We start from the raw sequence: 57,671 nt of genomic DNA, 5'->3' as shown, positions 1-57,671 counted from the left end.
CGTAGGAAGGACCGAGCAGCGAACCCGCCATGGCGTCACGGCCGTTGCCGAGGTGCGGCCGACCGGCTCCCCGGTCGAGCGCCACCGCGAGCGCGGCGCCGAGCGCACCGCCCGCGTCGCCGGCCGCGGGCTGGATCCACACCTCGTCGAACACCTTCTCCCGGACGACCTCGCCGTTGGCGACGCAGTTCAGGGCGACACCCCCGGCGAGGCAGAGCCGGGACTCACCGGTCACCCGGCGTGCGGTGCGGGCCAGGCGCAGGACCACCTCCTCGGTGACGGCCTGTACCGAGGCGGCGAGGTCGAACTCCCGCTCCGTGAGGGCCGCTTCCGGCAGCCGGCGCGGACCGCCGAAGAGCCTCTCGAAGCCCCGGCCGGTCATCACCTGGCCCGCCAGATACTCGAAGTACCGCATGTCGAGGCGGAACGAGCCGTCCTCCTTGACGTCGATCAGCTTCTCGCGGATCAGGCCGGCGTACCGCGGGGTGCCGTACGGGGCCAGGCCCATCAGCTTGTACTCGCCGGAGTCGACCTTGAACCCGCAGAAATAGGTGAAGGCGGAGTAGAGCAGACCCAGCGAGTGCGGGAACCTGATCTCGGTCAGGGGCCGCAGTGTGTCGTCCCGGCCGTGCCACAACGTCGTCGTGGCCCATTCCCCGACACCGTCGATGCACAGGACCGCGGCGGACTCGTAGGGGCTCGGGAAGAACGCCGACGCCGCGTGCGACTCGTGGTGCCGACGGGCGACGACCGGCGGTACCCGGCCCGCTCCCAGCGCCGCGAGGTTGTCGCGCACCGTCCCCACCGTGTCGCGCTTCCACGACAGCCACTCGGGCAGCGTCTCGCGGAACGAGCTTGCCCCGTGGGGCGCGGCGCCCAGGTAGGTGGCGAGCACCCGCCGGAACTTCAGCCTCGGGTCCTCGTAGTAGGCGACGGCGGCCACCTCGTCGAGGCCGACACCCGCCTCCTCGAGGCAGTACCGGATCGCCTGCTCGGGAAAACCGGGATCGTGCCGCTTACGGGAGAAGCGTTCCTCCTGTGCCGCGGCGACCGGTACGCCATCGGCGACGAGGGCCGCCGCACTGTCGTGGTAGTACGCCGAGACACCCAGAACCAGATCGGCCATGTCCTCTTTCCTTCCCTCGACTTCCGCTCGACTTCCGCTCAACGCTGCCTGTTGCGACGCCTGGCCCGCCGGTCGGCCAGCCAGGCGTGCGCGCCCGTGGGCGGGTTGAGCGAGCGGTATCCCTCCCGCACCCGCCGCCAGGCCGTCTCGCGGACCTCGGTGCCACTGCCCCCCGCGAGGGCGGACATGAAGGCGTCGATGGCGTCCGCCGCCCATGCGGAGTGCCCCGTGGCCACGTTGTCGATGGTGTTGTGGAGATCGACGAACCGTGTGCTGAAGCCGTGTTCGCGCAGCGCCAGCCGGGCCCGCCGGTAACTGCCGCCCACGCCCGACAGCTCCATGGCGAGGTTCAGCCCCAGCACCTCCGCCTGGAAGGTCTGCGGGAACCGGCCGACGGCGAGCCAGAACACGGGCAGTTCGAAGGAACGGTCCTGGAATCCCGGCCAGCGGGCGAACTCGGTCGAGCCGGTCGGCGGGAGGTCCACCCCCATCTCCGCGACCAGGTGCCGGTAGATGAGGGGGTGGTTGAGTTCCGTCCGGCCGTTGCCCAGCTCGTCCCAGTACGTCGAGAACAGGGAGTGGCCGATGTCCGAGGACGCCAGCTGGTAGTCCGTGAACCCCTGCAGCCAGGCGCCGTCGATCATCGTCAGCGGGGCGAGCTGCAGCGTGGACTCGACCAGCTGCTCCCGGGACGGCAGCCCGGCGTCGGAGCCGCGCTCGAACTCGGCGGCGTGCCGGTCGTGCTGCTGGGACAGCCAGGGCCGCAGCCCGTCGGCCGGCCAGCTGTCGGGCAGGGGCATGTCGGGCCCGGACATCCGCACCCGCGCCCGGCCCAGCCACCCGTGCACGTACTCCAGGGCGTAGCGGCGCACCGCCGCGGACTGGCCGCGCCGCTGGAGCAGGACGTAGGCCTCGCGCAGGTCCGCGGGGGCCCGGTCGTCGGACGGGGCGTCCTCGCGCGCCGGACCGGGGGAGGGCCACGGGTCCCCGGCCGGCCCGGAAGCCGGCGGCTCGGCCGTGTCCGCCGCCGCCCGCCGCGCGGGCCCGTCCTGCTCGTCGCCGTCCTGGCTGCCGCCTCCTCCCGGCCCGTCGAGCGAGGCGATCCAACGCCGCAGTACGTCCAGGTCGTCCTCGGCGAAGACACGGAACATCGCGCCCCGCTCACCGACCAGCCCGTTCACGAGAGGGCTGCGCTCCGGGCGGCCGGGGCGCACCAGCGTGCTGGCGGCGAGTGCCGTGAGCAAGGGGTACGGATCGTCACGGGCCTCGGCCAGCCAGTCGGCGAGCGGCCGCCCGCGCAGCTCGTACGCATGGTGGTAGACCGCTCCCTCACGGGCGCGCAGCCGCAGCAGGTCGGCCGCCTCCCGCCGGGGGTCGAGGACCCCGGCCAGCTCCGTGCGCAGGGCCGTGTGCCACTCCCGCAGCGCCGTCAGGGCCCAGTGGAAGCCCCGCAGCACCCCGTCCCGCACGTCGGGCGGCGCCCCTTGCGTCAGCGCGTCCGTCGCCGTCAGGGATCCCTCCAGTCCCCCCGCGGGACCCCGCGGCCGGGCCGCGCCGGGGTTCAGCGCGTCCCAGTCGACGCCCTCGCCCGCCAGTGTCCTCAGCGGGGTCAGCGCCGGCAGCAGCCCGACCTGGCGCAGACAGAGGTCGGCACCGAGGATCTCGGCACGGAAGTCCTCCGGCCGCCTGCTCATGGCGAGCAGCAGCGCGGGCAGCACGAAGGCGTCCTGCGCAATCCTCGTGTCCAGTACGGTCCGGGCGGCCGGCACCGCGTGCTCCGCCGCGTGCAGGCCCTGCAGCAGGGCCAGGAAGGCGTGCCCCCGCGAGCTGCGCGGGTGGCCGACACCGACGTCCGAGGCGTACAGGGTCAGTGCGGCGAGGGCACCGGGATCGTCCGACTCCGCCATGCTGCTCAGCCACTGCAGCCACGCACCGGACAGCAGGCCGAGCGGTGCGCAGCCGAGTGCCAGCCGCTGCGCCGCCCTGGCCCGGACGGCGTCCTGCCGGGCCCCGTCGGCCAGCCGCTGGAAGGCCTCCGCCTCGTCGGCGGACCACTGCGCGGCCTCCCGCAGCGACGCCGCCAGGTCCGGGGAGCACTCCCCGGACCGCGCCGGCCCGGCGATCAGCTCCCGCAGGCGGGCCACCGGCACCCGGTCGGCCCGCGGACTCTCCGGATCGCAGAACGCGGCGTACCACGTCCTGGCCCAGGACACGGATGGTGCGCCGTCGCGGTCTTCCGCCGCCGGCGCGCGCAGGACTGTCGAAGACATCGCTGCCGTTCCCTCCCTGCGGTCTAGAACATCGGGTAGATCGAGGCGTCGTTCTTCCGCTTTCCGCGGCGGCGCCGGAAAACGGTGTCGAGTATTTTGCGAAGGAAGCTCATGGAATCTCTCCTGACGTGTCACCGAAGGGAAAGCCGGTCGGCGAGCAGACCGGCGACGATGTCGTGTCCTTGATCGGTGAAATGGATACGGTCGACGAATATCCAGTCCTCGTCGCCGATTGCCTCGCCGAGCACCGGATTCATGTCGAGGAAGGGCACTCCGAGTTTTTCGCAGCCGCCGCTCAACAGGTCGGCGTAACGCCGCCCCGCCTCGATCGTGCAGATATCGCCGTACGCCTCGCCGAAATTGGCGATGCCGTCCAGCTCCTCGAAGAGCAGCTGCTCCTGACCGGCCGGCCGCTCGCGCACCCACGGTGCGAGCGGCTGCAGGACGAAGGTGAGCCGGGCGCCGAGCCCCTCGGCGAGCAGCCGCCAGGTGTCGAGGTGGCGCAGGGTCAGCTCGACCGCCGAGGACAGCTGCCCGTCGAGGTCGGGTACGGCGTCGTCCGCGCTCGGGCGCTCGGGTGCCCGGCGGGCGGCCCAGCGGGACTGCCCGGCCGCCCGGCGCTGCCGGGTGCGCAGCTCGTGTACCTGCTCGAAGTACTCGTGGCCGTTGAAGAAGGCGCCGCTGTCCTGCTGCATCCAGCGGGGCAGCCGGGCGAGGCCGAGGTTGTTGAACCCGGTGAACAGGACGATCTCCTCGATCCGCGGCACCAGATGGCGGTACAGCGTGAACAGGAGCAGTTCCTGGGCGGAGTTGAAGCTGCGGCCGCCGAAGTTCAGCCAGGGACGGCCGGGCGCGTGCGTGGCCCACAGCCGGGAGGCGAGCGTGGCGGAGTCGCTGGACGCGCCGATCCCGAACACGGTGGAGCTGCCCGCGATCAGCCGCACGGGCCCTTCGGGCACCCGTCCGCCGGCGGAGGCCTGTTCCCCCCGCGCCTCGGCGACACGGAAGCCGACCGGGTCGGTGTTCACCACCTCGGAGCGGTGTCCGGCCGGGTGGAAGTACATCAGGTAGGGCAGCCAGCGGATGTCACCGCGGTCGTCGAACTTCTCCGCGTACTGGAGCATCTGGGGTGTCAGTCGGGCACGATGAGAGGCCATATGGAGAAATCCCCCTGTATGTCGTCGATCCGTCAGGGCGTGGTGCAGCGCCGTGGGTGGTCACGGTGGCCGGTGCGTCGGGAGGGTGGGGTGGTGAGGCGGTCAGACGGTTTCGGCGTGCAGGTCCGCGGCCTCACCCAAGGAAGGTGCGGTCTGTGGCGTGTGCCGGGACCGGGTCGACTCCGCCCACCGCACGACCGCCGGGGCGAGGAGACCGGCGACGAGGAACACGGCGCCCATCACATGCCAGCCCGGTTTGCCCCAGCCGATGCACAGCCAGGTCAGCAGGGCCGGGCCGAAGGACTCGGCGAGCCCCATCCCGACGCCGAAGACGCCCAGGTACTGGCCGATGGCGTACGGCGGTGCGAGCGTGTTCGAGACCTCGAAGCCCCCGGCGGCCTGCCACAGTTCGCCCAGGCTGTGCACGACGACGGCGAGGCCGAGCAGGGCCACCGCGGCCCACGTCGGTGACCCCGCGGACCACGCGATGCCGGCACAGGCCAGGCAGAAGGCCCACCCCGAGCGGCGCAGCGCCACGGCCGCGCGCCGGGGAGTGTCGATTCTGCGGCCGACCGCGACCTGGAGGAAGACGATGATCGCGGTGTTCGCCACGACCGCCGCGGAGACCATCCAGCGCGGTGCGGAGGTCGCGCTCACCACCCACAGCGGAAGGGCCACGGTGAGCACGCGGTACTGGATCGACAGGACGCCGTCCAGCAGCGACAGGGCGAGATACGGGCGGTCGCGCAAGGCCGTCCAGCGGCCGGCCCGGGCCGGTGCGCGCACGGGGGTGATACGGGGCAGCCGGCAGGCGAGCAGGAGTGCCACGACGAAGCAGGCACTGTCCAGCAGCACGAGGAGGTGGTAGCCCCGGGCGGTGTCCGTCTGGGCGGCCCAGCCGGCGATCATCGCGCCGACCGCGATGCCCACGTTGGTGACCGACCTGATGTAGGCGCGCAGTTCCTGCGGACGTGCGTCCGCGAGGGCGTTGATGATGGGGCCACGGGCTACGAGGAGCGTGGCCTGTGCCGTCGTCGCGAGGACGACGACGAGCAGGGCCGACCAGTAGACGTGGGCCAGCAGGAACGCCGCCGTGGCGGCCGCGCTCAGCAGCAGGCTGGCCAGCAGAACGACCCGCGGGCCACAGCGGTCGGCGAGGTGGCCGGCCAGCACCCCGAGGACCAGGGACACGAATCCGGCGATGCTGAAGGCGATCCCGATCTGCAGGGTCGGCAGTCCGACCGCCCGGGTGAAATAGAGGACTCCGGCGGTGAGGAATATCCCCTTCCCCGTCGAACTGGCCAGCGTGACCAAGGTTAATGCCCGCTGCGCCGTTGAGTCCGGCAGTATCGCAGGACGAACGCGCACCTTACTACCCCCGTAAGTGACGGGGCACAGCAAGAGCATGTGCGAGCACCCCGTGAAGAAAACGCCAGTATTACCTGCCCCGGCCCGGCAGAACCGACGCCGAGGCTAGTGACGCGTCGTCGGCTCCGCAACAGGGGTCTCGTCACCTGAGACGGTGCGCGGCACAGGCCACAAGAAAACCAAGAGGCCGGCAGGCGATGTTCGCCTGCCGGCCTGTGGCCGTTCCGGAATTCCTCGGCTCAGGGGCCGTCGTTCCGGGAATTCATCCGGTTCAGGAGCCGTACTCCCACGAGTTCATGTAGGTGTTCTGGTCCTCGGTGATCGAGTCGATCGACACGCCCATGCTGTCCAGCTTCAGCCGGGCGACGGTCTTGTCGATCTCGGTCGGCACCTCGTGCACCACGGGCTCCAGCGAGGCCTGGTTCGCCGTCAGCCACTCCGCCGTCAGCGCCTGGTCCGCGAAGGACATGTCCATCACCGAGGCCGGGTGGCCCTCGGCCGCGCCGAGGTTGACCAGTCGGCCCTCGGCGACCAGCAGCAGCCTGCGGCCGTCGGCCATCACGTACTCGTCCGTCTGGTGGCGGATGCGGGAACGCTTCTCCACCGACATGGCCTCCAGTCCCGCGACGTCCACCTCGACGTCGAAGTGCCCGGCGTTGGACAGGATGGCGCCGTCCTTCATCACCTCGAAGTGCTCCTTGCGCAGCACCCCGCGGTTGCTGGTGACCGTGACGAACACGTCGCCGACGCGGGCCGCCTCCGCCATCGGCAGCACCCGGTAGCCCTGCATCAGCGCGTCGAGCGCCTTGGTGGGGTCGACCTCGGTCACGACGACCGAGGCACCCAGCCCGGCTGCCCGCTGCGCGACGCCCTGGCCGCAGTAGCCGAAGCCGGCCACGACGACCGTCTGCCCGGCGAAGAGCACGTTGGTGGCACGCATGATCGCGTCGAGCGACGACTGCCCCGTGCCGTACCGGTTGTCGAACATGTGCTTGGTGTCGGTGTCGTTGACCGCGACCATCGGGAACTTCAGGGCACCCGAATCGGCCATCTGACGCAGCCGCACGACACCGGTCGTGGTCTCCTCGCAGCCGCCCTTGATGGTCTCCAGCAGCTCGGTGCGCGTGGTGTGCACGGTGTTCACCAGGTCGCAGCCGTCGTCGAAGACGAAGTCGGGGTTGATGTCCAGCGCGGAGTTGATGTGCCGGTAGTACGTGTCGCGGTCGACACCGTTGATCGCGAAGACGGAGATACCGTATTCGGCCACGAGCGCGGCGACCGTGTCGTCCTGCGTGGAGAGCGGGTTGCTGGCGCATGCGGCGATCTCGGCGCCCCCGGCCCGCAGCGTGCGCAGCAGTACGGCCGTCTCCGTGGTCATGTGCATACACGCCGCGAACCGGATGCCTTCGAAGGGCTGTTCCTTCGCGAAACGCTCCCTGACCTGGCGCAGCACCGGCATGTTGCGCTCTGCCCACTCGATCCTGCGCACGCCCTGCGCGCTCAGGCCCTTGTCCTTGACATCGTGCTTCGGGAGTTCAGACATGGCTGAAGACTAGCCTCGCTCTCGGATAGGCATGGTGGTTTCTCGGCCACCCCCTCGCACGGCACAGCAGGCAGGCCGTGGTGGGTAATTGACGATGTGTCAGTTGATCGCTTCCGCACCGGACTTCTGTCCGGGCAGCGCGACGGCGATCAGCGCCGTGGTGACCAGGGCGACGACGGTGCCGACGGTGAAGGCCGTCTGGAACCCGGCGGCCTGGTGTGCCGGGGTGGGCGCCCCGAGCGACTGGGTGCGCTGGGTCGCCAGGCTCACCAGGATCGCGACGAAGGCCGCCGTGCCGACCTGCTGGAAGGTGTTGAGCAGTCCGCCCGCGATGCCCTGGAGCTGCTCCGGAACCCCCGCGGTCGCCGCCATCGTGGCGGTGGCGAAGAAAGCGGCGAATCCGAACCCCATCAGGATCGTGCCCGGCAGCACGCCGGCGGCGTAACCGCTGTCCGCCGTGATCCGGGACAGCAGGAACACGCCCACGGTCACCAGGGCACCACCGGTGACGCAGACGATCTTTGGCCGGAACTTCCCGGCGGCGATGGCCGCCGCGGGCCCCGCCACGGCGACGGAGAGCCCGAGCGGCAGGAACGCGAAACCGGTGCCGAGGGCCGAGCGGCCCTGGACCTGCTGGAGGAAGAGCGAGAGCTGCAGCGCGGTGGTTCCCATGACGCCCGGGATCAGGAAGCTGGCGACGTTCGCGACGCTCAGGGTGCGGTTGCGGAAGATGCCGAGCGGCACGAGCGGAGCGGCCGCCCGGGACTCCACCACCACGAAGACCACGAGCAGGACGACGCCGGCGGCGATGGTGACCGCCGCCCGGGTGCCGTTGTCCTGGACCTGGCTCAGACCGTAGATCAGGGCCACGAACCCCGCGGCCGACAGCAGCACACCCGGCAGGTCGTAGGTGCGCGGGCCCGTCGTGCTCCGGGTGGCGGGCAGTACCCGGAAGGAGGCCAGGACGGCGAGGGCCGTCAGGGGCACGTTGACGAAGAACACGGCGCGCCAGCCCGCGAGTTGGGTCAGGATGCCGCCGAGCAGCACACCGATGGCGAAGCCGCTGGCGGTGGCGGCGCTGAACCAGCCCAGCGCCCGGTTGCGCTGGGTCTCGTCGGTGAAGCCGGTGGTGATCAGGGAGAGGGCGGCCGGGGCGATCAGCGAGGCGCCGACGCCCTGTACCGCGCGCATGGCGATGAGCAGGCCGGGAACCGTGGCGAGGCCGGCGACCAGGGAGGCCGCTCCGAACGCCGTCACGCCCACGACGAGCATCAGGCGCCGGCCGATCAGGTCCGACAGCCGGCCGCCGAGCAGCAGCAGACTGCCGAAGCCGAGGGCGTAGGCGCTGACCACCCACTGGGTGCCGTGTTCGCCGAGTCCGACGGAGGACTCCATGCTGGGCAGCGCGACGTTAACGATCGAGAAGTCCAGGAGCAGCATCAACTGCACCCCGCAGAGAAGCACGAGCGCGCCGGGCCGGTTTCGGTTCGCCGTGGACTGGCCTCCTGTGCTCTCCCGATCGAGTGCTCCGGCTTCTGACATAAGCGGGACACAGCCTTTCATTTGATGACTGGACAGGGGCTGAGCTCGGTGAGCCTAGCCGAATGCCCCACTCCGGAAACCGGACGACGATGTATGAGGCATGTGCTTTCGGTCAGTCTGCGCCGGGCCTCGGGCTTGGGGTGTGGGCCGACGGCCGGAAGCGACCCATCGGATTTCAGCCACCGTGGTCGATGCGTCTCGGATAGTGGACGAAGAGATGCCTTGCTCAAGCGTTGTGTCGAGCGATACGTTCAGGGCACTGAAAGGAGGATCCACTGTGTCGTCTAAAGAATTGACTCGATGTAGCAGGAGCTCCTGCGCGATACGCGTCGGTGTGATAGCGATAGTTCCATCCCGTGCTCGCCGGCCATACTCGGCCGCCCCCGCCTCCCTCCCGTGCCATACCCGTCACCTCACGGCCACCCCACCGTCAACTCCAGCTGAACGGCTGGTTCCACGGTCCGGTAGGCGAGGGCGGGAATGGGCGGGAGGCGTCGCGTGAAACTCGCGCTGCGCCAACTTTCTCACGATTACGTCGTTTCCCGGTCGCTCGACAAGAACCCGAGCTGGAATGCCGGTCTCCACCTCGACAAAGTGGTGTGCCGCTCCATAAGCAACTGGTACGATCAGGCGCCGCTCAGCACGGGGACCGAGCAGGAAGCCCTTCAGTATCGAATCCTGAAGGAAGACACCCTCGAGCAGTTCGAGCTGTTACGTAAAAACGGCGTCAGCATTGAACCGTGGCTGGCCGACGGACAGCCGTACACTTCTTCTGCCGCACTGTCCGATCAATTGCACGGCGAGCAGAAACTCTATGTGTATTTGACGGCCAATGGGCATGGAGAGGGCGCCGCCACCGAGGACGCCCAGCGTCCCGCCGATCACCCCATGCTGGAACCCTCGCCCGTCACTTCGCGAGGCGTGCGGTTCCTTTTCAACGACCTTTTCCGTGCGGTGCATGACGCTTTTGGTCACGCGGCACGGGGGAATCGTTTCACCGCACGCGGTGAGTTCATGGCCGCCTGGGACCACATGAAGATGTACCCCCCGGCCTGCCACCCCGTGCTGCTGTCGGAGACCGTCGGCCAGATCTGCTGGTTCTACTTCGGCCCTCATGTGCGCCGGCCGGACGGCTCCGTGCCCGTCCCCGCCGACTCCGACTACGTGCCGCCGGCGCGGCGGCCGTACTCCCCGCAGAAGACCGTCCCGATGCCGGACGAGCTGCTGTCAGCCTTCCGTTCTCTCTTCAAGCAGGTGAGCTGATGATCTCCGATGTCCGGGACCACTTCCCGATCCTGACCCAGCAGGTGGACGGCCACCCCCTGGCCTACCTCGACAACGCGGCCACCACGCAGAAGCCGCGTCAGGTGCTCGACGCGATCGTGCGCTACTACTCGGAGTCGAACGCCAACGTCGGGCGCAGCGTGCACGCGATGAGCATGCGGGCGACGGACGCCTACGAGGCCGCGCGGGAGACCGTCCGCGGCTTCGTGGGCGCGGCCGAGAAGGACGAGATCGTGTTCACCAAGGGCACCACCGAGTCGGTGAACCTGGTGGCCGAGGGCTTCGTCGCCGGACTGGTCCAGGCCGGTGACGAGATCGTCGTCAGCGGTATGGAGCACCACTCCAACCTGCTTCCGTGGCACCGGGTGTGCCAGCGCACGGGCGCGGTGCTGCGCGTGGTCCCCACCGACGCCCACGGCGAGATCACCGCGGAGGCGTTCGCCGAACAGCTCGGCCCGCGCACCCGGTTCGCCGCGGTGGCGCACGTGTCCAATGTGCAGGGAACGGTCAACCCGATCGCGGAGATCTCCGCGGTGACCCGGGAGCGCGGCATTCCGCTGCTGGTCGACGGCGCCCAGGCGGTCGCGCACCGCGCGGTCGACGTGCAGGCGCTCGGCGCGGACTTCTACTGCTTCTCCGGACACAAGATGTACGCGCCCATGGGCATCGGCGTCCTCTACGGCCGGGCGGAGCTGCTGGAGCGCACGAATCCGCTGCTGGTCGGCGGAGGCATGGTCAGGCACGTCACCGCCGACGGGCCGCAGACCGTCTTCAAGCCGCCGGCCCTGTTCGAGGGCGGCACGCCGAACATCGCCGGGGCGGTCGGGCTCGCGGCCGCGGTCGAGTACCTGACCGGCATCGGCATGGACCAGGTCACCGCGCACGACGCGGAGCTGACCGCGCGCGCCGCCGCGGGACTGCGCGCACTGGACGGGGTCAGGCTGTTCGGCGCCCAGCAGCCCTCCGGCGGCCTGGTCTCCTTCGCCGTCGACGGCCTGCACCCCTACGACGTGGGCAACCACCTCAGCGCCGGCGGGATCATGACCCGTACCGGAGTGCACTGCGCCATGCCGTTCGTCGACTCCCTCGGAGTGATCGGCACGGTGCGCGCCTCGTTCGCGGTCTACAACACGCCCGCGGAGGTGGACCGGTTCGTCGCGACCGTGGCCACCGCCGAGAAGGGTTTCTGGACGAACGAGCACCCCAACGAGCGCTTCCTCAGCATGTGATCCGCCCGGCTCTGTGAAAGGACGGTCCGACCCTTGCCGGACAACGAAAACAACGCGGCAGCCGCGTTCAAGGCACAGCAGGAACGCAACTGGCATGAGCTGAGCGCGGGCTGGGACAAGTGGTACGAGCTGTTCGAGCGGGGCGCCGAGCCGGTCACCCGGACCCTCCTGGAGGGGGCCGGGCTGAGCGCGGGCAGCTCCGTCCTGGACATCGGCAGCGGGACCGGCCAGCCGGCCCTCGCCCTCGCCGCCCGGGTGCCCGAGGGCCGGGTGCTCGGCGTGGACCAGGCCGAGGGCATGCTGGCCGTGGCCCGGCGCCGGGCCGCCGAACTGAAGCTGGACAACGTGGAGTTCCTCCGGCAGGACGCCGAGGAGCTGGACGTTCCGGCGGGCGCCTACGACGCGGTGGTCAGCCGCTGGGGCCTGATGTTCCTGCCGGACGTCGACCGGGTGCTGCACACCGCCTTCGGCGGGCTGAAGCCGGGCGGCACCTGCACCGCGTCCGTGTGGGGCACGGCACCCCAAGTGCCCATGCTCAGCCTGGCGTTCGGCATCGTGGCGGCCCGGCTCGCCCTGCCGGCCCCGCCGCCCGGCGCCCCGGGGCCGTTCAGCATGGCCGATCCCGAGGCGCTGTCCGCACGGTTCACCAAGGCCGGCTTCCAGGACGTCACCGTCGAGGAACACCGGATCGTCTTCACCCCGGACAGCGTCGAGGAGTTCGTGGAGTTCTCCTGGGACCTGCTGCCCGGCTGGCTGCGGGGCAAGCTTGCGGAGACCTTCGGCGACGAGCGCGACGAGCGGACCGTACAGGCCGTCGCCACGGCGGCCAGGGAATTCGAGACGGAACTCTCCGGCCTCGCGGTGCCCTGCGTGGCTCACTGCGTACGGGCCGTCAAGCCCAGCTGAGCCCGACCGCCCGAGCCGAAAGAGAGTCCCGATGGAATTCGACACCAAGCTCGTCCAGATCGGCCAGGAAGCCCACCCCGGCACCGGCGACATCGTTCCGCCCATCCACCTGGCCTCCACCTACGAACAGCGGGCCCAGACGGACCTGCGCTACTTCTACGGCCGGGGCGAGAACCCGACCCGGGAGAACCTGGAGCGCTGTCTGGCCTCCCTGGAGGACGCCGCGTACGCGCTGGCGTTCTCCTCGGGCCAGGCCGCCGGCACGACCGCGCTCAGCCTGCTGTCGCCGGGCCAGAAACTGATCTCCTCCGACGACGTGTACGGCGGCACCTTCTCGCTCTTCGACCTGCTGCCCCGCTACGGCATCACGGTGGAGTACGTCGACCTCACCGACCTCGACGCCCTCGACGCGGCCCTGACCGACGACACCGGGCTGATATGGATCGAGACCCCCACCAACCCGCTGCTGAAGGTCGCCGACGTGAGCGCCATCAGCGAGCGGGCCCACGCCCGCGGCGTGCCCGTGCTGGTGGACAACACCTTCGCCAGCCCCGTCGTACAGCGCCCGCTGGCCCTCGGCGCCGACATCTCGCTCTACAGCACCACCAAGTTCATCTCCGGTCACTCGGACGTCATCGGCGGTGCGCTGGTCTACAACAGCGAGGAGTTCCAGAAGGACTTCTTCCGCTACCGGACCGCGGCCGGAAACGTACCGGGCGCGCTCGACTGCTACCTCCTGCACCGCGGCGTGAAGACGATGTCGCTCCGGGTCGGGCGGCAGAACGAGTCCGCCGGGCGCCTCGTGGAACTGCTGCGGCAGTCGCCCAAGGTCGGCGCCCTGCACTACCCGGGACTCGCCGACCATCCGCAGCACGAGATCGCCGCACGGCAGATGGACGGCTTCGGCTCGATCATCACCTTCGACTACCTGGGCGACGCGCAGAAGCTGCTGGAGAAGGTCGAGCGGTTCGCCGTGGCGGTCAGCCTCGGCGGCGTACGGTCGCTGATCGAGTGCCCGGCGCTGATGACCCACCGCCCCATTCCCGCCGAGACCCGAAGGCGGCTGGGCATCGGGGACAACCTGATCAGGCTGGCCGTCGGCATCGAGGACGTCCGCGACCTCGCCGCGGACCTGGAACGGGCCCTGTGACCCGGCGAGCCCGGGAGGCACGGTGAACCCGGCGCCGGGGCTGCCGTCGGCCGTCCCCGGCGCGCCCGTCCTCGTCGACGGCGCCAAGGGGACGGAACTGCAGCGCCTCGGCGTCAGCGTCACCGAACCGTGGTGGACGACCGCCGCCCTGCTGGACATGGCGGGGCAGCGGCAACTGGCCGCGATCCACCGGGAGTACACCACCGCCGGTGCCGACCTGGCGACCGCGATCACCTTCCGGACCAACCGGCGCACCCTGCTGCGCGCCGGGGCGGACGAGCACGCGGCCGAGGTCCTGGTGCGCCGGGCCGTGGCCCTGGCACGGGGCTCGGCCGGGCCGGACGACCAGGGGCGGCGGCCGGTGCTCGCCGCCTCGGTGATCCCGGTGGAGGACTGCTACCAGCCCTCCCTGGTGCCCCCGGACGAGGAACTGCGCCGGGAGCATGCCTGGCTGACCCGTCAACTGGCCTCCGAGGGAGTCCAGTTGGTGCTGGCGGAGACCCTGAACACCGTGCGCGAGGCCGTGGCGGTCGTCGACGCCTGTGCCGCCGACGGACTGGCCGTGTGGGTGAGCTTCGTCTGCGGCCCGGACGGCACCCTGCTGTCCGGTGAGTCCGTGACGGACGCGGCCCGCGCGGTCGCGGCCCGCGGTGCGTCCCTGGTCTGCGTCAACTGCACCACCGTGGAGGGCACCGACGAGGTGCTGCGCAGATGGTCGCACGACAGTCCGCTGCCGTTCGGGGCCTACCCGAACCTGGAGGACCGTTCGGAGATCGCGGACTGGACCCCGGTGGACCGGTACGTGCCCGTCCGGTACGGCCCCGAGGAGTTCGCCGACCTCATGGCCGAGCGGGCGAAGCGGTACGGGCTGTCCCTGGTGGGCGGCTGCTGCGGCAGCACACCCGCCCACGTCGCGGCGCTGCGCGAGCGGATACCCGGCTAGCCGGGCCGCCCGCCCGTACGACGACGCCGGCGCGCCCCGGAGCTGTCCGGGGCGCGCCGGCGCGTCCGCGTCCTGACGCCGTTCAGGGGGCCGGCCGGACCGTCGGTGCCGGCAGGGCCGCGCAGATCTCGGACAGAAGCCGCGCCACCCCCTCCCGCTCGTTGTCCGGCAGGACGAGGTCGGCGGCCGCCAGTACCTCGGGATGGGCGTTCGACACGGCCGCGGCCAGTCCCGCGGCCCGCAGCATCGGCAGGTCGTTGGGCATGTCGCCCACCGCGGCGGTGGCCGCGAGCGGTACCCCGTAGTGGCCGGCCAGACGGTGCAGCGAGGTGCCCTTGTCCACGCCCCGCGGCGAGATCTCCAGGAAGTACGGCGTCGAGCGGGTGGCCTCCACCTCGTCACCGGGCCGTACGAGCGCCTCGTCCAGCCGCGCGGCAGGCAGCGAGGGGTGCACGGCCAGCACCTTGACCGGCGGGTCGTCCGGCCGCACCGCCGACGCGGCGTCCGGCACCGCCTCGTGGGGCCAGCAGTCGGGGACCAGTTCGGCGAAACCCGGCTCCAGATACAGGCCCCGCACACAGTCCACGCCGAGCACCACACCGGGCACCCGCTCCCGCATACGCCGCAGCAGCCCCACCACCCCGTCGGCGCGGAAGCCGCGCCGGTCCAGCACCCGGCCGGTGGCCGCCTCGACGGTCACCGCCCCGTTGCTGCACACGACCAGTCCGCGGAACGCGTGGTCACGGGCCGCCCCGAGCGCGTCGCGCAGGGGCCTGCCCGTGACGTACGCCACGGGCAGGCCCTTGAGTTCCGCCTCCGCCAGGGCGGCACGGGTGGCCGGACCGACGGTCCCGGCCCGGTTCAGCAGGGTGCCGTCGAGATCGGTGCAGACCAGCCGCACCCCGTCGAGCGGACGGCTCACCGCGTCCACCCTCCGTCCCGGTCCGTCGCACCGCTCACCGGGACCCATACGCGCACCCGCAGCGGCTGGTCACCGGCGAGCAGCACCTCCACCCGGCCCTCGCGGACCAGCCGGGTCCGGTCGGGACGGCTGCTCAGCGGGATCCACACCCAGTCGCTGTCCGGGTCGAGCAGCCACTCGATCCCACCTCTTTTGACCGGTTCGTCGTCGTGGCCGCGCCGGGCCCGGGGCACCGCCCGCGCCACGACGTCGGGAACGTCCAGGAGGTCGACCGTGACCGGACGCGCACGGTCGTCGAGGGATATCCAGACGCGGGAGTGGAAGGTGACCGTGGCGCGCTGTGCGTGCGCGCCGGCGCCGTCCGCTCTGAGGGTCAGGATGCCGATGCCGGCATCCCAGTCGACGGACGGACAGGGCCCGTCGCCGGGCTCGCTCATGGGCTCCTCCCTCGTCGTCATACGGCCTGCAACCGGTCCAGGCCGGTGACGGGGGCCTGGTCGGGCAGCCTGGCCGGACGCAGCTCCACCTCGCCGACCACCGTGTCGCCCGGAGCCTGCAGCACCCACAGCACGGCCTTGGCCACCGAGGCGGTGGCCATCTTGAGCGGCGAGGTGTCGTCGGGCAGGTTCGCGATGGCGCCCGGGCTGACGAGGGTGGTGCACACGCCGTTGCGCCGCTCCTCCAGCAGCAGCACCTCGGCGACCGCCTTGAGCGCGGCCTTGGTCGCGCAGTAGGCGGCCCCTCCTTCGAAGAACCGCGTCCCGGCGTGACTGCCCATCAGGACGATCCGGCCGCCGCGGGCGCGCAGCGCGGGCAGGGCGGCCTGGACCAGCGCGATCACCGACGTGAGGTTGATGTCCACGGCCGCCCGCCAGTCCTCCAGCGGCAGCGTGGCCAGCTCGCCCAGGGCGCGTTCCACGCCGTTGGCGACGACGGCGTCGAGACCGCCGGCCAGTTCGGTCACCTGCCGGACGGCCGGCGCCACGTCCGCGGGGTGGCGCAGGTCGCAGTGGACGTTCTCGATCCAGGGCATCTCGGCCGGGGTCCGGCCGAGGTTCCACACCCGCCAGCCGGCCGCGTGCAACTCCTCGGCGACCGCCCGGCCGGTGCCCCGGTTCGCCCCGGTGACCAGTACGGTGCGTCCGACGCCGGTCACCGTCATGCCTTGATCCGCTCGACCAGGCCGGTCCAGACCGAGATGATCGTCGCCGGGTCGGCTCCCTGCCGGAACAGATCCTTGTCCAGCGGATTGCCGCTGTCGTCCCGCAGCCGCATGCAGTCCGGCGAGATCTCGGAGTTGATGACCGGCCGGCCCGCCTCGTCGGAGCCGATCACCAGACAGAAGTCCCACAGATCGAGCGGGTTCAGCCAGGAACGCAGCGAGGCGTTGCATTCCAGGGCCGTCTCGCGGAACGCCTCGACATCGACGCCCATCACCCGCAGATAGTCCTCGCCGATCGGCTGGTCCTCGGGGTCGGTCCGGTAGTCGAACTTCACCACGGGCGGGTCGAATCGGTGCCCCTCCTCGAAGAGCCCCGGATATTTCCGGATCGTTGAGCCGGTGGCTATGTTCTTCACGATCACTTCGAAGGGTGGAGCCGGTATGTAGGAGGCTCGGTACGATATGTCGCCGAGCCGCTCCAGGAAGACCGTTCGTACGCCCTTGTCGGCCAGTCGCGCGGACGCCCGTTCGTAGAAGTCGAGCCGGAGCCGAGCGGTTTCCGGAATCATCTCGTCCCGGTCGTAGGTGTAACTGCGGAGACTGGGAATGAGTTCGACGTCGCAGGTGCCGTCGCCGTTGAGCCACAGTCGCTTGCTGCGGCCCTCGATGTCGGGCTGCCGGTCGTTTTTCGCCATGACAATGTCCTTCCACACTCCGTGGCCCCGTGCACGGGGCCCGAACAGCCGAGACATGGGAAACGCGCAACGGGGGGGCGGTGCGGCATGAAAGCGCCCGGACCTGCGGGCGGTGAATGGCTCTGGCGCATGAGAAATCGAGTCGTGCCCCCCGTGCGACGTTCTCTATTGCGGCTTCAGTGCATGTGGTCTGCCGAATCCTTTCCTCATGGGTATCACGGGAAACATCAGATCCTCGTCAAGACCGCGGAAGATAGTGCCCCTTTGTTGGTCGATCGCCCCTTTTGGGTGATGAGTCGCCAGGGCGGTCACATGACCGGCAGAAAGGCCGGAGCGCCGAATTCCATGCGCACGGAAAGGCCGATTCCCGAGAGGCGCCGAACGTTCGTACGCCGACCGCCGTTCGTATCGACGGTGCTGCCTAGACTCCGAAACGAACGATGTGTGAAAGGGGAACGACCATGCACGGGGGCCGCCTGGGACTGGGCCAGGGCACCGCTCTGTACATAGGCGCCGTCCTGGGACCCGGGGTGCTGGCGCTGCCCGCGCTGGCGGCCGCCGCGGCGGGCCCGGCCTCACTGGTCTCGTGGGCCGCCCTGCTGGTGCTCAGCATTCCCGTGGCGGTCACCTTCGCCGCGCTGGGCGCACGGCACCCCGACGGCGGCGGCGTGGCGAGCTTCGTCGCCCGGGCCTTCGGCCCCCGGCTCGCGGCCTGCGTCGGGTGGCTGTTCTACGCGGCGGTGCCGGCCGGCGTTCTGGCCGGTGCCATGGCCGGCGGAAACTACGTGGCCGAGGTCCTGGGGCTGTCGCACCGCGCCGGGTACGCGGCCGCCGCGGCCATCCTGGCGGCTGCCGTCGTCGCCAACTACGCCGGGCTCCAGGTGTCCGGGCGGATGCAGCTGCTGCTCGTCGGCCTGCTGGTGCTGCTGCTCGCCTGCGCGACGGTCTTCGCCGCCCCCCACGTCACGGCGGCCCACTTCACGCCGTTCATGCCCGACGGATGGCTCTCGATCGGCTCGGCCGCCCTGGTGCTGTTCTACGCCTTCAGCGGCTGGGAGGCGGCCAGTCATCTGTCCGCCGAGTTCGCCGACCCCCGACGGCATCTGCCCCGCGCCACCGCGATCACCCTGAGCATCGTCGGTGTGCTCTACCTGGGCCTGTCCATCGTCACCATCGGTGCGCTGGGGACCGGGGCCGGCCGCTCCGACGTCCCGCTGATGCTGCTCATGGAGCGCGGTGTCGGGCCGGGCGCGCGCTGGCTGACGGCGGCGGCGGCCATCTGCCTCAGTCTCGGAGCGGTCAACACCTTCATCGCGGGTGCCGCCCGGCTGGGCGCCGCGCTGGGACGGGACGGCGCCCTGCCCGGCTGGCTGGCCAAGGGCGGGGGAGCGGGCCAGGTGCCGCGCCGCAGTCTCACCGTGCAGGCGGTGCTCACCGGCGCCCTGACGCTGGCCGCGACCCTGCTGAGCGTGCCGCTCGACCCGCTGATGCGTGTCACGTCGGCGTTCCTGGCCGCTGTCACCGTCGCCGGCATGGCCGCGTCGCTACGACTGCTGCCGCGCCGCACGCCGCTGTGGTACGCCGCCTGCGTCGCTGTCGTCTTCACGCTGGTGGTGCTGGCGTTCAGCGGCCGGCTGCTCGTGCTGCCCCTCGTGGTCGCGGCGTGTGCGGCGGTGTACTGGCGGCGCCGGCACGGGCCCGTGACCCGCGCCGGCCGTCCTTGTGCTCAAGAGGTGGGGGAGCCGGCCGCGGCCGCCGCGGCCGCCGTCACCAGTTCGCCCAGCGCGGCCCCCGGCTCGGAGCGCTCGTAGAGATAGAAGTGCCCGCCGGAGAAGCCCCGGTGGACCGCGGGCGCGAGGCAGCTCTCGTCCCAGCGCATCCGCTCCTCCTCCGGCAGGGTGGCGTCCTGGCGCCCGTACCAGACCTGGTGCGGTACGGGCGACGGGCCTGAGGGCGGGCGCGTGTAGGTGTCGGCCAGATGGAGGTCGTGTCCCATCAGGGTGACGGCCGCGTCCACGAAATCCGCGTCCTCCAGCATTTCCGGCTGGACTCCGCCGAAAGCGTGCAGATCGGCGAGGAGCGACTCGCGGCTGCGGGCCAGGAAAGGCCGGTCCGGCATCGGCGCGGTCGCGGCGGTGGAAACGGCCGAACGCGACGCCGACACGATCACCGTGTGTACGAGTTCCCGCTGATCGCCGGGGAGCAGACTGGCGATGTTGTGCGCGAAGAGCGCGCCCAGACTGTGGCCGATCACGACCACGGGCCGGTCGACGACATCCGTCGCATCGACGGAAAACCGTGCGAACGCCTCCGCGTAATCGGCCGCCGGGGCCCGGCCCCCGTCGCCCGCGCGTCCGGTCAGCTCGAAAACAAACGTCTCACAGACGTCGGGGAGACCGCGCGCCAACGGCAGGAATGACAGCGCGGAACCACCTCCGTGATGAAATGCGAGCAAGCGGACCGGAGCATTTCGCTCCCCTATACGGAGATAACTCTTCTCGGCTGCGCACATACCGTTCTCCTTCCAGCGGGCGGTCATGACTCTGCCATCTTTTCCGGCCGGTGTGTCAAGGCGGTCAGCGGAATCATTGACGTTTCCCGAATCTGTACGGCCCGGGTGGCCGGAATCATTCGCCCTGGTCGGCGCGATGTTTGGCCGAGATGTCATCTGTTCGGCACAACGGGTGCAGCGCAAGAAAATTTATGGCCCGAGCCGTGCTGCGGGAGATGCCGGCTGGGAGGAACCTCACATATGAGAGGTCATATCCAGCCGCTTTCCGGCCGACCGGTCAACTTGAAGAACCGGCGTCGAGACTGTGAACATGACGGACGATTCAAAAATCTGATGGACCGCTACAGGCATCTGGGGTAGGCTCGATCCAGCCGATTCACGTGAGACCAGTCTCTGCGTATGCCGCACATCAATCAGCGGGCGTATCTGTCCTCGGCCATTCCCCGTCCCCCAGTCGCCTCCGACCTGGCACATCGCTGCCATTCTCGGCGTGCCGCAGCCGTGGGACACAGGTAGCGGGAAGCCGGATACCAGACGGAAGGATGCTTATGCAGCAGGAATCCTCGGCACGTCGTGTTTCTGTTTTTGACACCACGCTTCGGGACGGGGAGCAGGCCCCCGCGAATGCGATGCGCCCGGAGGACAAGCTCGATTTGGCCCTGCGTATCGAGGCCCTGGGCGTCGACTCCATAGAAACCGGTTTTCCGGCCTCTTCCCCCAGCGAGTTCCAGGCCACCCGGCTGATCTCCCGGCAGCTGACCACCGCACGTTTCGTGACGTTCTGCCGTGCCGTCCGCGCCGACATCGACACGGCCGTCGAGGCCGGCGGCGTGGACAACCACGAGGTCCAGGTCATGGCCACGGGCAGCGATCTGCATCTGACGCACAAGCGGCAGATCACCCGCAAGGAAGCCGTCGACGAGGTGGTCGACGCCGTCTCCTACGCACGGAGTCTCGGCGTGGCCTCGGTCTCGGTGCCCATCGAGGACGCCAGCCGCGGCGAGCACGACCTGCTGCGCGCCATCACCGTAAGCGCCGTGGAGGCGGGCGCCGACTGCTTCGTCATCGGCGACACCTCCGGCTGCCTGACGCCCCAGGAGTACGGCGACCTCATCGCCGCCTTCCGGGAGTGGGCCCCCGCCCCGGTCCGCATCTCGACGCACTGCCACAACGACTTCGGTCTGGCGCTCGCCAACGCCGTCGCCGGACTCCGGGCCGGCGCCGACGAGGTCCAGGCGACACTCGGCGGCATCGGTGAACGGGCCGGCAACACCGCCCTGGAGGAGATCGCCGCGCTGCTCGCCTACAAGAGCGAGGAACTCGGCCTGCGCACCGACATCAGGACCGAGGGCATGTACGAGGCCTACACGGCACTGCGCGAGGTGATCCAACTGGAGGAACCGAGGAACAAGGCCATCTTCGGCACCTACGCCTTCGGCACGGCCGCCGGCGTGCACCAGCAGGGCGTCCTGCGCAACCCGGCCACCTACGAGTACGTCGAGCCCGCGCGCTTCGGGCGGGAGCGCTCCATCCTGATCGGCCGTCACTCGGGGCGCTCCGTCCTGCGCCACCTCCTCGACGAGCTGGGCGTGCAGGTGAGCGACGCGGAGCTGACCGAGCTGTACCGCGTCCACGTCGCCGAGCGCGTCGGCGGGGACTGCGAGGAGCTCTCGGTCGTCAAGGAGCGGCTCGCCCGGGAATTCGCCGTCACGACCCCGGCCGGCCTGGGCGTGTGATGGACAAGCCGCGCACCCTGGCCGAGAAGATCTGGGACCTGCACCGCGTACCGCGTCCGGCCGACGCCACCACAGGCGCCGACGACCTGCTCCACATCGATCTGCACCTGATGCACGAGGTCACCTCGCCGCAGGCCTTCGACGGGCTGCGGCTGACCGGACGCCCGGTCCGCCGCCCCGACCTGACCCTCGCGGTCGAGGACCACAACGTGCCGACGGACACCGACGAGTCGCACGACCCCGTCGGCCGACGGCAGTTGGAGGCCCTGCGCCGCAACTGCGCCGAACACGGCATCGAGCTGTACCGGATGGGCCACGCCCGGCAGGGCATCGTCCATGTGGTCGCCCCCCAACTCGGCCTCGTCCAGCCCGGGATGACCGCCGTCTGCGGCGACAGCCACACCTCCACGCTCGGGGCCTTCGGCGCGCTCGCGTTCGGGGTCGGCACCAGCGACGTCGAGCATGTGCTGGCGACGCAGACGCTGTCCCTGCCCCGGCCGCGCACCATGGCCGCGGAGTTCACCGGGACCCTGCCCGCCGCCGTCACCGCCAAGGACCTCATCCTCGCCCTCATCGCCCGGATCGGTCCCGGCGGCGCCCAGGGACACCTGCTGGAATACCGCGGCGAGGCCCTGCGGACGCTGTCCATGGAGGGCCGGATGACGATGTGCAACATGAGCATCGAAGCCGGCGCCCGGGCGGGGATGTTCGCCCCCGACGAGGTCACCTTCGCCTACCTCGACGGCCTGCCGCACGCTCCGGCCGGCCGGGCCCGGCAGGACGCGCTCGCCCACTGGCGGACCCTGCCGACGGACCCGGGAGCCGGCTACGACCGTACCGTCACCATCGACGTCTCCTCGCTCTCCCCGCAGGTGTCCTGGGGCACCAACCCGGGCCAGACCGTCCCGCTCTCGGGCACCGTGCCGGATCCCGGGCAGTTCGCCGCCCCGGAGGAGCGGGCCGCCGCCGTCCGGGCCCTGGAGTACATGGACCTGAAGCCCGGCACGGCCCTGCGCGACCTGAACGTCGACACCGTCTTCGTCGGCTCGTGCACCAACGGCCGGCTGGAGGACCTGCGCGCCGCGGCCGACGTGCTGCGCGGGCGCAGGCTGGCTGGCGGCACCCGCATGCTGGTGGTGCCGGGCTCGGCCGAGGTACGCCTGCGGGCCGAGGCGGAAGGACTCGACCGGGTGTTCACCCAGGCCGGAGCGGAGTGGCGGCTGCCCGGCTGCTCGATGTGCCCCGGGCTCAACCCCGACCGGGCCGGCGGACGGGAACGGGTCGCCACCACCTCCAACCGCAACTTCGAGGGACGTCTGGGCGGACGCTCCCGCGCCCACCTCGTCTCACCCGCCGTGGCCGCGGCCACCGCGGTGGCCGGACGCCTCGCCGCCCCGGAGGACCTGACGTGACACCACCGCCCCAGCCACTGCGACCTCTCGCGCGCCACACCGGCCGGACCGTTCCGCTGCGCCGGAGCAACGTCGACACCGACCAGATCATGCCCGCCGAGTTCTGCAAGCGGGTGACCAAGTCGGGGTTCGAGGACGCCGTCTTCCACCGCTGGCGGTCCACGCCCGGCTTCGTCCTCGAAGAACCCGGGCGGGCCGGTGCCACCGTGCTGCTGGCCGGGCCCGACTTCGGCACCGGAAGCTCGCGGGAGCACGCGGTGTGGGGGCTGCGCGACTGGGGGTTCGTCGCCGTCCTGTCGTCCAGGTTCGGCGACATCTTCCGGCGCAACGCCCTCAAGAACCGGCTGCTGGCCCTCGCCCTGCCCGAGCCCGCGATGGACAGGCTCATGACGCGCTCGGAGCGGGACCCGTCCTTCGAGGTCACCGTCGACGTCGCCGCCGGCACGGTCGGGGCGGACGGCGACGTCTGGGAGTTCGACCTGGACGAGCGCACCCGCTGGCTGCTGCTCAACGGCTACGACGACATCGCCGTGACCCTGCGCGAGGCCGAGTCCATCGAGGCCTACGAGACGCAGCGGCCGTACTGGCTGCCCTCGATCCGACCGGACCACCCGTCCGTCCCGCGCGCCCGCACAGCTCAGGAGACGACATGACCACAGTCACCGCGTCGCCCCGCACCCTGCCCCGCGGCGCCGCACGCGTCGGCGCCCTGCCCGCCGGCTCCCTCGCGCAACTCCTCCACCTGGGCAAGGAACTGGGCGCCCTGGACCTGGCCGGAGGGGTGCCCGGCACGCCGCTGCCGCCGCGGGCCGCCCTGACCGCCGCCGCCGGACACCTCCTCGACGGCGACAACCAGTACGAGGACACCAGCGGAAACCTCGCGCTGCGCGAGCAGATCGCCGCCGGCCTCCCGGGCGGTCCCGATCCGCGGACCGAGCTGACCATCACCACCGGAGCCTCCGAGGCGCTGAGCATCGCCATGCTCGCCACCGTCGATCCCGGCGACGAGGTGGTGCTCCTGGAGCCGTTCTACGAGAACTTCCTCGCCGCGCTCGCGCTGGCCGGCGGCGTCCCGCGCTTCGTGGGCCTGCGCGCCTCCGACTGGCGCTGGGACCCCGAGGAACTGGCGGCCGCCTTCGGGCCCCGTACCAAGGCCGTGGTCGTCAACTCCCCGGCCAACCCCACCGGACGCACCCTGACCCGGCCCGAGCTGACGGAGCTGGCCGCCCTCTGCGAGAAGTGGAACGTCACCCTCATCTCCGACGAGGTGTACGCGCCGTTCGTCTACGACGACCGGCGCCATGTGTCGGCGGCCGAGATCCCGGCACTGCGGGACCGCAGCATCGTCATCGGCAGCCTGTCGAAGGCGTACGCGCTCAGCGGCTGGCGCATCGGACACCTGCGGGCCTGCCCGGAGATCACCGAGCGGCTGCGCGCGGTGCACCTGGCCACCAGCTTCAGCGCGACGGGCCCGCTGCAACGGGCGGTCGCCGCGTCCGGCGTGCTCACCGACCCCTCCTGGCGACCCGCCGAGCGGCTGCGGCAGTTGCGGGACCGGATGGTCGCCCTGTTCACCGAGGCCGGGCTGCCCTGCCGGGCCCCGGAGGGCGGCTGCTACATCATGGCCGACATCCGTCGGATCACCGACGAGGACTGCGAGAGCTTCGTCCGCTCCCTCGCCGCCCGGCGCCGGGTACTCGTGGTACCCGGACGCTGCTTCTTCCGCGATCACACCATCGACTCCGGACACGTCCGCATCGCCTTCAACAAGAGCACCGAGGTGCTGGAGGAGGCCGAACGCCGGCTGGCCGAGGGCCTGTAACCGCGAGGGCAATGGAGCCCCCGGACGCCCGGCCGACCCTTCTTCCGAGGAGAAACCTGTGACGGCACACACCGCCCCCGACCTCTACTGCCTGGTCAGCGACGACGACGGCACCCCGAGCATCTGGCCCCTCGGCCGCCCGCTGCCGCCCGGATGGCAAGCGACCGGCTTCGAGGGAACACGCGACGAGTGCGTCGCCCACGCGGACACCCTCACCAGCGACGGGCCCGCCCTGCCCGGCGCGCTGCCCGGCAGTCCGGGCACCCTCGTCGAGTTGTTCCGGGCCACGGTGCGCCGGCAACCGGACCGGCCCGCCGTCAGCCACGACGACACCTCCCTGACCTACGCCGAGCTCGACCGGCACTCCGACCGGGTGGCCGCCGTACTGCGCGAGCGCGGGGTCGGCCCGGAGCACCGGGTCGCCTACCACCTCCGGCGCGGCATACCCGTCTTCGTCACCCTGCTCGGCATCCTCAAGGCGGGCGCCGCCTACGTACCGGTGGACACCCGCTACCCCGACGCCCGCCGCGACCTGATGCTGACCGAGAGCCGCCCCACGCTCGTCGTCACCGACCCCGGCGAGAGCGAGCGGGTCCGCTCGGCCGGCACCGACGTCTGGGAGTTCACCCTGGACGGTCCCACGGACCCGGGGCCGGCGCTGCCCGACGTGCACCGGCAGAACGCCGCCTGCCTGCTGTTCACTTCCGGTTCCTCCGGCACCCCCAAGGGCGTGGTGCTGGAGCACCGCAACATCGTGCACTTCGCGACCAACCCCGCTCTGCCCGCCCTCACCCCCCAGGACCGGGTCGGACACGTCTCCAGCCTGTCGTTCGACGCGTTCCACTTCGAGACCTGGTGCGCGTTCGCCGGCGGCGCGGAGATCATGGTGCTGCCCACCATGCCGGACCTGCTCACCGGCGACCTCGGCCGGGAGCTGCGGCGCCGGCGCATCACGGCGATGCTCGTGCCGACCATGGCGTTCAACCACGTGGTCAAGGAGGACCGCGACGCGTTCGCCACGCTGCGGGTGCTGCACACCGGCGGCGACGTCGTCCTGCCCGAGGCCTGCCGCCAACTGCTCTCCGGCTCCTTCTCCGGCAGCTTCCACAACCTCTACGGCCCGACCGAGGGCACGACGGCCTGCTCGGCGCACCCCGTCGAGCCGCTCGCAAAGGGCGAGGACAGCGTGCCCATCGGCCGTGAGCTGGCCGGCACCGACCTGCTCGTGCTCGACGCCGCACTGGACCCGGTGCCCGACGGGACGGTGGGCGAACTGCACATCGGCGGCGCCGGAGTGGCCCGCGGCTACCTCGGCCGGCCCGGACTGACCGCCGAACGCTTCCTGCCCGCCCCGGACCGCACCGGCGCCCGCGTGTACGCCACCGGTGATCTGGTCCGGCGTGGCCCCGACGGTGCGCTCAGGTACGTGGGACGCGCCGACGACCAGGTCAAGATCCGTGGCTACCGGGTCGAGCCCCGCGAGGCCGAGCGGATCCTCGGCCGCCATCCGCAGCTGCGGGAGGTCGCCGTGCTCGCGGCCGGCACCGGCACCGACCGCCACCTGGTGGCGCTGGTCGTGCCGCACGACGAGGTGAACCTCAAGGAGCTGCGCGAGTTCGCGCAGGAGGCGATGCCCGACTACATGGTCCCCAGCTCGCTGATCAAGGTGGCGGAGATCCCCGCCAACGACCACGGCAAGCGGGACACCAGGATGCTCGCCGCCGTCCTCGACGAGCATCTGCGCCACCGGGCGGACCACGTGCCGCCCCGGGACGACACGGAGAAGTTCCTCGCGGAGCTGTGGAGCGAGCTGCTGGCGGTGGAGGAGATCGGCGTCCACGACGACTTCTTCGCCCTCGGCGGCAACTCGCTGCTCGCGTTCCGCATGCAGCGGCGGCTGGTGCGCGAGCTGGCCGTGGACATCAGTGCGCGGGAGATCCTGGTCACCAGTGAACTGGGCGCCCTGGCCGGGATGATCCGCACCAGGCGTGAGGAGCCGGTGACGGCATGAGCACCGTACTGACCATCGATCTGACCGATCCCGACGCGTTCGTCGCCCAGCGGCACTACGAGATGCTGGCCTGGCTGCGGGAGAACGACCCCGTCCACTGGCATCGCACGGACGACGGCGGCGGCTTCTGGGCGGTGACCCGGTACGACGACGTCGCCGCGCTCTACAACGATCACGAGGGCTTCGGCTCCGAGGGCGGCCCCATGCTGGGCGGATCGTTCCGCAGCCAGGCCGACCCGTCGGCGGGACGCATGCTGGTGGCCTCCGACCCGCCGCGCCAGCGGCAGATCCGCCAGGTGGTGCACCGGGCCTTCACCAACAGGATGCTCGGCAAGATCGGCCGCCAGGTCACCGAGCTGGTGGACGCCGCGGTGGACCGGGCGCGCGCCGACGGCGGATGCGACTTCGCCACCGACATCGCGCCCGAGCTGCCGGCCGGAGCGGTGATGGCCATGATGGGTGTCTCGCACCAGGAGGCACGCCAGCTCATCGACCTGACCCGCCAGATGATCGGCTTCCGCGATCCGGTCTACGTCGACACCTCCGACGACGAGCGGCTGCAACTGGCGGTGATCCAGGCCGAGATCTTCGAGTTCTTCGCGGAGATCGTCCGCGACCGGCGCCGGCGTCCCGGCGACGACCTGGTCAGCTTCCTGGTCGAGGCCGAGCGCAACGGCCGGCCGTGGCCGGAGGAGGACATCCTCTACAACTGCATGAACGTCGCGGTCGGCGGCAACGAGACATCCTCGTACACCGCCTGCACGGGCCTGCTGGCCCTGCACGACCACCCGGAGCAGTTCGCGCTGCTCAGGCAGCGGCCGGAGCTGATGGACAGCGCCATCAACGAGATCCTGCGCTGGAGCTCCACCAACGCCTACGTGATGCGGGTGGCCACGGCCGACCTCACGATCGGCGACCGCGAGGTGCGCGAGGGCGACTCGGTCACGCTGTGGAACGTGTCCGCCAACCGGGATCCCGCGCAGTTCGACCGCCCCGAGGTCTTCGACATCAGCCGGTCCCCCAACCGGCACCTGTCGTATGGCATCGGCATCCACCGCTGCATCGGGGCGATGGTGGCCCACACCGAACTGGGCATCCTCTTCCGTCGGCTGACCGAGCCCGGTCTGGACGTCGGTCTGTCCGGTCCCGTCCGGCGACTGCGGTCCAACTTCATCCAGGGCATCACCCGTATGCCCGTCACCTTCGGCTGAACTCCGGCGGCCACGCGCCGCCGGAGCAGCTGACCCCGAGGGACCACGGGAGCCGCCCGTGGTCCCTTCGCCGGCCCCTTCCACTCCGAGGAGCGAATCACCACCATGGCCGTGAGCTGGGTACCCGCGGAACGCACCCACCACTTCGGGACGTCGGTCTTCACCGAGATGACACGGCTCGCGGAGCGCACCGACTCGATCAACCTCGGCCAGGGAGTGCCGGAACTGCCGAGCCCACCGGAGATCCTCCGGCACGCGGCCGCCGCGATCGCGGCCGGCCGCAACCAGTACCCTCCGGCGACCGGACTGCCCGAGCTGAAGGAGGCGGTGGCCGGCCACCGGTTCGCGACCACCGGTGTCAGCTACCGCCCCGAGGACGAGGTGCTGGTCACCACGGGCGCCACGGAGGCCGTCGCCGCGGCGCTGCTGGCCTTCTGCGATCCGGGCGACGCGGTGCTCGCCCTCGATCCCTGCTACGACGCCTACCCGGCCGGTGCCCGGATGGCGGGCGCGCGGATGACCACAGCCCCCCTCTCCGTCACCGCCGACGGATTCGCCCTCGACCCCGAGGCGCTGCGCCGGGCGGTGGGACCGCGTACGCGCGTGCTGCTGCTGAACTCGCCGCACAACCCGACCGGAAAGGTCTTCACCACCGAGGAGCTGGCGCAGATCGCCGCCGTCTGCGAGGAACACGACCTGACGGTGGTCACCGACGAGGTCTACGAGCACCTGGTGTACGACGGCCTGCGCCACGTCTCCCTCGCCGCGCTGCCCGGTATGCGCGAGCGCACGCTGGTGATCTCCTCGGCCGGCAAGTCGTTCAACGTCACCGGCTGGAAGATCGGCTGGGCGTGCGGTCCCGCGCACCTGGTGGCGGCCGTGGCCTCGGCCAAGCAGTACCTGACGTACGCGACCGGTACGCCGTTCCAGGCGGCCGTCGCCGCGATGCTCGCCTCGAAGACGACGTGGGTGGAGGGACTGCGCGACGATCTGCAGCGCAACCGGGACCTGCTGCGCGAGGGCCTGCGGCAGGCGGGGCTGCCCGCCCTTCCCGGCCAGGGCGGCTACTTCGTCCAGGCCGACGTGCGCGGCTGGGGCTACCCGGACGGTGGCCGGTTCTGCCGTGAACTGCCGCTGCGCGCCGGGGTGGTGGCCGTGCCGACCAGTGCCTTCTACCAGAGCGCCGAGGCCCCCGACTGGCTCGTCCGGTTCAGTTTCTGCAAGGACAGGCAGGTGGTGGAGGAAGCGGTACGGCGGCTGGTGGCGGCCCGCTGACGGGCGGCCGGTCCCGCGCCACGGCTCACCACGAGCCGCGGGGCCGCTTCGGCCCGCGCCGGGGCGCGGGACCCTCGGAGTGCGGGACGTTCACCTCCGGCAGCGGGGACAGCAACGGTGTGGGAGCGTGCTGGAAGATCACGATGGTCCGGAACCCGACCACCTCGCGCCGCTGGCTGAGGCGGTCCATGAGGAAGGCGTGCAGAGCCTCGTTGCTCTGCACGGCCACGTGGATGAGGAAGTCGTCGCCCCCGGCGACGACGAAGACACCGAGCACCTCGGGGAGTTGGGAGACCGCTTCCTGGAAGGACGTGATCACGGTCCGGCTCAGGGGCCTGACCTGCGCGGCGACGAAGGCCTGGTAGTTCCTGTTCAGGGCGGCGAGGCTCAGTTGCGCGTGGTAGCCGGTGATCACTCCGCGTTCCTCGAGGGACCGCACGCGTTCGAGCGACGTGGAGGGGGCCACTCCGATCTGCCGGGCGAGTTCCCGGTTGGACTGCCGGGCGTTCAGCTGGAGATGGCGGATGATCGCCGAATCAAGTTCGTCCATGCCGTTCATTGTGGCATGCAGATACTTCAAACGTTCGGCCAATAAGGCCAGTTGGCGTCAATTCGACTACTCTCCGTGCGAACTGACCGGCATGCGGACGGTACTGAGGTGAGAAACCATGCAAACGAAGGTTGCTCTGGTTCTGCGCGAGGATCTGCCGACGGCGCACGCGGCGAACACCTCCGCCGTCCTCGCGCTCTCCCTCGGCGGCAGGATCGGCGACTCGGTCGGACGGGACGGCGAGGACGCCTCCGGCGGTGTCCACCCGGGCCTGAACACCCACCCGATTCCCGTGCTGACCGCGTCCGCCCAGGAACTGCACCTGCTGCTGGAGCGGGCCCGTACGACCGAGGGCGTCCAGTTCGTGTCCCTCACCGAAACGGCGCGCAGGGCACGCGACTACGAGGACTACCTCACCGATCTGAAGGCCACCGGGGCCGAGGAGCTGGAGTACCTGGGCGTGATCGTGCACGGCCCGAGGAGCAGCGTCTCGCGGCTGACCCGGCGCTTCTCGCTGCTGTGAACGGCCCGACGAGTTGGCCGGTTCAGGCTTGAAGCGACCGTGTCATGGGCACGCACCACCTACCGGCATCCACTGCCGGATCGTACGGACTGGTCGTACGGACTGGAGGAGGCGTCATGGACCGTCGTATCCGAGTACGTGTCAGCCGGCGTCCCGCCCGCCCGCGCGAGCAGGAGATCGACCGCAGGACCCCGTCGGGGCGGATCCTGCCGTACTGACCGCCGGGCCGCCCGGGGGCGCTGTTCACAGCGGTGCTTGCCAGGTGACCGTCGTCCCCTCCGCGCCCTCCCCGTCGTCGTACACCGTCAGCCGTACCGCCGCCCGGCCGTCCTCCAGTGTCGCCGTCGCGTCCACCGTCACCTCGATGCGGGAGACGTCGCGGTGGCGGGTCGCGGTGGCCAGGGCCCGGCGGAGCGCGGTGAGGAGCTGGGCCGCGGTCCGGTCCGGGACACGGGCGTCGACCGGGCCCAGGAAGCGGGTGGACGGCTGGAAGCCGAGAACCGCCGCCGCGCCCGCCGCCTCGCGCAGGACCTTGCCGCGGAAGGTGGTCGGGGCCTCGGCGGGCGGCTGTTGCAGGGCGAAGATCGCGGTGCGGACCTCCTGGACGGTCGACTCCAGTTCGTCGACCGCCTTTCCCAGCATCTCCTGGACGGCCTCGACACGGGCCCGGCGCTGGGCCGCCTGCAGCATCATGCCGGTCGCGAACAGCCGCTGGACGACCAGGTCGTGCAGATCGCGGGCGATCCGGTCGCGGTCCTCGTACACCGCGAGCCGCTCCCTGCGGTGCTGGGCGCCCGCGAGGACCAGCGCGAGTGCGGCCTGGGAGGCGAACTGCGTGGCCAGGCGCCGTTCCACGGCCGTGTACGGGCGCCCGCCGCGCCGGCGCGGCAGCGCGAGCGTGCCGATGAGCTGCCCGCTCGCCTGGAGCGGCAGCATCATGCTGGGCCCGAACCGGTGCCGGACACGGGTCGTCATACGGGGATCCGTCGCCGAGTCCTCGATGAACACCGGCTCCCCTCCGAGCAGTTGCTCCAGCACCGCGCTGCCCGGCTCGATCGTCGTACCGATCAGCTCCCCGGGGTCGTCGTGGGTGGACGCCGTCACGATCTCCATACCGCCCTCGGGCGTCGGGCGGAGGATCACCCCGGCGGAGGCGTCCGCGAGCAGCCGGGCCCGCTCCGCGACCGTCATCAGCGCGTCCGCGGCGCTCTCGCCGCTCAGCAGCGCGGTCGTGACGGCCGCCGCGCCCTCGATCCACCGCTCGCGCTGCCGGGCCGTCTCGTACAGCCGGGCGTTGCCGATCGCGATGCCCGCCTGGGTGGCCAGGACGCGCAGGAGCTGTTCGTCCTCGGGCGGGAACGGGCCGCCGCCCCGCTTGTCCGCCAGACGCAGCCGCCCGAACGGTTCGCCGCCGACCAGGATCGGCACGTCCAGGCCCGTCACCTCCGCCACCGGACGCGTCGCCGTACGGATCTCGGCGAGCCCGTCCTGGCCGGGATCGGTGGTGGTGAGCGCCGCGTACCGGGCGCCGGTCAGCTCGGCGGCGCCGTCCACGATGCGCTGCAGCGTGGTGCGCAGTTCCAGCTCGGAGCCGACCCCCAGGACCGCGTCGAGCAGCGGCGGCAGGTGCGGGACGGGATCGGCGGCCATCCGAGGCGCCGTACCGGGCTCAGGCGGCCAGCGGGTTCAGCACCAGCGGCTCGATCCGGCCCTCCAGCATCGCGCCGATGCCCTGGGCCGCGCAGATGTCGGGCCGCTCGGCGATGTGCACCGGCATCCTGGTCGCCTGCCGCAGCATCTGGTCGAAGCCGGGCAGCAGCGCGGAGCCGCCGACCATCATGATCCCGCGGTCGGCGAGGTCGGCCACCAGGTCGGGCGGGCAGCCGCGCAGCACCTTGCCGATACCGTCCAGGACGGCCGTCAGCGGGGTCTGGATCGCGTCGCGTACGGCGGCGGTGTCGACCTGCACGCTGCGCGCGAGCCCGGTGGCCACGTCCCGGCCGTGGATCTCCGTGGAGGCCGGGCCCTGCGAGGTCAGTCCGTTGCCGGACAGGGCCAGTTGCAGCGGTCGTACGGACTGGCTCGGCAGTATCAGCTCGTGCTCGTGCCGCAGGTGCTGCACGATCGCGTGGTCCACCGCCTCGCCGCCCACCGGGATCCGCTCGGCCGTGACGATGGAGCCGAGGGAGAGGACGGCCACCTGCGTCGCGGCCGCCCCGCACACCATGATCATGGTGGCTTCGGGGCGCTCGACGGGCAGTCCGCAGCCGACGGCCGCGGCGATGAGCGTGTCCACCAGCTCGACCCGGCGCGCGCCCAGCCCGACCAGCGTCTCGATGGTCGCCCGCTGGGCCAGCGGATCGGTGTCGTGCGGGGTGCAGGCCGCGGCGCGCAGCCGGAGATTACGGCGCAGGGCCCGGCGCATCTTGTCGCCGAGCAGCTGGCGCAGCATGCGCTGGGCCATCTCGATGTCGACCACCGTGCCACCGGAGATGGGCCGGACGACCCGAATGTAGCTCGGGGTGCGCCCCGTCATCCTCTCCGCGAACTCGCCGACGGCGATGAGCGCGCCGGTACGCGTGTTCACGGCGGCCGCCGAAGGCTGGTCGACGACGAGACCGGCGCCCTTCACGTACACCCGGGTGCGAGCCGCGCCCAGGTCGACGGCGAAGTGGCAGCGGCGCAACTGCTCCAGACTGACGGTCACGGCGAACCTCCCGGATGCACGGGCCTCGGGGCGCCCGGCCGGTTGGCGGGCCTCTCACACTGCATCCTGTGCGGGCCGCGGCGGCGGGCGCCTGCTGGAGGGGGCCGGGTGGGGTGCCGCTGAATGGGGGGTTTCGGGCGCGGCTCACCGCTCGGTGGTGGACGCGGGCCCGGATTCCCCACTCACGGCGGCCGCTGTCCGGGCCGTCGGCGCGGCCGCCGTCCCCGTCGTCGGCTCCGGCTGTGCCTTCCATCCCAGGCGGACCACCAGCTGGCCCTCCGCCGCGCCCTTGGCGATGATCGCGCCGGCCTCCGCGGTCAGCTTCACGCCGAACTCCAGCTCGACCGAGTCGGGGCGCAGGCTGCCGTCCCGGAAGACCCGCAGCGCCGACTGGGCGGCGGCGCGTACGCCGTCGAGGGCGCCCTCGAAGGTGCGGGCGGTCCGCTCCAGCGTGCCGTCCTCCCGCCCGACCGGCAGGTTCCCGCCCGTAGGGTCCGTGGCCTCCATGACGACGACGGCCCCGTCCTCGGTCGTGAACTCCAGCAGTCTGCTCATCCGTCCCCCTCATGCCTTTCCCTCATTGTCGGCCGAGGGGAGGAAGATGTCCGCCTCAACGTCCGTGGTTCCCACGACAGTTGGCGGATTGCCGCCACGGCGGCTTTCCGCCCGCACCGGTCAACACCGTGGCAACACAACGCACCTGACACTCGTCCCAGCACACGAGCCACTCGGACAGACACCCCCGACGAAAGAGGCGTGGATGACCAGAGGACCAGTCAGACGCGGGGCGGCACTGCTGGCGGCGGGGCTGGTGAGCGCCCTGCTCCCGGTCGGCCCGGCGGCCGCGGCGGCCCAGCGGGCCCCGGAACAGGCACAGCACCCCGCCGCGCACACCGGGAGCAGCCCGAGCGCGGCCACCACCGTCACGCTCGTCACCGGCGACAAGGTGACCGTCACCGACCTCGGGCACGGGAAGAAGACGGTCACCGTGCAGCGGCCCGAGGGGGCGACCGGGGCCGTACGCACGCAGCAGAGCGACGGCGGGATCACCGTCGTACCCGACGAGGCGCTGCCGTATCTGCGGGCCGGGACGCTGGACCGACGGCTGTTCGACGTGAGCGGGCTGATCCGGCAGGGGCTGACCGACGCCGAGGCCGGTGCGACGCCCCTGATCGTGACCTACGGCAAGGGCGCGCGGGCCGCGGCCCCGGCCGGTACCGAGCGCGAGCGCGGCCTGCCCAGTCTGGGCGGGGCCGCGGTCGAGGCCGCCAAGGGGCGCGCCTTCTGGCGGTCGTTCACACACCACGACGGCGTCGCCAAGGTCTGGCTCGACGGGCGGGTCAAGGCCGACATGGCCGAGAGCAACGCCCAGATCGGCACGCAGACCGCCTGGGACGCGGGGCTCACGGGCAAGGGCGTCACGGTCGCCGTCCTCGACACCGGGGTCGACCTGAGCCACCCGGACCTCAAGGACCGGGTCACCACGACCAAGAGCTTCATCGACGGGCAGGAGGTCGCCGACCGCAACGGCCACGGCACGCACGTGACCTCCACCGTCGGCGGCAGCGGGGCCGCCTCCGACGGCAAGGAGAAGGGGGTCGCGCCCGACGCCACCCTCGCGGTCGGCAAGGTGCTCAGCGACCAGGGCTCGGGCAGCGAGTCCCAGATCATCGCCGGCATGGAGTGGGCCGCGCGGGACGTGCACGCCCGGATCGTCTCCATGAGCCTGGGCTCGACCGAGGCCAGCGACGGCACCGACCCGATGGCCGAGGCGGTGAACACCCTCTCGAAGGAGACCGGCGCGCTGTTCGTCGTCGCCGCGGGCAACACCGGCGCCCCGTCCTCCATCGGCTCGCCCGGCGCCGCCGACGCGGCCCTCACCGTCGGCGCCGTCGACTCCGCCGACCAGGCCGCCTACTTCACCAGCGCGGGCCCCCGGTACGGCGACAACGCCCTGAAGCCGGACATCTCGGCCCCCGGCGTCGACATCCTCGCCGCCCGCTCCCAGCTGGTTTCCGGCAGCGGCTACTACACGACCATGAGCGGTACGTCGATGGCGACCCCGCACGTCGCCGGGGTGGCCGCCCTGCTCGCACAGGAGCATCCCGACTGGACCGGCGCGCAGCTGAAGGACGCGCTGATGTCCAGCTCGAAGCAACTGGACGCGTCCGCCTACACACTGGGCGCGGGGCGGGTGAGCGTGCCCGACGCCGTGCGGGCTCAGGTCACCGCCACCGGCAGCGCCGACCTCGGCTTCTACAGTTGGCCGTACGACGCCGACAAGCCCGTCACCCGGACCGTGACGTACACCAACTCCTCCGACACGGACGTCCGGTTGAAGCTGTCGGTGCAGGGCGCCCCGGACGGTGTCGCCACCCTCGCCGACCCCGCCCTCACCGTGCCCGCCCACGGCACCGCCGCCACCACGGTCACCGGCGACGGATCCAAGGCGCAGGTCGGCGACACCAGCGGGCAGATCGTGGCCGTGGACCCGTCCGGGAACACCGTCGCGCACACCGCGTTCGGGCTGGTCAAGGAGGAGGAGCGGTACACGCTCACCGTGCACGTCAAGGACCGCTCCGGCACGCCCGCACCGGCCGACCTCACCGTCCAGCGGCTGACCGCGGGCGAGGACGCCCAGCCCGCGCACGTCGGTGACTCCGGCACCCTCCAGCTGCGCCTGCAGCCCGGCACCTACACCCTGTCCACCTTCCTCGACGTGCACGGCAGCCACGGCGCCGACTCCCTCGGCCTCGGCTTCCTCTCCGCACCCGAGATCACCCTCGACCGCAACCGGGAAGTCACCCTGGACGGACGCCGGTTGCGCGAATTGAAGGCCCGCGTCGACCAGCGCACCGAGACGCACCAGCTCCTCATGGAGTACGACCGCAAGGCGAACGGCGCCGACCTCTTCGGCGCGGTCCAGGTGCCCCTCACCTACGACAGCGTCTTCGCCGCGCCCACCGCGAAGGTCACCCAGGGCTCCTTCGAGTACCGGACGGTGTGGCGGCTGGCCAAGCCCATGCTGGAGGTCAAGGGCGTCGGCGAGGCGACCGTCCAGGCCGGCGGCACGCTGATCGGGGGCCGGACCAGGCTGCCGCTGGCCGACGTCGGCGACGGGCCCTTCACCGGGGTGTCCGGCAAGGCGGTGCTCGCGCACCTCGCCGACGGCGCCGACCCGGTCGCGCTCGCCCAGGCCGCGCAGGACGCCGGCGCCAAGGCACTGTTCGTCACGGACGACGCGCCCGGCCGGCTGATGGCCTGGTGGGGCACCGCCGACGACACCGACCGGCCGCTGCAGATCGCCACGGTGAACACGGCGGACGCGGCCCGGCTGCGCGCGGCGCGGACGGTCGACATGACCGGCACGCCCGACTCCCCGTACGTGTACGACCTTTCCGAGGGACACCGGGGCGCGATCCCGGACCACGACCTCACCTACGCGCCGGGCAAGCGTCAACTCGCGGCCGTCCACGTGAAGTTCCACGCGCCTGAGCCGACGGCAGGCGGCGAGTTCCGCTACTCCCTCACCGACACCTTCCCCGTGGGCCTCGGCTTCCAGGAGCGCGTCGCCCTGCCCGCCGAGCGCACCGACTACGTCTCCACCGGCCCCGGCCAGCTGTGGCACGAGTCCGTCACGATCGGCGACGGCACCCTGGAGGAGCGCAGCGGCCTGGTGCGGTACGAGGGCGGTACGCACCCGGTGCTGGACTGGTTCCGGCCGGTGTGGCACCCCTGGCTCGGCACCGGGCTCGGCTGGGGGCAGCAACGCGCCGGCAACCAGATCCAGTTGAACACCCCCGGCTGGGGCGACTCCGGGCCCGACCACACCGGCTTCGGCGACGTGTGGAGCACGGACAGCGGCATGAGCCAGACCACCGCCGTCTACCTCGACGGCGCCCTCGTCGACAAGGGAACCAGCTCGGCCGCCTACGTCTGGGACGCACCGGCCGACGCACACACCTACAAGGCCGTCACCGACACCGCGCTCGACCCCGCCCGCTGGAAGCTCGCCACCCAGGGGCACAGCGAGTGGACCTTCCGGTCGGCGGCCACCCCGGAGGACCACTGGACCTATCTGCCGCTGATCAACCTCGCCTACGACCTCGACACCGACCTCGCGGGCACCGTGCGCGGCGGACAGCGCGTCCCGGTCGGGCTCGGCGCGTCGTACGTGGCGCAGGCCGCCGGCACCGGGACCCTGGGCGGGGGCCGGCTGGAGGTGTCCTACGACGAGGGCACGACCTGGCGGACGGTCTCGCTGACCGGCAAGAACGCCTCCTGGCGCGGCACGCTGACGGTGCCGCGCGGCGCGAAGTCCCTCTCGCTGCGGGCCTCGGCCCACGACGACCAGGGGGGCTCGGTGACGCAGGAGATCATCCGGGCGGTGGCGGTGCGGTGACCCACGGCTGGGGGTGGTGATCCACGATCCCCCTGACCACCCCCAGCTCCACCAGGTCCTGCGGCCGGATGCGCAGCTGATCGGCGGTCGCCTCGATCTCCCGCGGCGGGCGTTTGAGGATGGCCGCCGCGAGCTCCGGGGCGATCACCGAGAAGTAACTGTCCGGCGTGGCCCAGGTGTTGCCGGGCGCGGCCAGCGCGAGCGCGCCGCCGGAGCCGCCCTCGCCGATGACGAGCGTGGTGACCGGGACGCGGGCGGCGGCCACCGCCCCGAACACCTCCGCGATCGCCGGCCCGGCCCCCGCCCGCTCCGCCTCCGCGTCGTTCGCGGCGCCCGGTGTGTCCACCAGCGTCAGCACGGGTATCGCCAGCCGGTCCGCCAGCCGGATCAGGCGGGCGGCGGTCCGGTACCCGGCGGGCCGGGTCGCCGCCCCGGTCTGCGCCGCGTAGGCCACCGTACGGCCGTCCCGCTCGCCGAACCCGCACAGGATGCCCTCGGGGTCCGCGCCGCCGCACCGGTCACCGCCGATGTCGAGGCGGTGGGTGAAGTAGGCGTCCAAGTAGGCCTGTGCGCGGGGCCGTTCGGCCGAGCGGGCCCGCCGGACGGCGTCCCATCCGGTGCCGGGCAGCACGCTGTCACCCAGGGCGTGCGGGACGGGGGCGGGTGCCGTGGCGGCACGGTCGCCGGCCCGGTCCCGCTGTCCGCTCGCGCCCCCGGTCAGCAGGCGCAGCCACGCCCCCAGTACCCGCTTCAGCTCCGCCGGTGCCACCACCGCGTCCGCCGAGCCTGCCGTGACCTGGGACTGCGCCGTGTAGGCCGTCGGGTCGGCGTCCGGCGGGCGCACCCGGGAGCCGGCGAAGCCCACCTGAACGCCGGGAAGGGCCAGGACGACGTCCGCGCCCGCGCCGAGGGTGGCCCAGCCGCCGCCGGTCGTCGGGTCCCGCAGGACCGCGATCTGGGGCAGCCCGGCCTCGCGGGTGAGTGCCGACTGCCGGGCCACGCGCTGGAGTTGGGTGAGCGCGAGCATGCCCTCCTGCATCCGGCTGCCGCCGGTCGCGACCAACGGCACGACCGGCAGCCGGTGTGCGCGGGCGTGGCCGTACGCCGCCTCCAGCCGGTCCCCGGTGCGTTCGCCCAGTGAACCGCCGAGGAAGCCGAACTCGAAGGCGATCAGCACGGCCGGGGTGCCGTCGACGCGCGCGGTGCCGCAGACGACCGACTCCTGCTCGCCGGTGCGTGCGGCGGCGCGGGCCCGCGAGGCGTCGTAGCCCTGCCAGGCGAGGGGGCCGTCCGGCTGCGACTCCCCCGGTGGGCAAGGGAGTTCGCGGAAGCTGCCCGAGTCCGCCACCAGGGTCAGGAACCGGCGTGCCGAGCGCCGCTCAGGCATCGGCCACCAGTGCCCGCTTCATGATCTTGCCCATGTCGTTGCGGGGGAGCGCGGTCAGGTGGCGGACGACGCGGGGGCGCTTGTGCGGGGCCAGCCGGCGTGCCACATGATCCGCCAGCTCCTCGACCGTGGGCGGGGATTGGGGATCCGCCGGGACGATCCAGGCGACGATCCGCTCGCCCAGGTCCGGGTCCGGCTCCCCGGTGACCGCGGCCTCCCGCACGCCCGGGTGCTCCAGCAGCGCGTTCTCGATCTCCCCGGCCCCGATCTTGTAACCGCCGCTCTTGATCAGGTCGGTGGCCTTGCGCCCGACGATCCGCACATACCCGTCGCTCTCCCGCACCGCCATGTCGCCGGTGCGGAACCAGCCGTCGGCGGTGAACGCGGCGGCCGTGGCGTCGGGCCGGTTCAGATACCCGGTGAACAGGTTCGGCCCGCGCACCTGGATCTCCCCGACGCTCTCCCCGTCGTACGCGGTGATCGGCGTGCCGTCCTCCTCCACGAGCCGCAGTCCGACGCCGGGCAGCGGTACGCCCACGGTGCCCGCGCGCGGCTCCCCGTCGGCCCGGACGCTGGTGTTCATCAGGGTCTCCGTCATGCCGTACCGCTCGATGACCCGGCGCCCGGTCGCCGCCGCGATCCGCTCGTGGTCGTGCACCGGCAGCGCGGCCGAGCCCGACACCAGCAGCCGGGCCCGCCCGAGCGCCTTGGCCAGCTCAGGGTCGTCCGGCAGGGCCTCGGCGATGCGGTGGTACATCGTCGGCACCCCGAACAGCATGCTCGCGCCGTCGTTCAGCTCCCGGGTGACGCCCTCGGCGCTGAACCGGCCCAGGTGCCGGACGCTGCCGCCCCGCCGCAGCGGGCCCAGGATGCCGAGCACGAGGCCGTGCACATGGAACAGCGGCAGCCCGTGCACCAGCACGTCGTCCGCCGTCCACTGCCAGGCGTCGGCGAGCGCGTCCAGGGTGGCGGCGAGGGCCCGGCGGGGCAGGACGGCACCCTTGGGCGGGCCGGTCGTGCCGGAGGTGTAGACGACGAGGGCCGGGTCCGCGTCACCGGCCTGCCCCTCGGGGCCGGGACCGACCGCGGAGACATCCACGTCCAGACGGGGCAAGTCCCTCAGCGCTTCCGGGAGTTCTGCGCCGGATGCGGCCAGCACCAGAGCGGGCGCGCTGTCGGAGACGATGTGCGCGAGTTCCTTCTGGCCCGACTTCGGGTTCAGCGGTACGGCGGCGGCCCCGGCGAGCAGTACGCCCGTCACGGCGACGGCGGTCTCCAGCTCCGGGGTGGCCCACACGGCGACCCGGCCGGCCCCGCGCAGCCGCCCGGCGACCGCACCGGCGGCCCCCGCGAGCCCGCCGTACGTCAAGGACCGCTCGCCGAAGCGCAGGGCGACCCGCTCGCCCGGGCCGTCCGCCAGGGCGGGGAAGAGGGAGGACACGCGGCGTACTCCTAACTGTCGGCACTGTCGGCACCCTTCCTACCCCAGGAGCCTGGTCCCCACCACCGTGCTCGGACCGGGCGCGAGCCGCACCCCTGGGCCGCCCGGCTCATCCGCCCCCTGCCGGACGGCGACGGTTGCTAGCCTCGCCGTGATCGAACCGTCGTACGACAGGGAGTCCGCCGTGCCCCGCATCGCACTCGCCACCTACGACCCGGGGGCCGCGCCGCACTGGGACGCCGATCTGCCGGTGCTGCTGCGGGCGCTCGCGGACCGCGGGGCCGTGGCCGAGGCCCGGTACTGGGACGATCCGGGGGTGCACTGGGGCGGGTACGACCTGGTCGTCATCCGGTCCACCTGGGACTACAGCTGGCGGGCCGCCGAGTTCGGGGCCTGGGTGGAGCGGGTCGGGGCGGTGACCCGGCTGGCCAATCCGGCGTCCGTGGTGCGGTGGAACATGGACAAGCGCTATCTCGGGGAGCTGGCCGCGGCCGGTGTGCCCACCGTGCCCACGTGGTACATCGCGCCGGGCGAGCCGGCCGAGCTGCCCGACGGCCACGAGTACGTGATCAAGCCGACCTCGGGCGCGGGGGCCCGGTTCGCCGCCCGGTACACCCCCGCCGAGCACGACACGGCCGTACGACAGCTCGCGCGGATGCACGCCGAGGGGTTCACCGCGATGGTGCAGCCGTACGTCCGGGGCATCGACGTCAGCGGGGAACGGGCCCTGCAGTTCTTCGGCGGCCGGCCGCTGCACGCCAGTCGCAAGGGTGCCGTCCTGACGCCCGGTACGCCGTACGACGCCGACAAGGTGGCGCATCCCGACCTGACGCCCTGGCAGGCCACGGAGGCCGAACTCGCCGTGGCGGAGCGGGCGTTGGCGGCCGTACCCGGTGCCCCCGGGCTGCTGTACGCGCGCGTGGACCTCGTGGACGGCGAGGACGGCGCGCCCCGGCTGATGGAACTGGAACTGGTGGAGCCGAACCTGTTCCTGTGGCTGCACCCCGGCTCGCCGCAGCGCGTGGCGCAGGCGATCCTCGCGGCCGCCGAAACCGACTAGCGTGCCTCCGCCGTCGCCCGGCACGCCTCGGCGTACGCCCGTACCAGTGGCCGGTGCTCGTCCTCGTGGCGCCAGGCCAGCGCGTAGCGGCTCGGGCCGATGCCCCGTACCGGGCGGGTGGTGACCCCGCCCAGGCTGATCAGCGGGGCGTTGCCCTCGGCCACCAGGCAGATGCCGAGGCCGGCGACGAGCGCCTCGTACGTCTCCTCCGCCCCGGAGATCTCCGCACCGATCCGGGGCGGCCGGCCGGCCCGGGCGTCCCGGGCGAGCCAGTGGTCGCGCAGCCGGCCCGCGCTCTCGGGCAGGGCGAGAAAGGGCTCGTCCAGGAGGTCGGAGAAGTCCAGCTCCGCCCGGTCGGCCAGCGGGTGTCCCTCGGGCAGGGCCAGCAGCCGTGGCTCCTCGGCGACCACCGTCCAGGCGTAGCGCTCCTCGTCGGGCAGCGGCAGCCAGACGAAGGCGACGTCCGTCTCCCCGTCCGCCAGGCCCGCCGTCGGATCGTCCCAGCTCAGCTGCCGCAGCCGGACCGTGACCTCGGGGTGGGCGGCGGTGAACCGGGAGCGGACGGCCGGCAGCAGACCGCCCCGGCCCGGGCTGGTGCTCATGCCCACCACGAGCGTGCTGCGCTGGGCCGCCTTGGCCGCCTCCACGGCCGCCGCGCCCGCCTCCCACGCGGCCAGCACCTGCCGGGCGTGCGGCAGCAGTGCCGCACCGGCCGCCGTCAGCGCCACCCCGTGCCGGTCGCGCCGCAGCAGCTCCGTCCCCAACTGCCGCTCCAGTGCCCGGATCTGCTTGCTCAGCGCGGGCTGGGAGAGGTACAGCCGCTCGGCCGCGCGCGTGAAGTGCAGCTCCTCGGCGACCGCGACGAAGTAGCGCAGGTCCCGTCCGTGGACGTCCGTCGTCATAGCCGTTGGTTATCACCACGGGTCTTGGACGGGCAACCGCGTCGGGCAGCAGGCTGGTCCGTGTCAGAAGGACCCACCGAGATCCACGGGGAGTTGCGATGAACGAGGTATGGCTGGTCACCGGGGCGAGCAGCGGGTTCGGGCGGGAGATCACCGAGGCGGCCGTCGCCGCCGGCGACGTGGTGGTCGGCGCGGCCCGCCGCCCCGAGGCCCTGGCGGACCTGGTCGCCGCCCACCCCGACCAGGTCGAGGCGCTCCGGCTGGACGTGACGGACACCGCCGCGATCGAGGAGGCGGTACGGGATGTCGTGGCCCGGCACGGGCGGATCGACGTGCTGGTCAACAACGCGGGCCGCACCCATGTCGGGGCTGTCGAGGAGACCACGGACGCGGAGCTGCGCGACCTGTTCGACCTGCATGTCTTCGGTCCCACGGCGCTGGTGCGGGCGGTGCTGCCGCACATGCGGGAGCGGCGCTCGGGCGCGATCGTGCAGATGAGCAGCATGGGCGGGCAGCTGTCCTTCGCGGGCTTCGGCGCGTACAGCGGAACGAAGTTCGCGCTGGAGGGCATCTCCGAGGCGCTCGCGGACGAGGTCGCCGAGTACGGGATCAAGGTGCTGATCGTGGAGCCGGGCGCCTTCCGGACCGCGCTGTTCGGCACCGGCCGGGCCGGGGTCAGCGCCGACAGCGGGATCTACGCCAAGGCCGGCGAGACGCGCGGCGCGGTGGCCGGCGGCCACGGCACCCAGCCCGGCGACCCGGCCAAGGCGGCGCACCTCGTCCTGGCCGCGCTGCAGGCGGAACACACCCCGCTGCGGCTGCCGCTCGGCGACGACGCGGTCGGCGCGATCCTCGGCCACCTCGACCAGGTCCGCGAGGACATCCAGGCCTGGGAGAAGCGGACACGGGCGACGGCCTTCGACGCCTGAGCTAAGCGCGTACGGCCGTCCGCTGGAGCAGCCCCCAGGTGAACTCCGTGACCACCTCGCGGCGTACGCCGTCCCGGTCGGGGGCGGTGAAGGCGAGGCCCCAGCGGGTGGGGGCCGTGCCCTCCAGGGGGCGGGCCGGGGCGAAGGCGCGGGCGGCCTCGTCCACCGTGCAGGACCAGGGAACGAGGTCGTCGAGGGTCTCCAGAGTCGGCGCCGGGGCGCCCGGCGCGCGGACGAGCCACTCGTTCCAGACCGCGCCGTCGGGGGAGACCAGCACCTCGAAGCGCAGGTCGGGCCAGAGGGGCAGGGCCCAGCGCCGGGCCTCGCAGTCGACGTCCCCGAGGCGGCGCACGAGGACGGACTCGGGTTCGCCGAGAACGGAGCGGTACCGGGCGGCGGCGGACCGGGAGCGGGGCGAGCGGACCATCGCCTGCCAGCGCTTGTTCGCCTCCCGCAGGTCCGTGACCGACGCGCCCAGGGCGCGGCGGGCGTCCTCGACCAGGCCGGGGTTGTGGTCGGCCATACGGCGCAGCAGCACCAGCTGGAAGTCGACGTACATATCCTCCATGGTGCCCGGCGTGCTCCGGGCCATTGCCCGCGCACCTCCCCATGACTAGCCTGTGTTCGTCATGCCGATCGCCTGTTGATATCTCGAACGCCACGGTGCCGGGGTCTCGAACGGGCGCTTAGACCCAAGGGAGGGGGCCGGACGTGGGACGCCTCGTGCCTGCCGTGACCCGGGCTCTCGACATTCTTGAGCTGTTCCTCGACGGGGACGGTACGCTCTCCGCCCCCGACATCGTGCGCAAGCTCCAACTGCCGCGCACCACCGTGCACGAGCTGGTCACCACGCTCGCCGCACGCTCGTACATCGTGCCCGTTCCGGGACAGCCCGGACGCTACCGGCTCGGGGTCCGTCCCTACCAGCTCGGCAGCCGCTACGCCGAGCAGCTCGACCTCGCCGCCGAGGGGCAGCAGGTGGCCCGCTCGGTCGCCGAGACCTGCGACGAGACGGTCCACGTGGCGATCCTCGAGGGCGCCGACGTCATCTACATCGCCAAGGTCGACTCCACGCACGCGGTACGCATGGTGTCGGCCGCGGGCCGCCGGCTGCCCGCGCACTGCACCTCCGTGGGCAAGATGCTGCTGGCCTCACTGCCGGAGCAGGAGCTGACCGCGCGCGTCCCGGACGACGCCGAGCTGACCGCGATGACGCCGAACAGCATCACCGACCCCGCCGCGCTGCGCGAGGCGCTGGCGGAGATCCGGCAGCGGGGGATCGCGGTGGAGAGCCGCGAGTCCAACCCGGACGTCAGCTGCGTGGCGGCCCCGGTGCGCGACCGCGCGGGCCAGGTGGTCGCCGCACTGTCCATCTCGGTCCCGATGATCCGCTGGAGCGAGGCGCGCCGGGCGGAGCTGGAGCAGCTGGCGGTGAAGGGCGCGGCGGACCTGTCCGAGCGGCTGGGCCACCGGAGCGGTCAGTGAGCGGCGGGTACGAGGTCGCGGTCCGGGCGCAGGCGACGCTCGGCGAGGGCCCGACCTGGGACCCGGCGACCGGACGCCTGATCTGGCTGGACATCCTGGGCATGCGGGTGCACACGTACGACCCGGCGACGGGCCGGCGTACGGTGCGCACGACGGAGCAGCACGTGGGCGCGGCCAAGCCGCGGGCCGGCGGGGGCCTGGTGCTCAACCTCCGGGACGGCGTGGGCCTGCTGGACCCCGACGACAGCTTCCGCTGGCTGCGCCGCGAGCCGGTGCCGGGCCGCCGCGCGAACGACGCGGCCGTGGCTCCCGACGGATCGCTGTGGGCGGGCACGATGCGCTACGACGAGGCGGCGGGGGGCGGCACGCTGACGCGCCTGACGGGCGACGGTACGGCGGAGACGGTTCTCCGCGACGTCACGGTCAGCAACGGCACGGGCTGGAGCCCGGACGGCCGCCTGATGTACTACGCCGACACCCCGACCCGCCGGGTGGACGTCTTCGACTTCGACGGCGGGCGGGCGGGCGCACGGCGGACGCTGGTGGAGATCGAGGAGGGCGCGGGCTTTCCGGACGGCCTGACGGTGGACGCGGAGGGCTGCGTGTGGGTGGCCCTGTGGGACGGGGGAGCGGTACGCCGCTACACGCCCGACGGCGCGCTGGACCGAGTGATCACCGTGCCCGCCCCGCGCACCACGGCCTGCGCCTTCGGCGGCGCCGGGCTGACCGATCTGTACATCACGACAGCGCGGGTCGGCCTGCCGGCTCCGCACCCTGTGTCCGGTTCGGTACTGGTGGTTCCCGGGGCGGGACAGGGCCTGGCCCAACCGGCGTTCGCAGGCTGACCGTCACTCCGGCACCGGCACGCGATCCCCCGCCCGTACCCGCACCGCCTCCACCTCCTCCGGCCTGCGCAGCGCACGCGAGGTCGGGGCGATTTCACGCAGGAGGCTCGTCGGGTCCGGGCCGGTCTCGCAGTCGGCCGGGTCGGACGTGCGGCCGCGGGCCTCGATCGCGTCCAGGATGCTCACCGCCGCCGCCAACGCCCGCGCCCGCTCAGGGGGATGCCCCAGGGCGAGCGCGGCGTCGTACGACCTTCCGGTCAGGTCGGTGTCGATGTAGCGGGTCAGCGGGAGCAGGACGTCGCGGACGAACGTCTCGCGGCGGGTCAGACGCAGTTCCGGTGTGGCGCGGAGCATGAACGGCACGCTGTCGCCGCTCGCGCCGCGCATCACCCGGTACAGCGGGCGCAGTTCGCGGTGGGCGGCGCGGACGCGCCAGCGGTCGTGCAGGTACTGCCCGGCGTGCGGGAGGATGAAGCCGGCCGCGACCAGGATCGCCGAGAGCGAGGCGACCGGCGGGGCGAGGTTCGTGCTCAGCCAGTCCAGATCGTGCCCGGACCAGCGCGCGCCGATGGCGGTCAGCTTGGCCGCGCTGAAGACCAGGTTGAGCGCGTATCCGGCGCCCAGCAGCTTCAGCCCCCAGCGCAGCAGGGCGTCCAGGCCCTCGCTGTGCGCCCAGTTCCAGATGAGCCGTGAGGCGACCAGACAGGCCGCGGCGTGCGCGAAGAGGTACAGCAGGATCTCCTCGCGCATGAACGGCGTGTCGGCGTAGTACGTGTCGAGGTCCCGTACCCGCTCCACCGGCGCGTCCGCCAGCAGGAACAGCGCCCACAGCGCGACGATCACCCCGGAGTACGCCGAGACCACCCGGCGCATCGTCCGCCGGGTCGCGGCCGAGCGGTCGGCCAGGCCGTTGCGCCACGTCACGATCAGCAGCAGCCCGGACGCGGACATCGCGGTGATGAGCGAATAGCACCAGGGTGCCGAGATGTTGGGCACCCCGGTCACCACGTTCATGCGGTGGATCGTGGACGGCGAGCAGAACACGAACACCGCGCTGGCGAGCAGCAGCAGCCCGCCGACCGCGCGCAGCAGCGGGTCCCGCCACAGCCGGATGATCGTGGGCAGCTTGAGCACCAGTGCGGCGGTGAGCACCGTGGTGGGGATCCAGAAGGAGATGTAGAACTCGCCGAGGAACGCCGAGGGGTCGAGCGCCAGCTGTCTCACCGTGCGGCGTCCCTCTTCTCGCCCGCCCGGTTCGCCCGCTCGCGTCCGTGATAGCCGAGGGCACGCTGGACGGGGTCCGGATGCGTGGTGCGGGCACCGGAGAGCCGGCCGCGGAACAGCGTGGCCAGCCGGTGCCCGAAGTCGTCGGCCTCGGCCTCGTCGGTCTCCCGGGAGCCGTTGCGGGCGGCCACCGTGAGCGCCGTCTCCCGCCAGCCGGGCGTGTCGGCCAGCGCGCGGGCCGCCGCGTCGCCGGCCATGTGGTGATGCCGGTGCCCGGCATGCAGATGCCACAACTCATGGCCGAGGATCACCAGTTGCTGCACGGACTCGGCCCGCTCCTCCACGATCACCAGGTCGAAGTCGGCGAACTCCACCCACAGGCCGGTCACTTGGAGCTCGTCCGGGAAGCGCTCGAAGCGCAGCTCCACCCGTCGCCCGCCACGCCGCACGCTCATCTCCTCGCACAGCGCCCGGCACAACTCCCGTACCCCGTCCGGAGTCTGCGGCCGGGCGCGGACCGCGTCGGCGAGGTCGCGGGCCAGCAGGCGCATCGCCGAGGCCGGGCGAGAGGGCGGTCGGGAAGGTCGCAGTCGTGCGGCCAGGCGTGCCAGCCGCCCACGCGCGCCCGCGATGCCCATCGCCTCCCCTTTCCCATCGCCGGTGTGCGGCCGGTCACGAGCGTACGCGCCCGGATGTGTTCGCGTCATGCGATCCGACGACCGTGGTTCACGCCAGAACGACCCATGAGCTTGTGTCCGACCCATTGACGCGGAAGAGCTTCGAACCTACGGTCCCGTTCGAAGTTACGAGCATGTGTCGAAATATCGAACAATCTGAGCGGACTACCGACCAGACTTCGGACAGTGAGGGCGGGGAATGGGACGACCTGGCCTGAATCGCAGGCAACTCCTCACAGCGGCGGGTGGCCTGGCCGTGGCCGGAAGCTTCGGCTTCGCCGCGCTCGGCACCGGCGCCGACGCGCTCGCCTCCACCGCGCGCACCCGCGTGCGCTACTGGAACCTCTTCAGCGGCGGCGACGGCTACAACATGATCGCGATGCTGGACGCCTTCCGTCAGGCGCACCCGGACATCGAGGTGAAGGACTCGACCCTCCAGTGGGGCAACCCCTTCTACACCAAGCTCGCCATGGCAGCCGCCGGGAACCACGCACCGGACCTCGGCGTGATGCACATCGGCCGCGTCGCGGGCTTCGCGCCCGGCCGCCTCCTGGACGCCTGGGACGTCGGCCTGCTGGCCGAGTACGGCCTGCGGGAGCAGGACTACAACCCCGGGCTGTGGCAGCGCGGCATCGCCGACGGCAAGCTCTACGGCCTCCCGCTCGACGTCCACGTCCAGCTCTGCTTCTACCGCAAGGACGTGCTGAAGAAGGCGGGGCTGCTCGGCGCCGACGACAGGATCGTCCCGGTCACGTCGGCCGACGACTGGTTCGGCGTGCTCAAGGAGGCCAGGAAGGCCACCAGGAAGGGCCTGCAGACCATCGGACTGTGGATCAATGACCAGAACTTCCAGTGGTGGTTCTTCGTCGCCTTCTACACCCAGCTCGGCGGCACCTGGTTCGACGACGCCAGGACCGAGGTCACCTTCGACACCGACAGGGCCGGCCAGGTCCTGGAGTTCCTGCGCCGGCACGTCACCGACGGATACGCCGACCCGGCCATGGGCTCCGTCGGCGCCGAACAGTTCATCAACGGCGCCCCCTTCGCCTGGGAGGGCAACTGGTCGGTGCCGGTCTACTCCGCCGCGAAGCTCGACTACGGCGCCATCCCGCTGCCGCCCGTCTTCGGCAAGCCGGCCACCCACGCCGAGTCGCACTCCTTCGTCCTGCCGCACCAGTCCGAGCGCGGCGGCGCCACCGACGAGGCCGCCCACCGGCTCGCCGCCTACGTCGTCACCCACGCCCGGCAGTGGGCGGCCGGCGGCCACGTCCCCGCCTACACGCCGACCCTGTCCACGCCCGCGTACAAGAAGCTGTACCCGCAGAACGAGTACGTGTCGGCCATGGACCACCAGGCCAACGAGCCGAAGGTGTGGTTCGCGGGCTCCACCGGCATCCTCGCCCAGCGCGTCGGCCCCATCGTCGTCTCCTCGACCATGGGCTCCGCGCGACCCGACGCGGCGGCCCGCCGGATGAAGAGCGAGCTGGCCACGCTGCTCGCGATGAAGAACCCCATGGACGGCAGGACCGCCGCGCAGGGAGGTACGGCCGCATGACGACCGCGAGCACCCGGACCGTCATCGCCCCGGCCCGCACGAGGAGCGCCGCACCCGGCGCCGCCGTCCGCCGCGGACAGGGCTTCCAGCACGGCGGCTGGTTCGTGGCGCCCTTCCTCCTCCTCTTCACGCTCTTCGTGATCTGGCCGCTGCTGCGCGGCGTCTACCTCAGCTTCACGGACGCCAACATCACCGGCCGGGGCGAGGGCTTCATCGGCCTGGACAACTACCGCGAGGCCCTGGGGGACCCGCTGATGTGGGACGCCCTCGGCCACAGCGCGTACTTCACGCTGCTGGTCGTGCCCTGCATCACGGTCCTCGCCTTCCTCCTCGCGATGCTCGCCCACCACATCGAGCGCGGGAAATGGCTCTGGCGGCTGTGCTTCTTCGTCCCGTTCCTGCTGCCCTCCACCGTCGCGGGCAACCTGTGGCAGTGGCTGTTCAACCCCGGCACGGGAATGATCAACTACGTCTTCGGCAGCGACACGGCCTGGCTGACCGACAAGTCGTACGCGATGCTCGCCATCGTCATCGAGACCCTGTGGTGGACGGTCGGCTTCAGCTTCCTGCTCTACCTCGCCGCGCTCCAGTCCATCCCCGGGCACCTCTACGAGGCCGCGAAGCTGGACGGCGCGAACGCCTGGCACCGCATGGTCCACATCACCCTGCCGATGCTGCGCAACATCACCGGACTCGTCATCGCCCTGCAGATCCTCGCCTCGCTCCAGGTCTTCGACCAGGCCGTCGTGATGATGGACTTCGGACCCGGCCCCGAGAACTCCACCCGCACCTTCGTCCAGTACGCCCTCGAAGAGGGCTTCACCAGCTACCGCGTGGGCTACGCCTCCGCGATCTCCGTCATCTTCTTCGTGATCATCGCGGTCGTTGCCCTCGCGAGGACGTGGCTGCTGCGCAACCGCACCGAGGAGGCCGCCCGATGACGACCGTCACCCCGGCACGGGCCGAGCCCCCCAGGCCGCGGTCCGCCTGGACCCCCGGCCAGATCGTCCTCACCCTCCTGGGCACGGCCGTCTGCCTCGTCTTCCTCGCCCCGCTCCTCTGGGCCCTGTTCACCTCCCTCAAGTCGGAGACCGAGGCGGTCGAGGTGCCGCCGCACTGGCTGCCGGAGCACTGGACGGGCCAGGCCTGGAAGGCCCTCCTCGACAGCGGCGACATCACCGACTGGTTCGTGAACTCCCTGGTCGTCTCGGTCTGCGTGACGTCGATCGTCCTGCAGGTGAGCGCGCTCGCCGGATACGGCTTCGCCCGCACCGAGTTCCGCGGCAAGGGCGTCCTGATGGGCGTGGTGATGGCGGGCCTGATGGTCTCCCCGGCGGTCCTGGGCGTACCCCTGTTCACCACGGTCCAGCAGATGGGCATGGTCGACACCTACTGGGGGATGATCCTGCCGCAGTGCGCGCCCGCCGCGATGGTCTACATCCTCTACAAGTTCTTCCAGGGCATCCCGCGCGAACTGGAGGAGGCCGCGTTCATCGACGGCGCCGGCCGCTGGCGGGTCTTCTTCACGATCGTCGTCCCGCTCGCGAGGCCTTCGCTGGCGGCGGTCGGCATCTTCACCTTCATCGCCTCCTGGAACAACTTCCTGTGGCCCTACATGGTGACCACCAACCCCGACCTGATGACCATGCCGAACGGCATCGCGACCGTCATGAACTCCTACGGCATCCAATGGGCCCAGCTCATGGCCGGCGGCCTGATGGCGGGCCTGCCGCTGATCGTCGTCTTCGTCTTCTTCCAGCGCCAGATCGTGGCGGGTGTCGCCCACACCGGCCTCGCGGGGCAGTAACTCGCGAGAAGGAGCAGCGCAGCTGAAGCGCACCAGACCGGCGGCGGTCCGCACCGCGCAACGGACAACGGCACCCCGGAGCCAGGGCCGAACGAGCCGCACCGGAAAGCCAACTGGTCCCCACTGACCCAGGGGGCACGGGGCCGTATCGATACGCGGCTCCGCCGCGTGGGCGCGCAAACGACCGCGCACCCGCACCCGCCGACGAAACCCCAGCACACCACCCAGGAAGGCGCCCATGCACACCGCCCGCTTCACCCTCGACCCCGCGTTCACCGTCGGCCGGGTGAACCCCCGCCTCTTCGGCTCCTTCGTCGAACACCTCGGCCGCTGCGTCTACACCGGCATCCACGAACCGGACCACCCGACGGCGGACGAGGCCGGACTGCGCACCGACGTCCTCGACCTCGTGCGCGAACTCGGCGTCACAGCGATCCGCTACCCCGGTGGCAACTTCGTCTCCGGCTACCAGTGGGAGGACTCCGTGGGCCCGGCCGGGGACCGCCCCCGCCGCCTGGACCTGGCCTGGCACTCGACCGAGACGAACCGCTTCGGCCTCTCCGAGTACATCGCGTTCCTGAAGAAGGTCGGCCCGCAGACCGAGCCCATGATGGCCGTGAACCTCGGCACGAGGGGCGTGGCAGAAGCCCTCGAACTCCAGGAATACGCCAACCACCCCTCCGGCACGGCCCTCGCGGAGCTCCGCGCGGCCCACGGCGACGAGGATCCCTTCGGGATCAGGCTGTGGTGCCTCGGCAACGAGATGGACGGCCCCTGGCAGACGGGCCACAAGACGGCACGGGAATACGGCCGGCTCGCCGCCGAGACCGCACGGGCCATGCGCCAGGCGGACCCCGCCGTCGAACTGGTCGTCTGCGGCTCCTCCAGCCAGGCCATGCCCACGTTCGCCGCGTGGGAGGCGACGGTCCTCCAGGAGACGTACGACCTGGTCGACCACATCTCGCTGCACGCCTACTACGAGCCCGTGGACGGCGATGTCGACTCCTTCCTCGCCTCGGCCGTCGACATGGAGTCCTTCATCGAGAACGTGGTCGCGACGGCCGACCACGTGGGCGCGCGGCTGAAGTCCAAGAAGAAGATCAACCTCTCCTTCGACGAGTGGAACGTCTGGTACCTGTCCCGCTGGGAGGAGTACGCCAAGACCCTCGACCAGTCCGACTGGCCCGAGGCGCCCCGTCTGCTGGAGGACAACTACAGCGTCACCGACGCGGTCGTCTTCGGCTCCCTGCTCATCGCGCTGCTCCGGCACGCCGACCGCGTCACCGTCGCCTGCCTCGCCCAGCTGGTCAACGTGATCGCCCCGATCATGACCGAACCGGGCGGTCCGGCCTGGCGGCAGACGACGTTCTTCCCGTTCGCGCAGGCCTCGCGGTACGGCCGGGGCGAGGTGCTCGACGTGCGGGTGGACTCGCCGGCGTACCGGACGAAGAAGTACGGCGAGACGGACCTGCTGCACGCCACGGCCGTGCGCGCGGCCGACGGCACGGTCACCGTGTTCGCCGTCAACCGCAGCCGCACCGACGCCCTGCCCCTCGAAGTCGCCCTCAACGGGCTGGAGTTGACGACGGTCACCGAGCACAGCGCGCTCGCGGACGCCGACCCCGACGCCCGCAACACCCTGGACGAGCCCGAGCGGGTCGCCCCGCACCCGGTCGAGGGCACCGCCGTGGCGGACGGCGCCCTCACCGCCGTACTGGAGCCGCTGTCCTGGAACGTGATCAGGCTGGCGTGACCGGCAGCCCGCCCGTTGCCCTGCCGAGCAACGTCAGGCCCACCTTGCCCGGCCCCGACAGCGTGGTGAACTCCGAGAGGACCGCCAGCGCGAGGGTGTTGGTGCCCCGGGTGCGCAGCACGCCGTTCGGCAGGACGAAGGTGTGCTGCGGGCCGACGTTGTTGATGTACTGGCCCATGTTCCAGCCGTTGAGGAAGATCTGCGCCCGGTAGGCCCGGTACTGGTCGTCCTCCAGGGTCAGCCCGATCGACGCGTCGATGTCGGCCGGCACCGACAGCCGGAAGGTCGTCCGGTACCAGGTCACGCCCTGGTACCGGGCGGTGCGGGGGAAGACCACCGGCTCCCAGTCGTGGTCCCGGAACCCGGGCAGATGCCAGCCCGTCCGCTCGCCGTACAGGCCGCCGTTGTTCATCGGCCCGCGCACGGGGTCGGGGGCCGCCGCGCCCTGGATCCGCCACCTCACCTTCGGCGCGGCCCCCTTGAAGGAGACCGCCGTCAGCCCGCGCGCCGCCTTGTGCGTGTCGAGCCCCTTGCCGTCCTGGTCGTGCTGCATACGCCGGACGAGTACGGACAGCACGTGCCGGCCGGGCGAGCGCAGCGCCTCACGCACCGGGAAGGCGGCCGTCGCCTCCCAACTCCCTTGCCGGGCGGTCCTGTTCTTGTCCGGTACCGGCATCCGGTGGGTGCCCAGCGGCTCGCCGTCCAGCCAGGCCATCAACAGCCCCTGGGTGCCGGTGCTGTAGGCGAGGGACAACTCCTCCAGAGCGGTGGAGTCGGTGAAGGTGCCCCGGTACCAGACGTCCCCGTAGTGGAAGCCGTAGTCGTCGGCGAACAGGACCGGCTGCCCGTCGGGGACGGGCGTGGTGCTGAAGGACTTCGTACGGTCCGCGATCTTCCAGCCCGAGTCGTCGAAACCGGGCCCGGCCTCCGGGTTCTCGGTCCGCATCCGCCAGCCGCCCAGCTCCGGCAGCCGCACCTCGGGCACGGCCGGCAGCAGACCGGTGGTCATCAGGCTGCCGGACAGGGGCATCCGGGTGGGCAGGGTGCGCCCGTTCCACACCAGGGTGTCGATCCCGCGCGGGCCCCACACCTCCATGGACGTCGTCTCGGTGATGTCGCCGGTCAAGTGGAGCTCGGAACCGCGCAGCTCGGCGTGGCGCAGCAGCGAGGGGCCGTACACGAGCACGGTCCCGGACGGGGTGTCGTACGGGAAGAGGCGTACGGCGGTGGCGTCGTCGCCGAGGAGCAGCACCAGCGGGTTCTCGCTGCCGCCCCCCGTCACCAGCACGCGGGTCAGCCCGCCCTGGCCGAGGGGGGTGGTCACCCGCAGTTCGTCGCCGTCGTAGACCCAGGCGGCCTCCGGGTCCAGGCGCATCACGTCCGGCTCGTCCGGGCTCGTCAGCACCAGCTCGGCCATGTCGCCGCTGCGCCCCGAGAACAGGGCGATGTCCTGCCGGCCGGCCGTGAGACAGAAGACGGGCTCGGCGGTGGAGTACTTCAGCGTCCGCCGGCCGAGCTTCAGCCCGGTCGTCAGCAGCCGGGCGTCCTCGCCGGGCACGGTGATCCGCAGCCGGCCGGCCTCGGTGGGCAGGTCGGTGGTGACCGGGGCCGTGCCGTCGTTGCGGGCGACGTAGACGTGCAGACCGGTGTCCGGGTTGGTCAGGTGGTAGACCTTCAGCCCCTTGGCCGTCACCTCCGCCGCCCGGTCCAGCTTGGCGAAGTCGGGCACGCGCTGGAGCAGATGGCCGAGCTGGTGCATCGGCGCGATCTTGTCGGTGACGTTGCGGGCCTCGTCGATGGCGGCCCCGTAGTCGTACGATGTGTAGACGACGGGCGCGGGCAGCCAGCCCCACGAGGTGCCGCCGAAGGTCATGTACACGTTGTGGAGGGTGAGCCCGTTGGCGAGGTTGGTCAGATAGAACCGCCGCTCATAGGCCGCGTCCCGGGTGCGCCGCGACTCGGCGTACCCCTTGCCGTCGAAGGGCGCCCCGCCCCACGGGTCGAACCAGCCCCCGCCGAACTCGGGCACGAACCCGGGCGTCGACGGCGAGGCACTGGCCCCGCCCTTCGCCCCGCCGGGCCCGAAGGACCCCCAGTCGGGCGGGGTCCGCCCGGGCGGGGGATACCCGTCGAACCCGTACAGCCAGCCGCCCCGCTCGCCACCGGTGTCGAACGACCCGGGCGCCCAGTAGCCGTTGCGGCCCTTGTCGTTGTGGAAGAGGGGGACGTCGATTCCGTCGGCCCGCACCTTCTTGTACAGGTGGGACATGTACCGGCGGCCGGTGGCGTCACCGGCGTGGGCGTCGTACTCGTTCTCGATCTGGTAGAGCAGGACCGTGCCGGTGCCCTGGGTGAGGAGATGCTTGCGGGCGATCCGGTTGACCTGGGTGAACCACTCGTCGACGTACGACAGATAGGTCGGGTCGTCGGTCCGGGCGGTGCCCCGCGTCGTCGTCAGCCAGCCGGGGAAGCCGCCGCCGTCCACTTCGGCGTTGATGTACGGGCCGGGCCGCAGGATGACGTACAGCCCCGTCTCGGCGGCCATGCGCAGGAAGAGGCCGAGGTCCCGGACACCGGTGAAGTCGTAGGTACCCGGCGCGGGGGAGTGGTAGTTCCAGGCGACGTAGATGCTCACCGCGTTGTAGCCGTGGGCCCGCATCTTCTGGAGCACGTCCCGCCACAGCGACGGACTCGGCAGCCGGAAGGGATGGAACTCGCCGGACCAGACGACGAGCCGTCTGCCGTCCACGAGCAGTGAGTACCGGTCGTAGCCGATGGTGTGCTGCTCGCCGTCGACCCGGGGCGGCAGCGGGGACGGCCCGGTCGGCACACTGCCGCGCGCCGCGAACGCCGAGGGCGCGCCGGAGCCGCCGCTGCCGCCGAGACCGAGCCCGAGCGCGGCCGAGCCGGCCAGGGCACTGAAAGTACGTCTGCTGAGCGCCAAGGTGGATCCTCCCGGGCGATCTTACGGGGCGCGGGCGTGGCCATTGTCCACACAGCGACGCCCCACAATGGAATCCATGAGGATCTCGGCGCGGGCGGACTACGCGGTACGGGCGGTGCTGGAGTTGGCCGTACGGCAGGGTAACGGTCCAGTGAAGGCAGAGGAAATCGCCGCCGTACAGGACATCCCGCACAAGTTCCTGGAAGGCATCCTGGGCGATCTGCGACGCGCCGGAATCGTGGAGAGCAGGCGCGGCGGGGGCGGCGGCTACCGGCTGGCGCGGGAGTCGACGGCGATCACTGTGGCGGACGTCATCCGGGCGGTCGACGGCCCGATCGTCTCGGTACGCGGCGAACGCCCGACGGGCCTGACCTACACGGGCACGGCCCAGCCCCTCCTGCCCCTCTGGATCGCCCTGCGCGCGAACGTCCGCCGCATCCTGGAGGGCGTCACGATCGCCGACCTCGCGGCGGACACCCTGCCGGAGCCCGTCCGGGCGCTGGCGGCGGAACCGGCGGCCTGGGAGAACCCGTGAGCTCCCGGCCGGAACGCGGAACCGCGCGACCTCGCTGGACATGGGGAGGCGGATACGCACACGCCGAGTTGACGGAAGTGCGGTGTGAACGCCCGGATGTGAATGGCCGGAGTTCGCTCTGCCGGGCCGGAGCGTGGCTTCCTACGATTCCAACGCCTCCCGCCCTTCACAGGTCCCACACAGTTCCTTCAAGGCTCAACGAACAGAGCGAACAGAACGAACGGACCGGAGGCGCAACCCCCCACTCGACTGCATGGGAGAGACCATGGCTGGTGGACTCCTGCTGGGCGGCGCCGTAGCCGCTCTGCTCACCACCGCACTGCCTGTCCACGCGCCCGCCTCGGGCGTGTTCGACAACCCGCCCCCGGACAAGATCGTCATCGACGTGGCGACGGTGAACGGCTCGGGGTGCCCGGAAGGTACGGCCGCCGTGGCCGTGGCCCCGGACAACACCGCCTTCACGGTCACCTACAGCTCCTATCTGGCCCAGGCCGGCGGCAACTCCGACCCCACGGCCTTCCGCAAGAACTGCCAGCTCAATCTCGTGGTCCACGTCCCGCAGGGCTTCACCTACGCCATCGCCAGCGCGGACTACCGGGGCTTCCTGTCCTTGCAGCCCGGCGCCACGGCCACGCAGAAGGCCTCGTACTACTTCCAGGGCTCCTCGCAGACCGTGCCCAAGACCCACCCCTTCAACGGCACCTACGACGACAACTGGGAGGCCACCGACAGCACCGACGTGGCCCAACTGGTCTGGGCGCCCTGCGGGGTGCTGCGCAACTTCAACATCAACACCGAGCTGAGAGTGAACGCCGGGACCCAGGCCCCGGACAAGGTCAGCTTCATGACGATGGACTCGACCGACGGGGACATCAGCACCGTGTACCACATGGCGTGGAAGGAGTGCCCGAGCAGCTGACCGAGACTGATCAGTGGCCGTGGGCCGCCCGCTTCTCGTCCGGCATGCGGAGGAGGCGGGCGGCTCGTGCGAGAACTGTTGACTCGCAAACCATTCGATTCTACGGTCCGTTCGACTTGGCGGTCGAGGCGCCGTACCTCGTCAAGCGGGGCGGCTACTACTACCTCTTCGCCTCCTACGACGTCTGCTGCCAGGGCACCAGCTCGACGTACAAGGTGAAGGTCGGCCGGGCCGCCTCCGTCACCGGGCCGTACTACGACAAGAGCGGCGTCGCGCTGATGAACAGCGGCGGGACGCCGGTGCTGGAGTCCCACGGCAGCGTCATCGGACCCGGCGGCCAGTCCGTCATGAACGACACCGACGGCGACCTGATCGTCTACCACTACTACGACGGCGACGACAACGGCACCCCGAAGCTCGGCATCAACCTGCTGAACTGGTCGACGGGTTGGCCGGTGGCCCATTAGACCGGGGGCCTCTACCCCGCCGCCTGCCCCGTCCCCGCCGCGTTCGGCCAGCTCTGCGCGTTCGGCCAGCCCGTCGCCGGGGCCGGGGTCAGGCCGGTGGCGGGGGCCGGGGCGGGGGTGCCCGGGGCCGTCATGCCGCGTACCTGGGCCGCCGTCAGGCCGCCGCGCGCCGGGACGCCGGGGGGAGTGGGGGCGAACGCGGGGGGGGGGGCCGGTATGGGGGGGGGCACGGGGGCGGGCGCCGGTGCCGGCAGGGGGGTGGGGGGCGGCAGCGGCGCCGGCG

At 71.8% G+C, this 57,671-nt stretch carries 48 protein-coding genes and 1 pseudogene (1 of these 49 running past the window's edge); 26 read left to right on the top strand and 23 right to left on the bottom strand.

The genetic code is table 11. The features are described from left to right. The 6 genes from ADK64_RS08270 to ADK64_RS08245 form a co-directional block, all read right to left on the bottom strand. Positions 1–1,126, bottom strand: the 5' portion of a protein-coding gene (locus ADK64_RS08270) for a carbamoyltransferase (protein WP_053656590.1). Its footprint begins 713 nt before the window's first position; 1,126 of the gene's 1,839 nt are visible here — the first part of the coding sequence; the start codon lies at positions 1,124–1,126; its stop codon lies off the left edge, out of view. A gap of 38 nt (positions 1,127–1,164) precedes the next feature. Then, on the bottom strand, positions 1,165–3,396 hold the full coding sequence (locus ADK64_RS08265) for an iron-containing redox enzyme family protein (RefSeq protein ID WP_053656588.1): 2,232 nt from the start codon (positions 3,394–3,396) through the stop codon (positions 1,165–1,167). A 131-nt stretch (positions 3,397–3,527) separates the two neighbouring features. Then, a complete protein-coding gene (locus ADK64_RS08260) occupies positions 3,528–4,553 on the bottom strand; it encodes an SGNH/GDSL hydrolase family protein (protein ID WP_053656585.1) in 1,026 nt (341 codons plus the stop codon). 102 nt (positions 4,554–4,655) lie between these two features. Then, positions 4,656–5,867 carry an MFS transporter gene (locus ADK64_RS08255; RefSeq protein ID WP_234384498.1) on the bottom strand — a complete coding sequence of 404 codons (1,212 nt, stop codon included), beginning with the start codon at positions 5,865–5,867 and terminating at the stop codon, positions 4,656–4,658. Positions 5,868–6,192: 325 nt separating this feature from the next. After that, the gene (gene ahcY / locus ADK64_RS08250; protein ID WP_053656583.1) at positions 6,193–7,464 is read right to left on the bottom strand and encodes an adenosylhomocysteinase; all 1,272 of its coding nucleotides are present in this window, start codon (positions 7,462–7,464) and stop codon (positions 6,193–6,195) included. Positions 7,465–7,563: 99 nt separating this feature from the next. Then, positions 7,564–9,006 carry an MFS transporter gene (locus ADK64_RS08245; protein WP_324614376.1) on the bottom strand — a complete coding sequence of 481 codons (1,443 nt, stop codon included), beginning with the start codon at positions 9,004–9,006 and terminating at the stop codon, positions 7,564–7,566. Positions 9,007–9,504: 498 nt separating this feature from the next. Here ADK64_RS08245 and ADK64_RS45815 point away from each other — a divergent pair, with 498 nt between their 5' ends. Genes ADK64_RS45815 through ADK64_RS08220 form a run of 5 tightly spaced genes read left to right on the top strand, consistent with a single transcriptional unit; the run spans position 9,505 to position 14,518 of the window. After that, a complete protein-coding gene (locus tag ADK64_RS45815; RefSeq protein ID WP_159046196.1) occupies positions 9,505–10,269 on the top strand; it encodes a hypothetical protein in 765 nt (254 codons plus the stop codon). After that, a complete protein-coding gene (locus tag ADK64_RS08235; protein WP_053656577.1) occupies positions 10,269–11,519 on the top strand; it encodes an aminotransferase class V-fold PLP-dependent enzyme in 1,251 nt (416 codons plus the stop codon). The genes ADK64_RS45815 and ADK64_RS08235 overlap by 1 nt, the downstream gene beginning before the upstream one ends. Before the next feature lie 33 nt (positions 11,520–11,552). Further along, on the top strand, positions 11,553–12,425 hold the full coding sequence (locus ADK64_RS08230) for a class I SAM-dependent methyltransferase (protein ID WP_053656575.1): 873 nt from the start codon (positions 11,553–11,555) through the stop codon (positions 12,423–12,425). Between the two features lie 31 nt (positions 12,426–12,456). Beyond that, the gene (locus ADK64_RS08225; RefSeq protein ID WP_053656573.1) at positions 12,457–13,575 is read left to right on the top strand and encodes a trans-sulfuration enzyme family protein; all 1,119 of its coding nucleotides are present in this window, start codon (positions 12,457–12,459) and stop codon (positions 13,573–13,575) included. A gap of 22 nt (positions 13,576–13,597) precedes the next feature. Beyond that, positions 13,598–14,518: a homocysteine S-methyltransferase family protein gene (locus ADK64_RS08220; protein ID WP_199829533.1), complete on the top strand. Its 921-nt coding sequence runs from the start codon at positions 13,598–13,600 to the stop codon at positions 14,516–14,518. Between the two features lie 82 nt (positions 14,519–14,600). On the opposite strand, the gene ADK64_RS08215 is transcribed toward ADK64_RS08220, so the two are convergent. Genes ADK64_RS08215 through ADK64_RS08200 form a run of 4 tightly spaced genes read right to left on the bottom strand, consistent with a single transcriptional unit; the run spans position 14,601 to position 17,297 of the window. Then, positions 14,601–15,440, bottom strand: coding sequence for an HAD hydrolase family protein (locus tag ADK64_RS08215; protein WP_159046195.1), 840 nt, complete (start codon positions 15,438–15,440; stop codon positions 14,601–14,603). Further along, a complete protein-coding gene (locus ADK64_RS08210) occupies positions 15,437–15,877 on the bottom strand; it encodes a hypothetical protein (RefSeq protein WP_053656569.1) in 441 nt (146 codons plus the stop codon). The genes ADK64_RS08215 and ADK64_RS08210 overlap by 4 nt, the downstream gene beginning before the upstream one ends. A gap of 17 nt (positions 15,878–15,894) precedes the next feature. After that, positions 15,895–16,602, bottom strand: coding sequence for an SDR family NAD(P)-dependent oxidoreductase (locus ADK64_RS08205; RefSeq protein WP_053656567.1), 708 nt, complete (start codon positions 16,600–16,602; stop codon positions 15,895–15,897). After that, on the bottom strand, positions 16,599–17,297 hold the full coding sequence (locus ADK64_RS08200) for a phosphoribosylaminoimidazolesuccinocarboxamide synthase (RefSeq protein WP_053656565.1): 699 nt from the start codon (positions 17,295–17,297) through the stop codon (positions 16,599–16,601). The genes ADK64_RS08205 and ADK64_RS08200 overlap by 4 nt, the downstream gene beginning before the upstream one ends. 461 nt (positions 17,298–17,758) lie before the next feature. Here ADK64_RS08200 and ADK64_RS08195 point away from each other — a divergent pair, with 461 nt between their 5' ends. Next, a complete protein-coding gene (locus ADK64_RS08195) occupies positions 17,759–19,108 on the top strand; it encodes an APC family permease (protein WP_063789872.1) in 1,350 nt (449 codons plus the stop codon). Here the strand turns inward: ADK64_RS08195 and ADK64_RS08190 are convergent. Continuing rightward, on the bottom strand, positions 19,024–19,704 hold the full coding sequence (locus ADK64_RS08190) for a thioesterase II family protein (RefSeq protein WP_053656563.1): 681 nt from the start codon (positions 19,702–19,704) through the stop codon (positions 19,024–19,026). The genes ADK64_RS08195 and ADK64_RS08190 overlap by 85 nt on opposite strands. 647 nt (positions 19,705–20,351) lie before the next feature. On the opposite strand from ADK64_RS08190, the gene ADK64_RS08185 reads away from it, so the two are divergent. The 7 genes from ADK64_RS08185 to ADK64_RS08155 all read left to right on the top strand — a co-directional run bounded on the left by ADK64_RS08185 (position 20,352) and on the right by ADK64_RS08155 (position 29,276). Then, complete coding sequence (locus ADK64_RS08185; protein ID WP_053656561.1) at positions 20,352–21,545, top strand: LeuA family protein; 1,194 nt, start codon at positions 20,352–20,354, stop codon at positions 21,543–21,545. Further along, positions 21,545–22,957 (top strand): 3-isopropylmalate dehydratase large subunit, encoded by a 1,413-nt coding sequence (leuC, locus tag ADK64_RS08180; RefSeq protein WP_053656741.1) that lies wholly within the window; start codon positions 21,545–21,547, stop codon positions 22,955–22,957. Before ADK64_RS08185 ends, leuC begins: the two co-directional genes overlap by 1 nt. Positions 22,958–22,974: 17 nt before the next feature. Beyond that, the gene (gene leuD / locus ADK64_RS08175) at positions 22,975–23,610 is read left to right on the top strand and encodes a 3-isopropylmalate dehydratase small subunit (protein WP_053656739.1); all 636 of its coding nucleotides are present in this window, start codon (positions 22,975–22,977) and stop codon (positions 23,608–23,610) included. Beyond that, positions 23,607–24,779 carry a pyridoxal phosphate-dependent aminotransferase gene (locus ADK64_RS08170; RefSeq protein WP_053656559.1) on the top strand — a complete coding sequence of 391 codons (1,173 nt, stop codon included), beginning with the start codon at positions 23,607–23,609 and terminating at the stop codon, positions 24,777–24,779. The genes leuD and ADK64_RS08170 overlap by 4 nt, the downstream gene beginning before the upstream one ends. A gap of 58 nt (positions 24,780–24,837) precedes the next feature. Beyond that, complete coding sequence (locus tag ADK64_RS08165; RefSeq protein WP_159046193.1) at positions 24,838–26,790, top strand: amino acid adenylation domain-containing protein; 1,953 nt, start codon at positions 24,838–24,840, stop codon at positions 26,788–26,790. Then, on the top strand, positions 26,787–28,001 hold the full coding sequence (locus tag ADK64_RS08160; RefSeq protein ID WP_053656557.1) for a cytochrome P450: 1,215 nt from the start codon (positions 26,787–26,789) through the stop codon (positions 27,999–28,001). The genes ADK64_RS08165 and ADK64_RS08160 overlap by 4 nt, the downstream gene beginning before the upstream one ends. Before the next feature lie 105 nt (positions 28,002–28,106). Continuing rightward, on the top strand, positions 28,107–29,276 hold the full coding sequence (locus ADK64_RS08155; protein WP_053656555.1) for an aminotransferase class I/II-fold pyridoxal phosphate-dependent enzyme: 1,170 nt from the start codon (positions 28,107–28,109) through the stop codon (positions 29,274–29,276). A gap of 25 nt (positions 29,277–29,301) precedes the next feature. Here ADK64_RS08155 and ADK64_RS08150 read toward each other — a convergent pair whose 3' ends face one another. Further along, positions 29,302–29,826 (bottom strand): Lrp/AsnC family transcriptional regulator, encoded by a 525-nt coding sequence (locus tag ADK64_RS08150; protein WP_053656552.1) that lies wholly within the window; start codon positions 29,824–29,826, stop codon positions 29,302–29,304. Between the two features lie 118 nt (positions 29,827–29,944). Between ADK64_RS08150 and ADK64_RS08145 the strand changes: the two genes are divergently transcribed. Next, positions 29,945–30,349 (top strand): DUF2000 domain-containing protein, encoded by a 405-nt coding sequence (locus ADK64_RS08145; protein ID WP_053656550.1) that lies wholly within the window; start codon positions 29,945–29,947, stop codon positions 30,347–30,349. Between the two features lie 243 nt (positions 30,350–30,592). On the opposite strand, the gene ADK64_RS08140 is transcribed toward ADK64_RS08145, so the two are convergent. The 3 genes from ADK64_RS08140 to ADK64_RS08130 all read right to left on the bottom strand — a co-directional run bounded on the left by ADK64_RS08140 (position 30,593) and on the right by ADK64_RS08130 (position 33,611). Beyond that, positions 30,593–31,999: a GAF domain-containing sensor histidine kinase gene (locus tag ADK64_RS08140; protein ID WP_053656548.1), complete on the bottom strand. Its 1,407-nt coding sequence runs from the start codon at positions 31,997–31,999 to the stop codon at positions 30,593–30,595. 19 nt (positions 32,000–32,018) lie between these two features. Then, entirely contained in the window at positions 32,019–33,056 is a 1,038-nt protein-coding gene (locus ADK64_RS08135; RefSeq protein ID WP_053656546.1) for a rod shape-determining protein, read from the bottom strand. A gap of 144 nt (positions 33,057–33,200) precedes the next feature. Next, positions 33,201–33,611, bottom strand: a complete 411-nt coding sequence (locus ADK64_RS08130; RefSeq protein ID WP_053656544.1) for a CU044_2847 family protein — start codon at positions 33,609–33,611, stop codon at positions 33,201–33,203. Positions 33,612–33,816: 205 nt separating this feature from the next. Here ADK64_RS08130 and ADK64_RS08125 point away from each other — a divergent pair, with 205 nt between their 5' ends. After that, positions 33,817–37,458 (top strand): S8 family serine peptidase, encoded by a 3,642-nt coding sequence (locus ADK64_RS08125; RefSeq protein ID WP_053656542.1) that lies wholly within the window; start codon positions 33,817–33,819, stop codon positions 37,456–37,458. Here the strand turns inward: ADK64_RS08125 and ADK64_RS08120 are convergent. Beyond that, positions 37,433–38,845 (bottom strand): carboxyl transferase domain-containing protein, encoded by a 1,413-nt coding sequence (locus tag ADK64_RS08120; RefSeq protein WP_199829531.1) that lies wholly within the window; start codon positions 38,843–38,845, stop codon positions 37,433–37,435. The two genes, ADK64_RS08125 and ADK64_RS08120, sit on opposite strands and share 26 nt — an antisense overlap. Continuing rightward, positions 38,838–40,286, bottom strand: a complete 1,449-nt coding sequence (locus ADK64_RS08115; protein ID WP_053656540.1) for an acyl-CoA synthetase — start codon at positions 40,284–40,286, stop codon at positions 38,838–38,840. Before ADK64_RS08115 ends, ADK64_RS08120 begins: the two co-directional genes overlap by 8 nt. A 184-nt stretch (positions 40,287–40,470) precedes the next feature. Between ADK64_RS08115 and ADK64_RS08110 the strand changes: the two genes are divergently transcribed. Further along, complete coding sequence (locus ADK64_RS08110; protein WP_053656733.1) at positions 40,471–41,346, top strand: ATP-grasp domain-containing protein; 876 nt, start codon at positions 40,471–40,473, stop codon at positions 41,344–41,346. Here the strand turns inward: ADK64_RS08110 and ADK64_RS08105 are convergent. Further along, complete coding sequence (locus ADK64_RS08105) at positions 41,343–42,248, bottom strand: LysR family transcriptional regulator (RefSeq protein ID WP_053656538.1); 906 nt, start codon at positions 42,246–42,248, stop codon at positions 41,343–41,345. The genes ADK64_RS08110 and ADK64_RS08105 overlap by 4 nt on opposite strands. A gap of 98 nt (positions 42,249–42,346) precedes the next feature. Between ADK64_RS08105 and ADK64_RS08100 the strand changes: the two genes are divergently transcribed. Next, positions 42,347–43,177 (top strand): oxidoreductase, encoded by an 831-nt coding sequence (locus ADK64_RS08100; protein WP_053656536.1) that lies wholly within the window; start codon positions 42,347–42,349, stop codon positions 43,175–43,177. A gap of 1 nt (position 43,178) precedes the next feature. Here ADK64_RS08100 and ADK64_RS08095 read toward each other — a convergent pair whose 3' ends face one another. Next, positions 43,179–43,745 (bottom strand): hypothetical protein, encoded by a 567-nt coding sequence (locus ADK64_RS08095; protein WP_420712942.1) that lies wholly within the window; start codon positions 43,743–43,745, stop codon positions 43,179–43,181. 143 nt (positions 43,746–43,888) lie between these two features. Here ADK64_RS08095 and ADK64_RS08090 point away from each other — a divergent pair, with 143 nt between their 5' ends. Both ADK64_RS08090 and ADK64_RS08085 read left to right on the top strand, forming a co-directional pair. Further along, complete coding sequence (locus tag ADK64_RS08090) at positions 43,889–44,662, top strand: IclR family transcriptional regulator (RefSeq protein ID WP_053656532.1); 774 nt, start codon at positions 43,889–43,891, stop codon at positions 44,660–44,662. Beyond that, positions 44,659–45,507 (top strand): SMP-30/gluconolactonase/LRE family protein, encoded by an 849-nt coding sequence (locus ADK64_RS08085; protein ID WP_053656529.1) that lies wholly within the window; start codon positions 44,659–44,661, stop codon positions 45,505–45,507. The genes ADK64_RS08090 and ADK64_RS08085 overlap by 4 nt, the downstream gene beginning before the upstream one ends. Positions 45,508–45,510: 3 nt before the next feature. Here ADK64_RS08085 and ADK64_RS08080 read toward each other — a convergent pair whose 3' ends face one another. Further along, entirely contained in the window at positions 45,511–46,731 is a 1,221-nt protein-coding gene (locus tag ADK64_RS08080) for an MAB_1171c family putative transporter (RefSeq protein WP_053656527.1), read from the bottom strand. Next, a complete protein-coding gene (locus tag ADK64_RS08075; RefSeq protein WP_199829530.1) occupies positions 46,728–47,369 on the bottom strand; it encodes a toxin-antitoxin system, toxin component family protein in 642 nt (213 codons plus the stop codon). Before ADK64_RS08075 ends, ADK64_RS08080 begins: the two co-directional genes overlap by 4 nt. A gap of 238 nt (positions 47,370–47,607) precedes the next feature. Here ADK64_RS08075 and ADK64_RS08070 point away from each other — a divergent pair, with 238 nt between their 5' ends. The 4 genes from ADK64_RS08070 (at position 47,608) to ADK64_RS08055 (ending at position 52,523) form a co-directional block, all read left to right on the top strand. Then, positions 47,608–48,963 carry an extracellular solute-binding protein gene (locus ADK64_RS08070; RefSeq protein WP_053656524.1) on the top strand — a complete coding sequence of 452 codons (1,356 nt, stop codon included), beginning with the start codon at positions 47,608–47,610 and terminating at the stop codon, positions 48,961–48,963. After that, on the top strand, positions 48,960–49,904 hold the full coding sequence (locus ADK64_RS08065; RefSeq protein WP_053656522.1) for a carbohydrate ABC transporter permease: 945 nt from the start codon (positions 48,960–48,962) through the stop codon (positions 49,902–49,904). Before ADK64_RS08070 ends, ADK64_RS08065 begins: the two co-directional genes overlap by 4 nt. Next, positions 49,901–50,770 carry a carbohydrate ABC transporter permease gene (locus ADK64_RS08060; RefSeq protein WP_053656520.1) on the top strand — a complete coding sequence of 290 codons (870 nt, stop codon included), beginning with the start codon at positions 49,901–49,903 and terminating at the stop codon, positions 50,768–50,770. The genes ADK64_RS08065 and ADK64_RS08060 overlap by 4 nt, the downstream gene beginning before the upstream one ends. Before the next feature lie 238 nt (positions 50,771–51,008). After that, positions 51,009–52,523, top strand: coding sequence for an alpha-N-arabinofuranosidase (locus ADK64_RS08055; RefSeq protein WP_053656518.1), 1,515 nt, complete (start codon positions 51,009–51,011; stop codon positions 52,521–52,523). Here ADK64_RS08055 and ADK64_RS08050 read toward each other — a convergent pair. Then, positions 52,510–55,467: a glycoside hydrolase family 35 protein gene (locus tag ADK64_RS08050; RefSeq protein ID WP_053656516.1), complete on the bottom strand. Its 2,958-nt coding sequence runs from the start codon at positions 55,465–55,467 to the stop codon at positions 52,510–52,512. The genes ADK64_RS08055 and ADK64_RS08050 overlap by 14 nt on opposite strands. A 76-nt stretch (positions 55,468–55,543) precedes the next feature. Here ADK64_RS08050 and ADK64_RS08045 point away from each other — a divergent pair, with 76 nt between their 5' ends. The 3 genes and pseudogenes from ADK64_RS08045 to ADK64_RS08035 all read left to right on the top strand — a co-directional run. Next, a complete protein-coding gene (locus ADK64_RS08045) occupies positions 55,544–56,002 on the top strand; it encodes an RrF2 family transcriptional regulator (protein ID WP_053656513.1) in 459 nt (152 codons plus the stop codon). Between the two features lie 265 nt (positions 56,003–56,267). Beyond that, positions 56,268–56,921, top strand: coding sequence for a DUF4360 domain-containing protein (locus ADK64_RS08040; protein WP_053656731.1), 654 nt, complete (start codon positions 56,268–56,270; stop codon positions 56,919–56,921). 119 nt (positions 56,922–57,040) lie between these two features. After that, positions 57,041–57,388 (top strand): annotated as a pseudogene (locus tag ADK64_RS08035) (family 43 glycosylhydrolase); the annotation flags it as partial. Positions 57,389–57,399: 11 nt separating this feature from the next. On the opposite strand, the gene ADK64_RS48360 reads toward ADK64_RS08035, so the two are convergent. After that, the gene (locus ADK64_RS48360; protein WP_267888531.1) at positions 57,400–57,522 is read right to left on the bottom strand and encodes a hypothetical protein; all 123 of its coding nucleotides are present in this window, start codon (positions 57,520–57,522) and stop codon (positions 57,400–57,402) included. Between the last annotated feature and the right edge of the window lie 149 nt (positions 57,523–57,671).

Origin of the sequence: Streptomyces sp. MMG1121, assembly GCF_001280015.1 — a bacterium.
Lineage (GTDB): Bacteria > Actinomycetota > Actinomycetes > Streptomycetales > Streptomycetaceae > Streptomyces.
This window is presented reverse-complemented; position numbering and strand designations above follow the sequence as displayed.

Excerpts from the sequence above, each read along its gene's own strand:
- leuC (WP_053656741.1), top strand. The coding sequence starts at position 21,545 with ATGGACAAGCCGCGCACCCTGGCCGAGAAGATCTGGGACCTGCACCGC.
- ADK64_RS08210 (WP_053656569.1), bottom strand. The coding sequence starts at position 15,877 with ATGAGCGAGCCCGGCGACGGGCCCTGTCCGTCCGTCGACTGGGATGCC.
- ADK64_RS08170 (WP_053656559.1), top strand. The coding sequence starts at position 23,607 with ATGACCACAGTCACCGCGTCGCCCCGCACCCTGCCCCGCGGCGCCGCA.
- ADK64_RS08265 (WP_053656588.1), bottom strand. The coding sequence starts at position 3,396 with ATGTCTTCGACAGTCCTGCGCGCGCCGGCGGCGGAAGACCGCGACGGC.
- ADK64_RS08125 (WP_053656542.1), top strand. The coding sequence starts at position 33,817 with ATGACCAGAGGACCAGTCAGACGCGGGGCGGCACTGCTGGCGGCGGGG.
- ADK64_RS08150 (WP_053656552.1), bottom strand. The coding sequence starts at position 29,826 with ATGGACGAACTTGATTCGGCGATCATCCGCCATCTCCAGCTGAACGCC.
- ADK64_RS08100 (WP_053656536.1), top strand. The coding sequence starts at position 42,347 with ATGAACGAGGTATGGCTGGTCACCGGGGCGAGCAGCGGGTTCGGGCGG.
- ADK64_RS08140 (WP_053656548.1), bottom strand. The coding sequence starts at position 31,999 with ATGGCCGCCGATCCCGTCCCGCACCTGCCGCCGCTGCTCGACGCGGTC.
- ADK64_RS08145 (WP_053656550.1), top strand. The coding sequence starts at position 29,945 with ATGCAAACGAAGGTTGCTCTGGTTCTGCGCGAGGATCTGCCGACGGCG.
- ADK64_RS08040 (WP_053656731.1), top strand. The coding sequence starts at position 56,268 with ATGGCTGGTGGACTCCTGCTGGGCGGCGCCGTAGCCGCTCTGCTCACC.
- ADK64_RS08260 (WP_053656585.1), bottom strand. The coding sequence starts at position 4,553 with ATGGCCTCTCATCGTGCCCGACTGACACCCCAGATGCTCCAGTACGCG.
- ADK64_RS08070 (WP_053656524.1), top strand. The coding sequence starts at position 47,608 with ATGGGACGACCTGGCCTGAATCGCAGGCAACTCCTCACAGCGGCGGGT.
- ADK64_RS08225 (WP_053656573.1), top strand. The coding sequence starts at position 12,457 with ATGGAATTCGACACCAAGCTCGTCCAGATCGGCCAGGAAGCCCACCCC.
- ADK64_RS08160 (WP_053656557.1), top strand. The coding sequence starts at position 26,787 with ATGAGCACCGTACTGACCATCGATCTGACCGATCCCGACGCGTTCGTC.
- ADK64_RS08155 (WP_053656555.1), top strand. The coding sequence starts at position 28,107 with ATGGCCGTGAGCTGGGTACCCGCGGAACGCACCCACCACTTCGGGACG.
- ADK64_RS08120 (WP_199829531.1), bottom strand. The coding sequence starts at position 38,845 with ATGCCTGAGCGGCGCTCGGCACGCCGGTTCCTGACCCTGGTGGCGGAC.
- ADK64_RS08245 (WP_324614376.1), bottom strand. The coding sequence starts at position 9,006 with ATGTCAGAAGCCGGAGCACTCGATCGGGAGAGCACAGGAGGCCAGTCC.
- ADK64_RS08200 (WP_053656565.1), bottom strand. The coding sequence starts at position 17,297 with ATGGCGAAAAACGACCGGCAGCCCGACATCGAGGGCCGCAGCAAGCGA.
- ADK64_RS08235 (WP_053656577.1), top strand. The coding sequence starts at position 10,269 with ATGATCTCCGATGTCCGGGACCACTTCCCGATCCTGACCCAGCAGGTG.
- ADK64_RS08205 (WP_053656567.1), bottom strand. The coding sequence starts at position 16,602 with ATGACGGTGACCGGCGTCGGACGCACCGTACTGGTCACCGGGGCGAAC.
- ADK64_RS08130 (WP_053656544.1), bottom strand. The coding sequence starts at position 33,611 with ATGAGCAGACTGCTGGAGTTCACGACCGAGGACGGGGCCGTCGTCGTC.
- ADK64_RS08065 (WP_053656522.1), top strand. The coding sequence starts at position 48,960 with ATGACGACCGCGAGCACCCGGACCGTCATCGCCCCGGCCCGCACGAGG.
- ADK64_RS48360 (WP_267888531.1), bottom strand. The coding sequence starts at position 57,522 with ATGACGGCCCCGGGCACCCCCGCCCCGGCCCCCGCCACCGGCCTGACC.
- ADK64_RS08095 (WP_420712942.1), bottom strand. The coding sequence starts at position 43,745 with ATGGAGGATATGTACGTCGACTTCCAGCTGGTGCTGCTGCGCCGTATG.
- ADK64_RS08195 (WP_063789872.1), top strand. The coding sequence starts at position 17,759 with ATGCACGGGGGCCGCCTGGGACTGGGCCAGGGCACCGCTCTGTACATA.
- ADK64_RS08045 (WP_053656513.1), top strand. The coding sequence starts at position 55,544 with ATGAGGATCTCGGCGCGGGCGGACTACGCGGTACGGGCGGTGCTGGAG.
- ADK64_RS08075 (WP_199829530.1), bottom strand. The coding sequence starts at position 47,369 with ATGGGCATCGCGGGCGCGCGTGGGCGGCTGGCACGCCTGGCCGCACGA.
- ADK64_RS08055 (WP_053656518.1), top strand. The coding sequence starts at position 51,009 with ATGCACACCGCCCGCTTCACCCTCGACCCCGCGTTCACCGTCGGCCGG.
- ADK64_RS08185 (WP_053656561.1), top strand. The coding sequence starts at position 20,352 with ATGCTTATGCAGCAGGAATCCTCGGCACGTCGTGTTTCTGTTTTTGAC.
- ADK64_RS08105 (WP_053656538.1), bottom strand. The coding sequence starts at position 42,248 with ATGACGACGGACGTCCACGGACGGGACCTGCGCTACTTCGTCGCGGTC.
- ADK64_RS08060 (WP_053656520.1), top strand. The coding sequence starts at position 49,901 with ATGACGACCGTCACCCCGGCACGGGCCGAGCCCCCCAGGCCGCGGTCC.
- ahcY (WP_053656583.1), bottom strand. The coding sequence starts at position 7,464 with ATGTCTGAACTCCCGAAGCACGATGTCAAGGACAAGGGCCTGAGCGCG.